Annotated in this window: 40 protein-coding genes (1 of these 40 running past the window's edge); 5 read left to right on the top strand and 35 right to left on the bottom strand. The window is 70.1% G+C overall.

From position 1 onward, the window contains the following. Window positions 1-454 precede the first annotated feature (454 nt). From ACYVLP_RS10555 to ACYVLP_RS10515, 9 genes are all read right to left on the bottom strand, one after another. Complete coding sequence (locus tag ACYVLP_RS10555; protein ID WP_460627289.1) at window positions 455-1,078, bottom strand: SRPBCC domain-containing protein; 624 nt, start codon at window positions 1,076-1,078, stop codon at window positions 455-457. 24 nt (window positions 1,079-1,102) lie between these two features. Beyond that, window positions 1,103-1,498 (bottom strand): ArsR/SmtB family transcription factor, encoded by a 396-nt coding sequence (locus ACYVLP_RS10550; protein WP_460627288.1) that lies wholly within the window; start codon window positions 1,496-1,498, stop codon window positions 1,103-1,105. 46 nt (window positions 1,499-1,544) lie between these two features. Continuing rightward, window positions 1,545-2,312 carry an FAD:protein FMN transferase gene (locus ACYVLP_RS10545; RefSeq protein ID WP_460627287.1) on the bottom strand — a complete coding sequence of 256 codons (768 nt, stop codon included), beginning with the start codon at window positions 2,310-2,312 and terminating at the stop codon, window positions 1,545-1,547. Between the two features lie 90 nt (window positions 2,313-2,402). Beyond that, entirely contained in the window at window positions 2,403-2,918 is a 516-nt protein-coding gene (locus ACYVLP_RS10540; RefSeq protein ID WP_460627286.1) for an FMN-binding protein, read from the bottom strand. A 68-nt stretch (window positions 2,919-2,986) separates the two neighbouring features. Continuing rightward, on the bottom strand, window positions 2,987-4,375 hold the full coding sequence (locus ACYVLP_RS10535) for a ferredoxin reductase family protein (protein ID WP_460627285.1): 1,389 nt from the start codon (window positions 4,373-4,375) through the stop codon (window positions 2,987-2,989). A 229-nt stretch (window positions 4,376-4,604) separates the two neighbouring features. Further along, the gene (locus tag ACYVLP_RS10530; protein ID WP_460627284.1) at window positions 4,605-5,387 is read right to left on the bottom strand and encodes a TSUP family transporter; all 783 of its coding nucleotides are present in this window, start codon (window positions 5,385-5,387) and stop codon (window positions 4,605-4,607) included. Continuing rightward, window positions 5,384-6,127: an HAD family hydrolase gene (locus tag ACYVLP_RS10525; RefSeq protein ID WP_460627283.1), complete on the bottom strand. Its 744-nt coding sequence runs from the start codon at window positions 6,125-6,127 to the stop codon at window positions 5,384-5,386. The genes ACYVLP_RS10530 and ACYVLP_RS10525 overlap by 4 nt, the downstream gene beginning before the upstream one ends. After that, window positions 6,124-7,890 (bottom strand): proline--tRNA ligase, encoded by a 1,767-nt coding sequence (locus tag ACYVLP_RS10520; RefSeq protein WP_460627282.1) that lies wholly within the window; start codon window positions 7,888-7,890, stop codon window positions 6,124-6,126. Before ACYVLP_RS10520 ends, ACYVLP_RS10525 begins: the two co-directional genes overlap by 4 nt. Window positions 7,891-7,996: 106 nt before the next feature. Continuing rightward, window positions 7,997-8,500 (bottom strand): pyridoxamine 5'-phosphate oxidase family protein, encoded by a 504-nt coding sequence (locus ACYVLP_RS10515; RefSeq protein ID WP_460627281.1) that lies wholly within the window; start codon window positions 8,498-8,500, stop codon window positions 7,997-7,999. An 87-nt stretch (window positions 8,501-8,587) separates the two neighbouring features. On the opposite strand from ACYVLP_RS10515, the gene ACYVLP_RS10510 reads away from it, so the two are divergent. Beyond that, on the top strand, window positions 8,588-9,448 hold the full coding sequence (locus ACYVLP_RS10510; protein ID WP_460627280.1) for a GNAT family N-acetyltransferase: 861 nt from the start codon (window positions 8,588-8,590) through the stop codon (window positions 9,446-9,448). 7 nt (window positions 9,449-9,455) lie between these two features. On the opposite strand, the gene ACYVLP_RS10505 is transcribed toward ACYVLP_RS10510, so the two are convergent. From ACYVLP_RS10505 to ACYVLP_RS10485, 5 genes are all read right to left on the bottom strand, one after another. Next, a complete protein-coding gene (locus tag ACYVLP_RS10505) occupies window positions 9,456-10,301 on the bottom strand; it encodes a GNAT family N-acetyltransferase (RefSeq protein WP_460627279.1) in 846 nt (281 codons plus the stop codon). 340 nt (window positions 10,302-10,641) lie between these two features. Then, a complete protein-coding gene (locus ACYVLP_RS10500) occupies window positions 10,642-11,958 on the bottom strand; it encodes a M1 family metallopeptidase (RefSeq protein ID WP_460627278.1) in 1,317 nt (438 codons plus the stop codon). Then, complete coding sequence (locus ACYVLP_RS10495) at window positions 11,958-15,863, bottom strand: Pls/PosA family non-ribosomal peptide synthetase (RefSeq protein WP_460627277.1); 3,906 nt, start codon at window positions 15,861-15,863, stop codon at window positions 11,958-11,960. Before ACYVLP_RS10495 ends, ACYVLP_RS10500 begins: the two co-directional genes overlap by 1 nt. Before the next feature lie 95 nt (window positions 15,864-15,958). Next, window positions 15,959-17,119 (bottom strand): flavodoxin-dependent (E)-4-hydroxy-3-methylbut-2-enyl-diphosphate synthase, encoded by a 1,161-nt coding sequence (gene ispG / locus ACYVLP_RS10490; RefSeq protein WP_460627276.1) that lies wholly within the window; start codon window positions 17,117-17,119, stop codon window positions 15,959-15,961. Between the two features lie 124 nt (window positions 17,120-17,243). Continuing rightward, complete coding sequence (locus ACYVLP_RS10485) at window positions 17,244-18,566, bottom strand: M50 family metallopeptidase (protein WP_460627275.1); 1,323 nt, start codon at window positions 18,564-18,566, stop codon at window positions 17,244-17,246. A 95-nt stretch (window positions 18,567-18,661) separates the two neighbouring features. On the opposite strand from ACYVLP_RS10485, the gene ACYVLP_RS10480 reads away from it, so the two are divergent. Then, a complete protein-coding gene (locus ACYVLP_RS10480) occupies window positions 18,662-18,865 on the top strand; it encodes a hypothetical protein (protein ID WP_460627274.1) in 204 nt (67 codons plus the stop codon). A 26-nt stretch (window positions 18,866-18,891) separates the two neighbouring features. Here the strand turns inward: ACYVLP_RS10480 and dxr are convergent, their stop codons facing one another. From dxr to ACYVLP_RS10420, 12 genes are all read right to left on the bottom strand, one after another. Further along, window positions 18,892-20,112 carry a 1-deoxy-D-xylulose-5-phosphate reductoisomerase gene (gene dxr, locus ACYVLP_RS10475; RefSeq protein WP_460627273.1) on the bottom strand — a complete coding sequence of 407 codons (1,221 nt, stop codon included), beginning with the start codon at window positions 20,110-20,112 and terminating at the stop codon, window positions 18,892-18,894. Between the two features lie 25 nt (window positions 20,113-20,137). Further along, window positions 20,138-20,659 (bottom strand): pyridoxamine 5'-phosphate oxidase family protein, encoded by a 522-nt coding sequence (locus ACYVLP_RS10470; protein WP_460627272.1) that lies wholly within the window; start codon window positions 20,657-20,659, stop codon window positions 20,138-20,140. A 58-nt stretch (window positions 20,660-20,717) separates the two neighbouring features. Further along, window positions 20,718-21,203, bottom strand: coding sequence for an SRPBCC domain-containing protein (locus tag ACYVLP_RS10465; protein WP_460627271.1), 486 nt, complete (start codon window positions 21,201-21,203; stop codon window positions 20,718-20,720). Beyond that, a complete protein-coding gene (locus ACYVLP_RS10460) occupies window positions 21,196-21,522 on the bottom strand; it encodes an ArsR/SmtB family transcription factor (RefSeq protein WP_452268458.1) in 327 nt (108 codons plus the stop codon). The genes ACYVLP_RS10465 and ACYVLP_RS10460 overlap by 8 nt, the downstream gene beginning before the upstream one ends. A gap of 41 nt (window positions 21,523-21,563) precedes the next feature. Beyond that, window positions 21,564-22,814, bottom strand: coding sequence for an SRPBCC family protein (locus ACYVLP_RS10455; RefSeq protein ID WP_460627270.1), 1,251 nt, complete (start codon window positions 22,812-22,814; stop codon window positions 21,564-21,566). Window positions 22,815-22,824: 10 nt separating this feature from the next. Further along, window positions 22,825-23,841 carry a DnaB-like helicase C-terminal domain-containing protein gene (locus ACYVLP_RS10450; protein WP_460627269.1) on the bottom strand — a complete coding sequence of 339 codons (1,017 nt, stop codon included), beginning with the start codon at window positions 23,839-23,841 and terminating at the stop codon, window positions 22,825-22,827. A gap of 62 nt (window positions 23,842-23,903) precedes the next feature. Further along, the gene (locus ACYVLP_RS10445) at window positions 23,904-26,234 is read right to left on the bottom strand and encodes a S8 family serine peptidase (RefSeq protein ID WP_460627268.1); all 2,331 of its coding nucleotides are present in this window, start codon (window positions 26,232-26,234) and stop codon (window positions 23,904-23,906) included. Between the two features lie 18 nt (window positions 26,235-26,252). Continuing rightward, window positions 26,253-26,804, bottom strand: coding sequence for a hypothetical protein (locus ACYVLP_RS10440; RefSeq protein ID WP_460627267.1), 552 nt, complete (start codon window positions 26,802-26,804; stop codon window positions 26,253-26,255). Window positions 26,805-26,810: 6 nt separating this feature from the next. Next, entirely contained in the window at window positions 26,811-27,788 is a 978-nt protein-coding gene (locus ACYVLP_RS10435) for a multicopper oxidase domain-containing protein (RefSeq protein ID WP_460627266.1), read from the bottom strand. A 26-nt stretch (window positions 27,789-27,814) separates the two neighbouring features. Beyond that, window positions 27,815-29,818 (bottom strand): multicopper oxidase domain-containing protein, encoded by a 2,004-nt coding sequence (locus tag ACYVLP_RS10430; protein ID WP_460627265.1) that lies wholly within the window; start codon window positions 29,816-29,818, stop codon window positions 27,815-27,817. A 66-nt stretch (window positions 29,819-29,884) separates the two neighbouring features. Further along, entirely contained in the window at window positions 29,885-31,147 is a 1,263-nt protein-coding gene (locus tag ACYVLP_RS10425; RefSeq protein ID WP_460627264.1) for a multicopper oxidase domain-containing protein, read from the bottom strand. Between the two features lie 70 nt (window positions 31,148-31,217). Further along, complete coding sequence (locus ACYVLP_RS10420; protein WP_460627263.1) at window positions 31,218-36,407, bottom strand: hypothetical protein; 5,190 nt, start codon at window positions 36,405-36,407, stop codon at window positions 31,218-31,220. Between the two features lie 349 nt (window positions 36,408-36,756). Between ACYVLP_RS10420 and ACYVLP_RS10415 the strand changes: the two genes are divergently transcribed. Then, window positions 36,757-38,601, top strand: a complete 1,845-nt coding sequence (locus tag ACYVLP_RS10415) for a copper resistance CopC/CopD family protein (protein ID WP_460627262.1) — start codon at window positions 36,757-36,759, stop codon at window positions 38,599-38,601. Here ACYVLP_RS10415 and ACYVLP_RS10410 read toward each other — a convergent pair. From ACYVLP_RS10410 to ACYVLP_RS10370, 9 genes are all read right to left on the bottom strand, one after another. After that, window positions 38,587-39,759 carry a sensor histidine kinase gene (locus tag ACYVLP_RS10410; RefSeq protein WP_460627261.1) on the bottom strand — a complete coding sequence of 391 codons (1,173 nt, stop codon included), beginning with the start codon at window positions 39,757-39,759 and terminating at the stop codon, window positions 38,587-38,589. The genes ACYVLP_RS10415 and ACYVLP_RS10410 overlap by 15 nt on opposite strands. Window positions 39,760-39,764: 5 nt before the next feature. Beyond that, window positions 39,765-40,433 (bottom strand): response regulator transcription factor, encoded by a 669-nt coding sequence (locus ACYVLP_RS10405; RefSeq protein WP_460627260.1) that lies wholly within the window; start codon window positions 40,431-40,433, stop codon window positions 39,765-39,767. Window positions 40,434-40,514: 81 nt separating this feature from the next. Beyond that, on the bottom strand, window positions 40,515-41,984 hold the full coding sequence (locus ACYVLP_RS10400; RefSeq protein ID WP_460627259.1) for an NAD-dependent succinate-semialdehyde dehydrogenase: 1,470 nt from the start codon (window positions 41,982-41,984) through the stop codon (window positions 40,515-40,517). Between the two features lie 108 nt (window positions 41,985-42,092). Continuing rightward, window positions 42,093-43,343, bottom strand: coding sequence for a saccharopine dehydrogenase family protein (locus ACYVLP_RS10395; protein ID WP_460627258.1), 1,251 nt, complete (start codon window positions 43,341-43,343; stop codon window positions 42,093-42,095). A gap of 6 nt (window positions 43,344-43,349) precedes the next feature. Then, the gene (locus tag ACYVLP_RS10390) at window positions 43,350-44,144 is read right to left on the bottom strand and encodes an ABC transporter permease (protein ID WP_460627257.1); all 795 of its coding nucleotides are present in this window, start codon (window positions 44,142-44,144) and stop codon (window positions 43,350-43,352) included. Further along, the gene (locus ACYVLP_RS10385) at window positions 44,144-45,082 is read right to left on the bottom strand and encodes an ABC transporter permease (protein ID WP_460627256.1); all 939 of its coding nucleotides are present in this window, start codon (window positions 45,080-45,082) and stop codon (window positions 44,144-44,146) included. Before ACYVLP_RS10385 ends, ACYVLP_RS10390 begins: the two co-directional genes overlap by 1 nt. Then, complete coding sequence (locus tag ACYVLP_RS10380) at window positions 45,075-46,193, bottom strand: ABC transporter ATP-binding protein (RefSeq protein ID WP_460627255.1); 1,119 nt, start codon at window positions 46,191-46,193, stop codon at window positions 45,075-45,077. Before ACYVLP_RS10380 ends, ACYVLP_RS10385 begins: the two co-directional genes overlap by 8 nt. A 2-nt stretch (window positions 46,194-46,195) precedes the next feature. Next, on the bottom strand, window positions 46,196-47,425 hold the full coding sequence (locus tag ACYVLP_RS10375; RefSeq protein ID WP_460627254.1) for a polyamine ABC transporter substrate-binding protein: 1,230 nt from the start codon (window positions 47,423-47,425) through the stop codon (window positions 46,196-46,198). Between the two features lie 81 nt (window positions 47,426-47,506). Further along, entirely contained in the window at window positions 47,507-48,955 is a 1,449-nt protein-coding gene (locus ACYVLP_RS10370) for a gamma-aminobutyraldehyde dehydrogenase (RefSeq protein WP_460627253.1), read from the bottom strand. Window positions 48,956-49,068: 113 nt separating this feature from the next. Here ACYVLP_RS10370 and ACYVLP_RS10365 point away from each other — a divergent pair, with 113 nt between their 5' ends. Both ACYVLP_RS10365 and ACYVLP_RS10360 read left to right on the top strand, forming a co-directional pair. Beyond that, window positions 49,069-49,572 (top strand): Lrp/AsnC family transcriptional regulator, encoded by a 504-nt coding sequence (locus ACYVLP_RS10365; protein ID WP_460627252.1) that lies wholly within the window; start codon window positions 49,069-49,071, stop codon window positions 49,570-49,572. Further along, window positions 49,569-49,751, top strand: partial view of an aspartate aminotransferase family protein gene (locus ACYVLP_RS10360; RefSeq protein ID WP_460627251.1) — the start only. Its footprint extends 1,257 nt past the window's final position; only the first 183 of its 1,440 coding nucleotides appear in the window; its start codon is at window positions 49,569-49,571; the stop codon falls past the right edge of the window. The genes ACYVLP_RS10365 and ACYVLP_RS10360 overlap by 4 nt, the downstream gene beginning before the upstream one ends.

Below are 49,751 nucleotides of genomic sequence, written 5' to 3'. Positions count from 1 at the left end.
CCACCAACCTGACCAACGGCGCCCTCCTCTGCGGCCGCCACCACACCCTCGTGCACCAACGCAACCTCACCGCCACCGTCACCCCAACCAGCGTCACCTGGCACCTATAGCTGCACCGCCCCACACCCCGCCCAGCGACGGCGGGGCTGTCGGGATGCCCAACAACGGCAGGCCCCAAACCGACGGACGGCCAACAGTCATACCTCGCCCGAGTCGTTGCCCGGGCCGGACGTCCGAGCGGTCGCCCGAGTCGTCGCCGGAGTCGTCGCCGGAGTCGTCGCCCCGAGTGGTCGTCCGCTTCGTCGCCCGAGTCGTCGCCCGAGTGGTCGCCCGAGTGGTCGCCCGAGTCGTCGCCCCGAGTCGTCGCCCCGAGCGGTCGCCCGAGCGGTCGCCCGAGCGGTCGCCCGAGTGGTCGCCCGAGTGGTCGCCCGAGTCGTCGCCGGTTCTCAGCCGCTCAGCCTCCGGTGTAGGCCGCGATGCAGCGCTCCGACGCAGCCCGGGCGGCAGTCTCGTCATCTCCGCTCGCGATCTGCGCGTCGCGCCACGCCGTGCCGCTCTCGGTCATGACCTGCTTGCCCTCGGGGCTCATCGTCCACGCCGCGGCCTCCGCAGGGTCCATCGAGGTCGACGACTCGAGGTAGAGCGACAGGCCGAGCAGCATCATGTCCCAGCCGATCCCGACCGCTCCGGGGCCGAACTCGGCCCACCTCTCGTCATCGACATGGGCGGTGTGGACGACCTTCAGGCTGCTCCGGTCGTCGCCGTCCGAGAGGGTGGCCACGACCCAGGAGACGTCGCCGCCGTACTCCCACGTCACGGCGATGCGCTCGGTCGGCACGCACTCCTCGACGACGCCGCCTGCGTTGCCCTCGAGCTGGTACCGCCCGCCGATCCGGAGGTCACCCGTGATCGGCATGAGCCACCGCGAGATCCGCTCACCCGTGGTGACGGCGTCCCACAGCTCGGCAACCCCCACGGGGTAGCTCTGATTGACGGTGACGCTCTTGGTCGGCGTTCCCGCCCGCTCTCCGGCGGAGACGGTGCGGTCGATGGACCTCACGTGGTCGATGGCAGTCATGGTTTCTCCTTTGTCGGCGACAGGTCAGACGGTCGAGTCTGTGGTGGCATCGGTGGACGCGTCAGTAGACGCGTGGACGGGCGTCTCGGGGCCGGCCCGGCGCCCGCGCCGCAGCTCGGTGCCGAGGGCGTCGAGACGCTGGCCCCAGAAGGCGCGGAACTGCGCCACCCACGCGTCGAGCTCCTCCAAGGGACCCGGCTCGACGGCATACAGGCGGCGGGTGCCCTCCGCGCGCACGGACGCGAACCCGTTGTCGCGCAGCACCTTGAGGTGCTGGGAGACGGCCGGATGCGAGATGCCGAACTCCCCGGCGATAACGGCCGCGAGCTCGCCCGAGGAGCGCTCGCCGCCGTCAGCGCTGGCGAGCAGCTCGAGGATGCGCCGGCGGACCGGGTCGCCGAGGATGTCCAGCGCGTGCATTCCTCATTATTTGCACGGCTGCTTAATTAAGTCAAGACGTAAGGAGTCAGAGCGCCGTCGACAGGTAGTCGGGAGCGGACAGTGCGAACGCCTCGCGCGTCACCTCACCGCCGACGAAGAGCGCCGTCGCCCACACGTCGGCCCACAGCAAGGTCGGCCCGATGACGGTCACCGACCCGGCGCGCCCGACGAGCTTGCCGGCCGCCGGGTCGTAGAGATGAGCGCCCCGCGCGGCCGTTCCCGAGGTGGCGACGGCACCGTGTGTCAGGGACACCGTGCTCGCGATCTGGCTCCGGTCGTGAGGGTCCTCGATCCCGACACGCCAAGCGATGGCGTCCTCACCGGCGAGCGGCATCTCGGGGTGCGCGCCGATGAGCATGTCACCGCCTGCATTGAGGCAGAAAGAGATCCGAGGCAGGTTAGCCAGGGCCTTGGCTGCCAGGTCGACGGCCCAGCCCTTGACGAAGCCGGTCGGGTCGAACGCAAGGTCGCCGTCGCCGGTCGGCAGCAGCGTCGTGAAGGCACCGTGGGTCAGCCGCTCGGCCCGCTCACCGATGGCCAGCGCCTCTCTGACGAGCGGGCTGCACGCGCCGAGGCCCACCTCCTCCCGACGCAGCCGCATCAGGTCGGAGTCGTCGCGGTAGGTCGAGAAGATGCCGTCCATCTCGCGCATAGTCCGGAAGGCCTGCGCCACGGCGACCTCGGCCTCCGGCCCGTCGACGGCATCACCTCTGAGGTGGATGCTGACCGGCATTCCCATGATCTGCTCCACCCATGCCCGGCGTGCCGGTGCGTGTCTGACCCACGTGCTCATCCTGTGCCTCGCTCTCCTCGGTCCTGTCGGGTGGTTTCGTATGCTGCTGGGTGCGGTATGCCGCCAGGCTGCCTCGCGCGTAACGGTGGCCTAGATGTGGGCCGCGTCGATCGCCGACTGCAGCGACTGGGTGTAGCCCTCCCACGTCACCGTCGCGCCGGAGACGACGTCGATCTGCGCGGACTGCGCCTGGACCGCCTCGTCGTTGTAGACCGGGACGGCCTGAGAGTTGATCATCTGGTCGTGCCGGTCCTGCCACGGGACCTGCAGCACGTCGGCCGCGGTGATCTTTCCGTCGGCCACGGTGATCTGGACCTGCACGGCGCCGTAGCGCGTCATCACGGCGTCCCCGGCGTAGGTCTTTTCCGAGCTCGATGCCGCAGCCGTGCCGCCTGACGACCCTGACGACGCTGACGACCCCGAAGAACCCGACGAGCCTGACGAGCCCGAAGAACCCGACGAGCCCGAGACGGCGTTCGGTGCCACCTTCCGGGTCTCGGAGGTTGCTGCGGTGGGTGGCAGGGTCGACGAACGCGACGTGCTGTAGCTGAAGAGCAGGACGAGCACCGTCAGGGTGCTCATCGCCCAGATGACGATCCTTCGCATGGGGGGCTCTCTGGTTCGGGTCGGTCGGGTGAGGTCGGAGTCGGGAGTCGAGGTGAGGTCGGAGCGCGCTAGTAGCTGAAGCGTTCGTGGTGGATCGACTCGGCCGGCACACCGGCCGAGCGTGCGGCGTCGATGACGAGGTCCATCCAGTCGGGGTGGCCGCACACGTAGACGTCGCGGTAGGCGATGTCGGGGACGATGCGCAGCAGCGCACCGGCGTCGCCGAGCTGGGCGGAGTCCGCGGGCAGCCAGCTCTGGCGGTCGTGCGGCCGGCGACCGACCACCGCGACGACGCGGGCGCCCTTGGCGCGGGCGAGGTCCAGCAGCTCACCGGCGAGGACGATGTCGGCCTCCCGGGAGACGCGGTAGATGACCACCGTCGAGTCCGGGCCGGCCGGAAGCTCCTCGAGCAGGGCGCGCAACGGTGTGATGCCGATGCCGGCGCCGATGAGCACCGCACGTTCTCGGGTGCGGACGCCCGAGTGCATCCGGCCGTAGGGCCCTTCGACCAGCACCTTGGCGCCTGGACGCAGGCCCGCCAGCCGCGCACTGCCTTCACCCACGGCGGAGGCCGTGATCCGCAGGCTGCGACCGTCGGGGGCCGCCGACAGGCTGTACGGGTTGGCCCGCGTCCAGCCGGGGCCATCGACGAACCGCCACTGGAAGAACTGCCCGGCGCGCACCGGCATCCGGTCTAGCCGCCGGCCGGAGACCACCACGGAGGTGACGGTCGGCGACTCGGCCACGACGTCGGTCACGACGAGCCCGTGCCGGTACGACCGGACGAGCGGCAGCGCGACCCGGAACACGAGCACCGAGGCCAGCGCGGCGGCATACAGCCCCCACCAGAAGACGGTAGACACCGTGCTCGCCCGGAAGTCCTGACCCGTCCACAGCTGGTGCGGCAGCGCCAGCCCGGCACCGAGGTACGCGTAGAGGTGCAGCAGGTGCCACGACTCGTACCGCAGCCGCCGCCGGGCCACCTTGACCGACGTGACGGCGACCATGACGAGCGCGACCGCGCCGGCGAGCGCGAGCAGCATGCCCGGCGAGTGGAGGACCTCGTCCAGGAAGGTGCCGATGACCCCGATGCCGGTGCCGAGGCTGTAGCCGGCGATCGTGACCACGATGTGCGTGAGCACGAGGCTGATCGACGTGAAGCCGACGATGCGGTGCAGGCGGGCGAGCTCGTCCTGGCCCCAGGCCTGCTCGATCACCGGGACGCGCGCCATGAGGAACAGCTGGATGAGGATCAGCGCCGAGCCGACGAGCCCGCACAGGCGCCCGAGACTCGTCACCGCGTCGCCGACGGTGTCGGAGGCCGTCAGCCCACCGCCCGCGACCCACAGCGCCACGACGAAGAGGAGCACGGCCCAGCCGAGCGAGGCGGTCAGGTCACGCCACCAGAGCGGGAGTCGGGGCAGCGTGCGGGCCTCGGACAGGGTGGCTGCGGACATGGGACGAGCCTTGTGCGGCACCCTGTGGGTCACCTGTGGGGGCGGGATGACGTCCGTGTGAGCGATCACTCTGCGCCTCCGGCGACCCGGTCGGGACGGGTGGCGACGGGACGCCATGCGGTGGCGACGGGTGGCGACGGGACGCGATGCGGTGGCGACGCGGTGGCGACGCGGGGCGGACCGTGGTCGACCACAGCGTTGCACCCGTCAGGGCACCGTCAGGGGCCCGTCAGGACCACCAGCCGACGAGGCTCCCGCCGATCTTGACGATGAAGGCGGTGACGATGAGGACGAACACCGCCCGGACGAAGCCGCTCCCCCGGGCCACCGCGGTGCGGGCCCCGATGTACCCACCGAGGAGGTTGGCCCCTGCCATGACCAGGCCGACCTTCACCATGACCAGGCCCATCGGTGCGAAGACCGTCAGCGCGCCGAGGTTCGTCGCGAAGTTCGTGATCTTGGCCTTGGCGCTGGCCTCGAGGAAGTTGTAGCCGAGCAGGCCCACGAGGGCGAAGACGAGGAAGCTGCCGGTGCCCGGGCCCAGTGCGCCGTCGTACACCCCGATGACGAATCCCGTGATCATGGCGAGGACCACGTGCCGCGGGCCGTGGAACCTCAGGATCGACTCCCGGCCGAGGTCGGGCTTGAACAGGGTGTATGCCCCGACGACGACGAGCAGCACGAGAATGATCGGGTTGAACGCAGACTTCGGGATGTGCAGGCCGATGAGCGCGCCGAGGACCGCGCCGACATAGGCGACCGCGGCCATCGGCAGAGCGGTACGCAGGTCCGGCCGCACCCGGCGGTAGTACGTGATCGAGCTGGTCGCCGTGCCGAAGATCGAGCTGAACTTGTTCGTGGCGAGCAGCTGGGCCGGGCTCGCTCCGGGAAGCCCGACGAGCAGCGCAGGCAGCTGCACCAGCCCACCGCCGCCGACCACCGCGTCGATCCAGCCGGCGAGGAGCGCAGCGAGCCCGAGGAAGACGAACGTCGTGAGAGAGGGGTCGCTCACGCCGTCCTTTCGTTCCAGCCCGTGACGATCGTCAGGATGTCCGCAAGCTCCTGTGCCACGGCGTCAGGCGTAGCGTCGTGCGACACCTGCTGGTCCACGGGGATGGTCGAGTGCGGGATCCAGATCGCGCGCATGCCGACCTGCTGGGGGCCGTGGACGTCCTCGTAGGACCGGTCGCCGACGTAGGCGCACTCCCCTGGCGCCACTCCGAGCACCTCGGCCGCGTGCGCGAAGATCTCCGCCCGCGGCTTCACCCACGGCGTCTCGCTGGAGTAGACGTCACCGTCGATGAGCTCGAGCACGCCGTCGCGCTCGAAGATCGAACGATGATAGGTGCGGTCCCAGATCGTGTTGGACAGAACGCCGACGCGAATCCCGTTGTCACGCAACGCTTTCCACAGTGGACCGATCGCAGGGTGCGTCAGCGTGTGCGGTTCCCAGAAGTCCCGGTATGCCGCTGTGCCGGCCTCCGTTATCGGGTGGCCCTGCGGCAGCCCGCACTCCGCGAGGATCTCGTCCAGTCGGGCACTCGCCCCGTCCGAGCGGCCGCGCTTCCACGCGAGGTCCTCGGCGGCATACAGCTGCGCCGCAAGGTCGCTCCGGGCGCACGCGAGCGCGCCGACCCCCTCGGCGAACGCCGTCCACTGCGCGAGCATGTCGACCGTGTGCCACGGCGTGATCGTCCCGCCCCAGTCGAAGATGACGGCGGATACGCCAGGCGGCGTCGCCGGGCCGGTCACGATCCGCGCACCTCCGACACGAGCTTGCCGACGACGGTGTCGAGCCCGACCTCGCGCCGCTCGCCGGAACGGCGGTCCTTGATCTCTACGGTGCCGTCCGCGAGGCCGCGGCCGACGACGACGATCGTCGGCACGCCGATGAGCTCGGAGTCCTTGAACTTGACGCCCGGGCTGACGCCCTTGCGGTCGTCGACGAGGACCGACAGCCCCTGCGCCTCGAGCTCGCGCGCGATCTCCTCCGCCTTGACGAAGACCGGCTCGTCCTTGCCCGTCGCGACGATGTGCACGTCGACCGGGCTCAGCTCGCGCGGCCAGACGATGCCCGCCTCGTCGTTGTTGCCCTCGACGACACAGGCGACGGCCCGCGAGACGCCGACGCCGTAGGAGCCCATGACGACCGTGACGAGCTTGCCGTTCTGGTCGAGCACCTTGAGATCGAGCGCTTCGGCGTACTTCTTGCCGAGCTGGAACACGTGGCCCATCTCGATTCCCCGCGCGCCCTCGAGGACGTGGTCGCAGTTCGGGCAGGGGTCGCCGAACCGGACCTCGGCCGCCTCGATGGTGCCGTCGGCGGTGAAGTCACGCCCGGCGACGAGGTCGATGACGTGCCGGCCGGCCTCGTTCGCCCCGGTCACCCAGCGGGTCCCCTCGGAGATGCGCGGGTCGAGCAGGTAGCGGATACCGGTCGTCCCATCGAGCCCGAGCGCGCCGGGCCCGATGTAGCCCTTCGCCAGCCCCGGGTGAGCGGCGAAGTCCGCTTCGGTGAACGCGTCCACCTCAGCGGGCTCGACCTGGGCGCCGAGGCGCTTCTCGTCGACCTCACGGTCGCCGGGCACGCCGATCGCGAGCGGCTCACGGGTGCCGTCGGGCTGCACGAGGGTGACGACGACGTTCTTCAGCGTGTCGCCCGCCGTCCACGACCGGTCGTCGCGCGGGAACCGCTCGTTGAGGTGGTCGACCAGCGTCTCGATGGTCGGGGTGTCCGGAGTGTCCTCAGCGTGCGCTGCGGGCACGCCGTCCCACCCGACCGGCGCGGGGGCCGGCACCTTGACGGCCTCGACGTTGGCGGCATACCCGCAGCTCGTGCAGCGGACGTAGGTGTCCTCGCCCACCTCTGCCGTCGCGAGGAACTCCTCGCTCTTACTGCCGCCCATCGCGCCGGCCATCGCCTCGACGATGACGTAGTGGAAGCCGAGGCGGTCGAAGATGCGCACGTAGGCATCACGGTGGGCCTGGTAAGACTTGTCGAGGCCCGCCTCGTCGACGTCGAAGGAGTAGCTGTCCTTCATGACGAACTCACGACCGCGAAGGACTCCGGCGCGCGGCCGCGCCTCGTCGCGGTACTTCGTCTGGATCTGGTAGATCGACAGCGGCAGGTCCTTGTACGAGCTGAACAGGTCCTTCACCGCGAGCGTGAACATCTCCTCATGGGTCGGCCCGAGGAGGTGGTCGGAGCCCTTGCGGTCCTGCAGGCGGAAGATGTTGTCGCCGTACTCGGTCCACCGGCCGGTCGCCTCGAACGGCTCTTTGGGCAGCAGTGCCGGGAAGAGCAGCTCCTGGGCGCCGATGGCGTTCATCTCCTCGCGGACGATGCGCTCGACGTTGCGCAGCACCCGCAGCCCGAGCGGGAGCCAGGTGTAGACGCCGGGGCTGACGCGGCGGATGTAGCCGGCGCGGACGAGCAGCTTGTGGCTCGGGACCTCTGCGTCCGCCGGGTCCTCGCGAAGGGTGCGCAGGAACAGGGACGACATGTGCAGGGCCACCAGGACTCCTTGTTGGGCGTTGTGCTGTGGGGTCGAACCCCGGAAGGATATCCGGCGATGCGGTCGCGCTGGCTCCCGGATTGTCGTCCGGGCCGGCTGGGTGCTCTCAGGGGGTGGGCTCGTGGGCGGACAGGTCGACCTCGAGCGCGACCCGTTCGTCGAGGCCGCGGCCCGGCAGCACGCTGAGGTCGGTGACCTCCGCGCGGTAGAGGGCCAGGCCTGCCGCGCCGAGACGGGCCTGGTCCCAGGGCCCCGCCCCGTCCTCCTCGCTCCAACGGGAGTACGTGGCGATCGCGGTCGGCACCTCCGGGTCGGGCACACGCACCGCGTGTCCGCGCGCGTAGACGCCGATCCCGGTCCCGAGCGGCTGAGTCGAGTCGAAGACGACGAGCGACACCTCGGGGCGCTGCTCGATGTTGCGCGAGTGCTCTGATGCGGGACGCGAGACCCAGTAGAAGGTCCGCAGCTGGTCGGCCGCGAAGTAGACCGGCGAGGCCCACGGCATACCGTCGGCGTCGGCCGTCGCGAGGACGACGTAGTGGTTGGCGAGAACGACCTCGGCGGCGATCCGCCGGTCGCCCGTGGCGGTGACTCCTGCTGACCTCGTCATCGCTCCACCCTACGGGCGAGGACCGCAGCCTCGTCGCCGCGCGAAATCCGCGTGCGGCGGTCACCCGGCGATGCCATCGTGTGCCGTATGCCGCCCACCCCCGTCACGTTCACCCTGCTCACCGACCCCCACGAGGCCAAGAGGACGGTCGCTCCGCTCGTCGAGCGGGACCCGGAGTCGATGAGTGTGCTGTCGAGCGTGACCGAGGGGCTCCTGTCCGACCCGACGCGCTATGTGGGGCCGCGGTGGTGGGTTGCCCGGGACGCTGCCGGCGACGTGGTCGCCGCGTTCATGCACACGCCGCCGCACCCGCTGCACATCGCCGTGTCGACTCCGGACCAGGCCCGCGGCCTGGCGGAGCTGCTCGCGGGCGAGGGCGAGTCCGTGCACGGCGCCTCCGGGCTTCGCGAGCCCGTCGAGGCCTTCGCCTCGGAGTGGGTGCGCCTGACGGGCACCACCGCCACCGTCGAGATGGAGGTCGGACGGTTCAACCTGCCCGAGCGCCCCAGCCTGCCGTTCGAGGTCGCCGGGCGCTTCCGGCTCGCGACGCCTCACGACGCCACTGTGGTGGACGCATGGAGCCAGGACTTCGTCGACACGATCGAAGGGACCACGGTCGCGACCGGCGGCCGAGTGGTGAACAGCCTCGACCAGCACGTGGCCGCCGGGCTCGTCGGGATCTGGGAGGTCGACGGCACACCCGCGTCGATGGCGTACGCGTCGCCGACGAGCGGCGGGGTCACGCGCATCTCCGGCGTCTGGACACCGGTGGAGCTGCGCGGCAACGGCTACGCCTCCGGTGTCGTGCACGCCCTGAGCGCGGCCCGCATGGACGCGGGAGCGCGGTGCATCCTCTACACCGACCTGGCCAACCCCACGTCGAACGCGATCTACCAGGCGATGGGCTACCGCCGCGACGGCGACAACGTCTCGATCCGGTTCGCGTGAGACACCGTCAGAGCAGGACGGTCGTGAACGCCCCGACCTGCCGGAACCCGCATCGGGCGTAGGTCGACCGCGCCGCAACGTTGAAGTCGTTGACGTAGAGGGAGACCTCGTCGGCGAGCCCGTCGAGCACCTGCTCGACGACGGAGGCCATGGCCGGCACCGACAAGCCCTGCCCGCGCAGCCGCGGGTGCAGCCACACCCCCTGCACCTGGGCGCAGCCCAGCGCCAGCGACCCGACATCGGCCTTGAAGACGACCTCACCGTCCTCGACCTTGACGTATGTGTGGCCCGCCCGGATCAGCGCCCCGATGCTGGCGCGGTAGCCGCGGTCGGAGCCGTGGTACGGCGGGTAGCCGATCTCCTCGGTGAACATGTGGGCGGCGGCCGGCAGGACGATGTCGACCTCGTTGAGCCGGGCCGGGCGGACGTCGGGGTCGAGCGGCAGCCCGAGGGCCGAGGGCCGGGTGCTCGTCGTGAGCAGCGGCTGATGCGTCCGGACCGCGCGGACGGGGCCCCACGTCGGACCGAGGCGTTCCCAGAGCGCGTTGACCTGCTCTGACGGCCCGAAGAGCGACGCACACTGCCGGCGCATCCGCATGATCCGCGTGGCCATCGCGGCGATACCGTCCTCGTCCAGCTCCACGGGCACGACGTTGGCGCTCACCCACGCCAGGCCCGCCAGCTGTCCGTCGCTCCAGTGGCCGAGCAGCGAACCGGGTGACGACGCGATCGACCCTTCGACGATCCGTGCCGCCACGAACACGTTGGCCACCCGGTCTCGCCCGCAGCAGGCGAGCGCCGCGGCGCGGTCGGCCACCGACAGCGGCCGCACGGGGAGGCGTTGGCGGAGCACTCCCCAAGACTGCCCGCCGCCGGGCCGGGTGTCACCCCGGCACGCCTCACGGATGCGTCACGATGGAGCCGTCGTGCCGGTGGACATGCGGGGGCGTCTGGGTCACCGTGCGCGACGTGCCGGTCCCGACGCACACATCAACCCGCTCCAGTGCGCGCCTTCACGCTCAGCCGTATGCCGGGCAAGCGTTGCCTGCGTGGCCAGGCCGACCTTCTCGGTATCCACAGGCCGGAGAACATACGAACCGAGCATTGCGCGTGGCGTCCCCGCACGAGCTCCCGCTCCCAGGCGGCTTGGCATGTCCTTGGGACGGGTCGGGCGCCGACTGCGTTGGGTGGCTTCAGTCCAGACCGGGCAGGTCTGTGCCCCAGAGCCACTCGTCGAGCAGCCGGGCGACCTCGTCCGGGTCAAGGTGACGCCCGGCCTGCTCGGTGAAGGCCTCCGTCGTCACCGAGCCGTGCGCGTTGGTCGCCGTCCACTCACGCAGCATCGCGAAGAAGGCGGGATCGCCCATGCGCAGCCGCAGCGCGTGCAACGTCAGTGCCCCGCGCTTGTAGACGCGGTCGTCGAACATGAGGTCGGGACCAGGGTCGCCGATGACAATGTCGGTCGGCAGGGCATCGAGCCTGGCCCAGTGCGAGCGCGCCGAGGTGTCCGCCGAGATGCCGTCAGCCGCTTCGAACCACAGCCATTCGGCGTAGCAGGAGAAGCCCTCGTTGAGCCAGATGTCCTGCCAGGTCGCGATGGTCAGGCTGTTTCCGAACCACTGGTGGGCGAGCTCGTGGGCCACGAGCCGCTCCTCGCGCCGCCGCCCCGCGAGCCAGTTCGGGCCGAAGGTTGCCATCCCCTGCGCCTCGAGCGGGATCTCGAGCTCGTCGGAAGTCACGACCACGGTGTACTCGTCATAGGGGTAGGGCCCGAACGCGCGCTCAAAGACCTCCATCATGCGCGGCTGGCGCGCGAGGTCGATGCGCACCTGACGGGTCAACCGCTCTGGCAGGACCACCTCCTGACGCACCGGCGACTCCGCGAGCACGAACCTCGTGTAGCGCCCGATGTGGACCGCGGCCAGGTAGGTCGCCATCGGCCGCGGCTGCTCGAACACCCGTCGCGTGCGGCTCCCCCGCGACCGCACCGACACCAGCGTGCCCGTCGCGACGACGTCATAGGGAGAGTCGCAGTCGACCGTGATCCGGTAGGTCGCCTTGTCGCTCGGGTGGTCGTTGCACGGGAACCAGGTGGCCGCTCCCGACGGCTGCGCCGCGACGAGGACCCCGTCGTCGAGCTCCTCCCATCCCACCGGGCCCCAGCGGCTGCGTGCCGGTCCGGGGTTGCCGCCATAGGTCACCTGGAGCCGCGCGGTCTCGCCCTCCGCGAGACGACGCGGAAGGGTGACGCGGATGCGATCGCCGCGGTGGGCGTACTTCACCGCACCCCCGTCGAGCAGCACCTTGGTGGCCCGCAGTCCGACGAGGTCCACGTGGATCACCGAGACGGGCTCGACAGCCACGATGTCGAGCGCCGCCTTGCCCGCGAGGCGGTTGCTCGACACGCGGTAGTCGAGGTCGAGGTCGTAGTGCGTCACGGCATAGCCCGCGTCGCCGCGCTCCGGGACGTAGGGATCGAGTGCCGGCAACGGCCGGGTGGGACTGGACATCAGCCCTCGACTCGCGTCCACGGGGCGATCGGGTTGCCGGTCCACCTGCTTCCCGCCGGCACGGACTCCCCGCGCAGGACGAGCGACCCCGGCCCCACGGTCGCGCCCTCGGCGATCACGGCGGCGGGCAGGATCACGCCGTTCGGGCCGAGAGTCGCGCCGTCGCCCAGGGTCACCGCGTCCATGCTCATGATTCGATCATGGAAGAGGTGGGTCTGCAGGACGCACCCCCGGTTGACGGTCACGCCGTCGCCCAGACGCACGAGGTCGGCTTCGGGCAGCCAGTAGGTCTCACACCAGACCCCGTGCCCGATCTTGGCACCGAGCGAACGCAGCCAGATGTTGATCGCCGGAGTGCCCGTCGCCGTCCAGGCGAACCACGGCCCCGCCACCATCTCGACGAAGGTGTCCACGACCTCGTTTCGCCACACGAACGGGCTCCACAGGGGATGCTCCGCGGCCGGCAACGACCCGACGACGACCCACTTGGAGATGGTCGTGATCGCTGCGGCCAGGGCACCGACCAGCGCGAGCAGCACCCCGCTCGTCAGGGCCGCCGGCCAGATGCCCCACCGGGTCACGACATAGGTGAGCACCACGAGCACGGTGACGCCGAGCGCGACGGTGACCATCACGGGGACGATGCGCGACAGCTCCACCAGCCCCCGGACCAGCTTGAGCCGCCGCGACGGCCGGAAGGTGCGCTCGTCGTCCGTGGCTTGGGGGGCGCGCCGCAGGCGCACGGGCGGGCTGCCGAGCCAGCTCGACCCCGCCTTCGACTTCGTCGGTGCCGCCGAGAGCACGGCGACGAGTCCGTTCTTCGGTACACGCCGCCCCGGCGCGGTCATGCCCGAGTTGCCGAGGAAGGCTCGCTTGCCGACCCGGGCCGGCGCGGTGTGCAGCCAGCCGCGACCGAGCTCGTAGCTGGCGACCATGGTGTCGTCCGCAAGGAAGGCGCCGTCTGCCACCGAGGTCATGCGAGGCACCAGGAGCACCGTCGAGGCCTCGACGTCCCTGCCGATGTCCGCACCGAGCAACCGCAGCCAGGTCGGGGTGAAGAGGCTCGCGTAGATCGGGAACAGCAGGGTGCGCGCCTGGTCGAGCAGCCGCTCAGTCATCCACACCTGCCAGCCGACCCGGCCGCGGACCGGGTGGAACCCCTCCGTCAGGCCGATTCCGAGCAGCCGCACGATGACCACGATGAGGATGCCGAGCGCGATCATCGCGAACAGCGTGAGGACGGGCACGGCGGCATACGACCGCAGCACCGCGGCACGCAGCGACGTCGCGTCGCGCAACGCGTGGCCGAGCAGGATCAGGCCGGGCAGCAGCGCGACGAGCGGCAGCAGGGACACGAGCATGGACGAGACGGCATAGATCGGCAGCCAGTAGACCCGGCGCGGAGCCGGTTCCGACGGCCAGCCGCCTCCGCCGAGACGCGCCTTGGCGCGCGATGCCGGCGACCCGGCGACCGACACCCCTCGTGGGACGTCCGTCAGGACGGTCGAGCCCGCCTCGACGAGGGCGTCGCGCCCGATCCGGACGTTGGGCCCGATCGTGCTGCGAGCGCCGACCACGGACCGCGGTCCGATCTCGATGGTGCCGACGTGGACGACGTCGCCGTCCATCCAGTACCCGGACAGGTCGACCTCCGGCTCGACGCTGGCGCCGTCTCCGATCGTCAGCATCCCCGTGACGGGCGGGACGGTGTGCAGGTCGACACCGTGGCCGATGTGCGCCCCGAGGGCGCGAGCGTACGTGTTGATCCAGGCCGCTCCCGCGAGCGTGATGGCACCCATCTCCTCGGTGAACCGCTCAGCGGCCCAGAGCCTGATCTGCACGGAGCCCCCGCGCGGGTACGTGCCCGGTTGGACGCCGGAGAGAATGAGGCGGGCTCCCAACGCCGCCAAGGTCATTCGCCCCATGGGCGTGAGGAACGCCAAGGCGCCGATCCCGACCACCCACCACGACACCGGCTTCGCCCACGGGGCGAGGTCGAGGGCGCGGAGCAGCTCGGTGGCGGCAAGCGCGGCGACCAGCCACTGGAGTCCGCGGATCGTCAGGAGCACGACCGAGAGCAGCGTCTGCACGAGCTGCGAGGTGCGTGGGATCCGGCGCACCTCTCGCGTCGGACCTGCGGTGGCGGCGGGTGCTTGGGACTCGAGCAGCTCGGCCTGGGCTCCGAGCCGCGAGTGGGAGTAGACGTCCGCGACGGTCACCGTCGGGTGGGTGGCACGCAGCACGGACACCAGCTGGGCGGCCGACAGGGAGCCGCCGCCGAGGCGGAAGAAGTCAGCGTCGAGCGATCGCACGGGCACTCCGAGGACCTTCGTCCACTGCCCGGCCAGCCACGACGGTATGCCGCTCAGCTCGTCAGCGCCGTCGTCACCCTCCGCTTCGGCACCGGGCAACGGCCAGGGCAAGGCGTTGCGGTCCACCTTGCCCGAGGTGCGGGTGGGCAGATCCTCGACCACCGCGAGGAGCGGGACGAGTGCGGCCGGCAGCTCCTCGCGCAGTCGCGACATCGCCTGGTCGTGGTCGAACCCGTCGGCGTCGTCGGGCACGACGTAGCCGACGAGCACCTGCGAGCCCGCCAGGGTGGACTTGACCGCCGCGGCGGCACCGGACACACCGTCGAGTCCCTGGAGCGCGGCGTCGACCTCACCGAGCTCGATCCGCCGGCCGCCGAGCTTCACCTGCTCGTCGGCGCGTCCGACGAACAGAAGCCCGTCGGGGTCGTTGACGACGAGGTCGCCCGAGCGGTACGCGCGCTCCCAGCCGAGGGACGGCATCGGTGCGAACTTCTCGGCGTCCTTGGCGGGGTCGAGGTACCGCGCCAGACCCACGCCCCCGATGATCAGCTGGCCGGTCTCCCCTGCGGCCACCGGTCGCTCGTCGGGTCCGACGACGACGAGGTCCCAGCCGTCCAGCGGCAGCCCGATCCGCACGGCGCTGCGGCCGTCCATGAGCGCGCCGCACGCCACGACCGTGGCCTCGGTCGGGCCGTAGGTGTTCCAGACCTCGCGGTCGGCCGTGGCCAGGCGCTCGGCCAGCTCGGGCGGGCACGCCTCGCCGCCGAAGATGAGCAGGCGGACAGGCTCCAGCGCCTCAGGCGGCCAGAGGGCAGCCAGCGTCGGCACGGTCGAGACGATCGTGATCTCCTGCGTGATGAGCCACGGGCCGAGGTCCATGCCGGTACGCACCAGGGCCCGCGGGGCTGCGACGAGGCACGCACCATGCCCCCACGCCAGCCACATCTCCTCGCACGAGGCGTCGAACGCAACCGAGAGACCCGCGAGCACGCGGTCACCCGGCCCGATGGGTTCGGCCTGGAGGAACATCCTCGACTCCGCGTCGACGAACGCCGCGGCAGAGCGGTGCGACACCGCCACCCCCTTGGGCACGCCCGTCGAGCCCGAGGTGAAGATGACCCAGGCATCGTCCTCGAGGCCGGGCGTCTGCGGCGGGTCCTGGTCCGCTTCCGCGACCGTGGCTACGGCTCCGGCGGCTCCGCTCGCGCCCGCTCCAGGGATGATGCGCCGGCCCGCGCCGACGACGGCGACGACGCCCGCCTCGCCGAACACGAGGTCGGCCCGCTCGTCCGGGTCGTCCACATCGACGGGGACGTATGCCGCACCCGCCCGCAGTATGCCCAGGATCGCCACGTACAGGTCATGGGTGCCCGAGGGGGCGCGGACCCCGACCTTGTCACCGCGACGGACCCCGGCGGCATACAGCTCGGCAGCCAGCCCGGCGATGTGGTCACCGAGCTCGGCGTAGGTCAGCACCGAGAGCGTGTCGTCGAGTGCTGCGGCGTCCGGGTGGGTGGCGATGGTCTCGTCGAGGACGTCCAGCAGGGTGCGCGGTGCCGGCGCACGTCCGCCGGCCAGCAGCGGATCGGACAATCGCGCTCCTCGGGCTCAGGCTGGCTTTCCCACAAATCGTAGTGAGCCGAGGTGAACGCCGGGTGGACCTTCGGCGAGCCGCGCGAGCCGAGTCGTCAGCCGACGGTGACCGAGGGCGACCCCGCGGACTCGTCGTCGACCGGCTCACCCATCTCCTCGGCGATGCGCATCGCCTCCTCGATGAGCGTCTCGACGATCTGACTCTCCGGGACCGTCTTGACGACCTCGCCCTTGACGAAGATCTGGCCCTTGCCGTTGCCCGAGGCCACGCCGAGGTCCGCCTCGCGGGCCTCGCCCGGGCCGTTGACGACGCACCCCATCACCGCGACCCGGAGCGGGACGGTCATGCCCTCGAGCCCGGCCGTCACCTGGTCGGCGAGGGTGTAGACATCGACCTGGGCGCGACCGCACGACGGACACGACACGATCTCGAGCTTTCGAGGCTTGAGGTTGAGGCTCTGGAGGATCTGGTTGCCGACCTTGACCTCCTCGACCGGAGGGGCCGACAGCGACACGCGGATGGTGTCACCGATCCCCTTGGACAGCAGCGCCCCGAACGCCGTCGCCGACTTGATCGTGCCCTGGAAAGCCGGGCCGGCCTCGGTGACGCCGAGGTGCAGCGGCCAGTCCCCACGCTCGGCGAGCAGCTCGTAGGCGCGCACCATGACGACCGGGTCGTTGTGCTTGACCGAGATCTTGAAGTCGTGGAAGTCGTGTTCCTCGAAGAGGCCTGCCTCCCACACCGCGGACTCGACCAGGGCCTCGGGCGTGGGCTTGCCGTACTTCTCGAGCAGTCGCCTGTCGAGGGACCCCGCGTTGACCCCGATCCGGATCGAGACGCCCGCCGCCTTGGCTGCGTCGGCGATCTCCTTGACCTTGTCGTCGAACTGGCGGATGTTGCCTGGGTTGACGCGCACCGCCGCGCAGCCGGCGTCGATGGCAGCGAAGACGTACTTGGGCTGGAAGTGGATGTCGGCGATGACCGGGATCTGGCTCTTGCGCGCGATCGCGGGCAGGGCGTCCGCGTCGTCCTGGCTCGGGCAGGCCACCCGCACGATGTCACAGCCCGCCGCGGTGAGCTCGGCGATCTGCTGCAGGGTCGCGTTGATGTCGGTTGTCGGCGTCGTGGTCATCGACTGCACGGACACCGGGTAGTCGCTGCCCACCCCGACCTTGCCGACCATGATCTGGCGGGTCTTGCGCCGAGGCGCGAGGACCGGCGGGGGTGCGGACGGCATACCGAGGGAAACGCTCATGGCGCCATTATGTCGCGGACCACGGTGCGGCCCCGCGTCGAGGGCGTCAGGCTAGTGCTCGCCGCCGGTCGTTCAGCCGCGGCGCGGGCGTTGACTGGACCCAGCGCAGCGAGGCGCCAACAACTCAGCCGAAGATGCTGATGGGCTTGACGATGTCTGCGTAGATGAGCAGGACCGACATCGTGATGAGCACGATCGACATGCCGTACGCGATCGGTAGGCCCTTGGCCACGTCGACGAACCCCGGGTCGGGGCGGCCGCGCCACCGTGCCCAGCCCTTCTTGATCGCCTCCCAGATCGCCCCCGCGATGTGGCCGCCGTCGAGGGGCAGCAGCGGGATGAGGTTGAAGACGAACAGCGCGAGGTTGAGCGAGGCGATGAGCAGGATGAGCTGCGCGATCTTCACCCAGTTGCCGCCTTCGTCGGCCGGGATGTCGAGCGCGGCGACCTCGCCACCGATCCGGCCGACCCCGACCACGGAGATCGGGCCGTTCGGGTCGCGCTCTCCCGAGCCGAAGGCGGCCTGCATGACGCCGGCCATCTTCTGCGGGATCTTGACGATGATCGAGGCGGTGTCGACGGTCCGGTCCCACACGAAGGCGGGCGCCTGGAGCAGCGGGGTCTTCACGAGCTCCTGGCCGGGGGTGATGCCGGCGAAGCCCATGGATGCGAGCACCGGCTTGCCGTCCTTGACGACGAGGTTGCCCTGGTCGTCGTAGGTCGCCCGCTCGAGGACTGCCGGAGCGATGGTGAGGTCGACCTGCCCGTTGCCTCGCTGCACCTGCCAGGTCATCGGCTGGCCCTTGCCGTCGCGGATCGCGGTGGACACCTCGGTCCAGGAGGTGACGGGCTTGCCGTTGATCGCCGTGACCCGGTCGCCGTCCTTGAGGCCGGCAGCCACGGCCGGGGCCACGGGGTCACCGGGCTTGCACTTCGGCTGGGGCACCTGCACGGTGGGGACCGCCGAGGGCACGCAGGTCGACAGCGCACCCACCTTGGGGGCCACCTGCGGGAGGCCGTAGAGCGTGATGACGCCAGTGAGCAGGACGAACGCGATGATGAGGTTCATCACCGGGCCGCCGAGCATGATGATGATCTTCTTGCCGGGACTCAGCTTGTAGAAGACCCGGTCCTCGTCGCCGGGCTGCACCTCTTCCATCGAGTCGGCCCGGGCCTGGTCGACCATCTGGCTGAACCGTCCGGTCGACAGCGTGCGCAGCTTGCCCGGCTCGTCCCCGGGCCGTGGCGGGAGCATGCCGATCATCCGGACGTATCCGCCGAGCGGGATGGCCTTGATGCCGTACTCGGTCTCGCCACGCTTGCGGGACCACACCGTCGGGCCGAAGCCGACCATGTACTGGGTGACCTTGACGCCGAACTTCTTGGCCGGCACGAGGTGGCCGATCTCGTGCAGCGCGATGGACATCGCCACACCGACGACGATCACGAGGACACCTAGGACGAACAGCACACCTCATTGTCACATCCGCACCCATGTGCTCCGCCCCATCCCCGGTCGATGTAATCCCGCTCATCCTGCTCATGACGGTGCAACAGGGGCTCACCACCCCACGACGACTGGCCGCCGCGCAACGAGTCGTCCGGGCGCGGACACGCCGACGTTTCATCCGCGATGTCGTGCGGGACATCATCGGGCTGCGCCTCGAGACCGACCTCTTCATGGACCAGGTCGCCCAGGGGCTCGCCTCACTCGACTCCGGTTCGATGTACGAGCGCGCTGTATAGCGCGCGGATAACATCGACCCCGGGTTTCAGGGTCGGGTGAGGGTGGTCGCCGCAGCGGTGCGGGCCCACGCGTCGGCGGCGAGGACGTCGTCGAGAGTGAGGTCGGTGACCCGCGAAAGGGGCTGGGCGGCATACGACTCCACCACCGCAGCGACGGTGTCGACGATGTCCACGAAGCCGATCCGGCCGTCGTGGAAGGCGTCGACAGACACCTCGTTGGCGGCGTTGTAGACCGCGGGCCAGGTGCCTCCGGCCTCGCCGACCCGGCGCGCGAGGGCGACCGCGGGGAACGCCTCGTCGTCGAGCGGCTCGAACTCCCACGACTGGGCGCGCGTCCAGTCGCACGGGACGTCAGCGTCGGGGATGCGCTCGGGCCACGACATGCCGAGGGCGATGGGCACGAGCATCCGCGGCGGGCCCGCCTGCGCGATGGTCGAGCCGTCGACGAACTCCACCATCGAGTGGATCATCTGCTGCGGGTGGACGACGACCTCGATCCGGTCGAAGGGGATGTCGAACAGCAGGTGGGCCTCGATCACCTCGAGCCCCTTGTTGACCAGGGTCGCGGAGTTCGTCGTGATGACGCGGCCCATCGCGAAGTTCGGGTGGGCGAGGGCCTCCGCAGGCGTGACATCTGCAAGCTCGGAGCGGCTCCGGCCCCGGAACGGCCCGCCGCTCGCGGTCACGACGAGCCGCCGCACCTCGTCGGCGCGCCCGCCGCGGAGGCACTGCGCGATCGCGCTGTGCTCCGAGTCCACCGGCACGATCTGGCCCGGCCGGGCGACGGCCTTGACGAGCGGGCCGCCGATGATGAGCGACTCCTTGTTGGCCAGGGCCAACGTCGTGCCCGCACGCAGGGCGGCCAGCGTCGGCTCCAGCCCGATGGCGCCGGTGATGCCGTTGACGACGACGTCGGCGGGGCGGGCGGCGAGCGTCGTGCTCGCGTCGTCGCCCGTGAGCAGCTCCGGGTCGTATGCCGTCACGCCGGCCTGGTCGGCCGCCTTGCCGATCGCGTCGGCCAGCTCACCCTCACCAGCGGCGGCAGCAGCCACGACCGGCACCTGCAGCGCGACCGCCTGCTCCGCAACGAGGGCAAGATTGGACCCTGCGGAGAGTCCGACCACCTCGAACCGGTCGGGGTTGCGCCGGACGAGGTCGATCGCCTGCGTGCCGATCGACCCGGTGGAGCCGAGCAGGATGACGCGTCGGGGACGCTGTGCGGACGGCGCCGGGGCTGCTGGAGTCACCCCGGCATTGTTCCGCACCTGCGGCTCAGGCCGTGACGTGCCTCGAGCGAAGCAGCTCGTCGCGCTTGAAGGCGTAGGCCACGGCCCAGGTCATCCGCAGGCGGTACATCCGGATGTCGTCGGCCCACGACCACGGGCTGCTGCCGTAGTGAGCCGTCCAGTGGGCCTCGACCTCGTCGCGCTCGGGGCCGGGCGGCATCAGCTCGGCGTACCCATGCGTGAACAGGGCGAGCTCCTCCCCGTCGATGTGGGCCACGGACACCGCCGGGCTCCGCGCGAGGTGCTTGGCCTTGGCGGCGCCGCCGGCGGTGCTGAAGGTCCACGTGCCGTGGAGGAAGTGGCCGTCGAGGGCGCTGATCCGCGGTTCGCCCGCCTGCGTGACGGTCGCGACGGCGAGCACCTTCATCCCCGTCAGCAATGCCACGAGCTGCTCGGCGGACAGTGTGCGCTCATCGGTGATGATCGAGCGCAGGTGCCCCGTCGCCGTGGCGAGCGAGGCGTCGAGCAGTCCCTGCAGGGCGTCGATCTCGTCAGATGTCTCCAGCATCCTCTGACGGTAGACCCGCGCGCCGACACCGACACCGGCACCGGCACCGGGTTGCCGGTCAGGACAGCGGCGCCCCCGTCTCGAGCAGGGTCTTGAGGCCGGAGAGGACCCGCATCCAGCCGGGACCGGCGACACTGCGTGCCGTGCCGGCGGCGCCGTCCAGGTGGTCGTGGGTCACGGTGAGCAGGCAGACGCCGTCCTCGCCGGGCGTGATCTCCCAGGTGACGCGGCTCTCCGGCTCGGCGGCGAGCTCGGGGGCGTACAGCGACCGCCAGCCGTGCACGAGCCGCCGGGGCGGGTCGAACTCGATGGTCCGGCTGTCGCCCCAGTTCGTGCCGTCCGGCCCGAGCGAGGTGTAGGCGTCGGGGGTGACGGTGATGCGGGCGCCGTAGAAATACCGCTCGCTCCACTCGGGCGAGGTGATCGCCTCCCAGATCGCCTCCGGGGTGGCCTTGATGAAGATGTGGAACACCTGCGCGGGAACGGCGGTCTCGGCGGCCGGTGCCTGGACGGTTGAGACGGGTGACAGTGATGACTCAGTCATGGTCGTGCTCCTCGAGAGCAGACTTGAGGTCGGCGAGTGCCGACACGTGAGGTTCGGCGTACTTGCTGATCCACCGGTCGTGGATCAGGCGAATGGGCACAGGGTTGAGGAAGTGGTGCTTCTCGCGCCCGGCCCGGACCGCCGTCACCAGGCCCGCCTCCTCGAGGACCTTCAGGTGCTTCATGACCCCGAAGCGGGTCATGTCCAGCTCGGACTCGAGGTCGCCGAGCGTGCGGCCGTCACGCTCGAAGAGCCGGTCGAGAAGGAACCTGCGGGTCGGGTCGGCGAGGGCCTTGAAGACGGCATCGTCGTCTGACACCCCTCGACAATAGGTGACCATTTAGTCACATGTCAATGCGGTCACCACGACGCGACATCACTCGGCCCGAAGAAGAGGGCGAAGTCGCTCCACCACCACCAGTCGTGACCAGACGTGTACCCGGCGGCCGGTGCCACGACGTGGGGCGGCGGCAGCAGGACGCTCGAGGGGACCGACGGACGACTCGGCAGCCCGGTCAGGATCGGATCCGGCGCCTGCGGGTCTGCGGGCGGCGGCTGCCCCGGCGGGAGGAACCCCGTGCGCGGATCGCGCTGGGGCTCCACACCGTGCTCGGCCAGGTGCTTGACGACCTCCAGCCGGGTGCGCATGAGCGCCGCGATGTCGGACCCGTCGACGACCTTGCCCGGCCCCGACGGCAGCCAGGCCGTCAGCACCTCGGTGAGCAGACTGCCCTCGGCCGTGGCCGCGATCGTCGTCTCCACGTCGCTCTCGAGCGGCGACGTGAGGTCGCGTTCGACGATCCGGGTCGGCTCCGACGCCTCGACGACCCGTGAGACCGACACCGCCTGGCGGCCGTCATCGCGTCGGTGGAGCGCGAGGACGTGCTCGACGCCCGACTCGTCCGCGAGCTCGACGCCCACGAGGCGCTCCACGGTCGGCTTGAGCAGCTGCTCGGACGTCGGCGCGGTGAGCAGCGTCCACAGCCGGGCCGGCGGGGCCGCGATGTCGATCGACGCCCGCACCGACACCGGTGCGACTCCCGGCTGGCCCAGCACGGGCCCGAACCCGGCAAGCGACTCGCGTTCGACTCGCCCCGGCGCGTCCTCATCCCCTCCGGTATGCCGCTGGCCACCTTCGAGGTCAGCCTTGAGCCCCAGAAGGGCCCGCTCCATCCACGCGGTGGCGAACGCCGCTGCGGGATCACTCGCAGAGACCCCGTCGAGGTGCTGCGACACCACGCAGCCCTGGTCCATCGGCTCGAGCGTCGTCACGAGGTCCAGCGACGCGATGCCGCCCGCGGCCCTCGCCACGACCCGTCTGCCCGTCTCGAGGGCCACGACGGTCGACAGCCCGGCCCAGAGGCGGCCGTTGGGCCGGCGCCACACCGAGGCGAACTCGGGCAGCGACACAGTGTCGTGCCGTGGCAGCGCGAGGACGCGCACGCAGCCGACGCCGAGCTCGCCGCCCTCGCGCGGTGAGACGAGATGGGCCCACACCACATCCGGCGGGCGCTCCACGAACACCCGGTGGCCCACCTCCCGGACCGGCACCGCCGCCGGGTCCGGCCGCCGATGAGCCGAGCCCCCGAGGAGGCCTCGCAGGATGCTCATCGGAGCGGTCTCAGGAGACGAAGACGCGCTCGTCGATGAGGCGCTCGTTGACCTCGCGGCCGTCGGTGTGGAACCTGCCGTGCTCGAAGTCCTTGGCGAACTCGAGCTCGACGTGCGCCTTGCCGTGGCGGTTCTTCTCGAGGCTGAGGACAGACCAGGCGCGGAACCGCTGGATGTTGCCGAGGTTGTAGACGAGGTGCTCACGCGAGACGACGTCGACCTTGTCGTTGACGATCATGACGACGTCTGCCTCGAAGGCCAGCGCGGAGGAGCCACGCAGATCGTGGGTGCGCATGCGGTGGCCGGACACCAGGGCGTCCTTCTCCGCCGCCGAGATGGCGACGACCGGCACCCGCGCGGCGAGCGCGAGGTCCTTGAGCCCCTCCGCCGCCGCGGTGATCCGCTCGTCCTCGTCGGGTCGGTCGACGGGGAGCTTCTGGATGTAGTCGAGCAGGACGAGCGGGGCCTTGCCGGTCTGCTCGGTGACCCTGGTGATCGTGGCCTCGACCTCCTCGATCGTCGTCGTAGCGCCGGAGGACTCGTGGATCTGCAGGCGGTCGCCGTAGCCGACCAGGGCGGCATACGCGCGCGATCCGCCGACGAGGCCGCCGAGGACCGACTCGAGGGAGGCGCCTCCCGAGCCCTGCTCCAGCGCTCGGCGCACATCGAGCACACCGGCGACCTCGCCAGGGTCGGCCTCGGCCGCCTCCATCGAGATGAGGCGCTCGAGCAGCGTGTGACTCTCGTGCTCGTAGGAGAAGACGAGCGCGGTGCCGCCTGCGGCTACCGCATTCCGCGCGAACTGCAGCCCGATCGTCGTCTTGCCGTGGCCGGCCGGGCCGCCGAGCAGCACGAGCTCACCGGACCGGAAGCCTCCGGTGAGGGCGTCGTCGAGGGCCGGAAAGCCCGAGGGCCAGACCGTCGCGCCTGCGGGAGCACCCCGCCTCAGCACGTCGTCGGTCTCGCTGAGCAGCGCGTCGAGAGACTGCAGCGGCCCGGTGTCGCGGTGTCCTGCGGGTGTCACCATGGGCAGATTGGATCACGCCACGATGGCATTCGTGACGTTTTTGTCGACATCCGGACCGGTCGTCAGCGGACGGTCAACGAGAAGGTCGACTTATGGGTCAGGGAGCCGCTCCGGCCGGTGACGGCGATCGTGTACGTGCCCCTCGGGGTGGAGAAGCCCGGCCTGACCCGCAGCGTCGAGGTCCCGGGCGTCGCGGCTGGATTCGGGGTGAACGATGCGGTCGCCCCGGCCGGAAGGCCCGACAGCGACAGCGAGACGGAACCCGAGAACCCTCCGAGAGAGCTCGTTGCCACGGCGAGGGTCGCCGTCGACCCGCGTGTCACGGAGACCGCGGCCGGCGTCACCGCGAGCCCGAAGTCGGCCGGCGCCCGGACCACGACCGTGAAGGACGCCTGGTGGATGAGCGACCCGGAAACACCGGTCACGGTCACGGCATACGACCCCGAAGGCGCACTGGCGACCGTGTGCACGGTCACGTTCGCCGAGCCAGCAGCAGCGACCGACGCGGGCGTGACGGTCGGCGTGCCGACGGCGGCCGGCAGGCCACTCGGCGTGAGTGAGACCGTGCCGGTGAAGCCGCTGAGCGAGGTGACGGTGGTCGTCGCCGTGGCGCTGCCGCCGGGGGCGACCGTGACCGACGCCGGCGTGACGCCGACCGCAAAGTCCGGCGGCACCGGCACGAGAAGTGTGGCCGATGCGGTCCGGGTGAGCCCGCCGCCCGAGGCCGTGACCGTCAGCGGGTACGTGCCCGGCGCGATCGTCGAGGAGAGGTCGATCGTCAGGTGCGACGAGCCCGAGCCGCCCGGCACGACGGCTGGGGCGAGGGTCACGCTCGCCTGCCCCGCCGTGAGGCCGCTCAGCGACAGCGACACGTCAGCAGCGAAACCGTTGGCGGGCGTGAGAGAGACGTCGAATGCCGCGGAGCCACCAGGCGCCGCAGTCGCGGACGAGGGGCTCACCGTCAGGCCGAGGTCGGGCTGGGTCGAGAGCCACGAGTATGCCGCCGCGACGTCGAGCCGGCCGTATCCGAACGCCGTGTCGAGCCCGGTGCTGCCGAGGTCGCGTGCGGTGGCGGTGAGGGCGGCGGCCTGCCGGTCCGCCGAGGTCCCGGGCAGGGCGCCGAGCATGAGGGCGAGGGCACCCGAGACGTGCGGCGCCGCGAGCGACGTCCCCGTCTGGGCGATGTAGCCGCCGTAGAGGTCGCTCGTCGTGATGTCGACTCCAGGCGCGGTGAGTGCGGGAGCCGTGGCGCCCGAGCACGAGGAAGGCCCCCTGCTGCTGTAGGGGTAGATGAGATCGGTGTTGTCCGTCGCTCCGACCGCGAAGGCTTCGGGGTTGTTGGCAGGGGCGAGCACTGTGCCAGGGGTCGGGCCCGAGTTGCCGGCCGCGAAGACGGGCAGGATGCCGGCTGCGCGGAGGCTGCGCAGGTCGTTCTGGAAGTCGGTCGTGCACGTCGCCGTCGTCATGGTCCACGAGCTGTTGACGACGTTCGGCGCGTCGGGAGTGGACGGGTTACCGTCGGGATCGAGCACCCACTGGAAGGCGAGATGGATCCCGGTCGTCGTCGCCTGGCCCCGGTCGTTGAAGATCTTGGCAGCGATCCACCTGGCTCCGGGCGCCATCCCGATGCCCGTGCCGCTCGCATCGCCCCCGACGATGACGCCCATGACCTGGGTGCCGTGGCCGCTGATGTCGACAGGGCCGCTCGGGTGCTGCCCGTTGGGGTCGTACCAGCTGCCCGTGCCACCTCGCCACCGCGAGGCCAGGTCCGGGTGCGACACGTCGACCCCGGTGTCGAGGGTCGCCACGACAGCTCCCTGCCCGGTCAGCCCCCGCGCCCACAGGCTCGGTGCTCCGACGACCGACAGGTTCGTCGCCGGCGCCGTCGTCGCCAGGGACAGGGGTGCTGGTGCCTGGAGGGTGGTGACCGGGCGGACCTCGAGAACCTCAGGACGGGCGGCGAGCTCACGCACCACGTCTGGTGTCGCGCGCACGGCGATCTCGTTGGCGATCCACAGCGGGGTCACCGAGGCGACCGTCCCTGCGCGCTGGCGGGCGGCGAGCAGCTGGACCAGCCCGCGCTGGGTCTTCGTCGCATGGGACCGCAGGGCTCTCTCGACCTGGGCGAGTCGTGCCCCGCGCCCGACGCGACTGAGGTCGGGGATCGCGGCCTGCGAGCGGAGCACCACGGTGACGTCGGTCATGACTCCCGAGCCCGGAGACGCAGCGGGGGGTGGAACCACGGGGGGAGGTGGTGCCGGCTGCGCTCCGGGCTGGGGCCGGGCCACGGCGCTGTCGGGCACCACGGTCCATGCCGCGGCGAGGCCAGCTGACAGCGCAGCCACGAGCACGAGCGCCCGGCTGCATCTGCGTGCTCGCTGCTGGATCGTCATCGGGATCTCCTGGCGGTGTCAGCGGACGATGACGTGCTCCACCTGGGCGTCACCGAGCAGCACGGTCACCCGATGACCGCGATCGACCCAGTTGCCCGGGTTGTTGAACACGTAGTAGTAGGTCGCGCCCTGACGGAACGGTCCGCTGTGGGCGTGGTCCATCAGGAGCGACCGGACGACGAGTCCGGACGCCTCGTCGATGAGTGCAGGCGGCGTGTCTGCGTCGTGCAGGGCCTGCGCACGGGTCGGGTCGACGACCTGGAACCTCAGGTCGACCAGTCCCCCTGCGCCGGTCATCGCCACCCGGGTGATCCGCACGCCGGACCGCTCGGCGAGCCCGTCCTCGGTCACTGGAGGGCGCGACCATCCCGCAGGGGCAGCAACGGCGGCGGGGGCGCCGGAGACCGCATCGGTGCCGTCTCGGGCCGAGGAGCCGAGCCGCAGCGCGACGCCACCGACGCCGAGGACGACGAGGGCGATGACGCCCAGCCGCCACCGCAGGCGACCGGTCCGGGGGACGTGGGCCGGTGCGCCCGCGGGCGTCTCTTCGGGTGCGAGCCGCGTGGTCATGGCTCGTCAGGGCCCGAGGAACGTGAGCATCCCGCCGCCCGCGAGTGGCGTGGGGCTCGTCGAGAGCTGCGGCCCGTTGGTGACGTGCAGCTGCCGGTTGTAGAGGGCGAACCCCCGGCTCGACGGCGCGGTGCCCGCCGGAGGCATCGTGACGATCGCGTCCTCGGTGGCGCCCGCCGGGATCGTCTCAGCGGTCGCGCTGACCGGGGTCCCGAGCAGGGCGGCATCGCGAGCCACGACCGACTCGTGCACGCCGAGGAGCTGCATCGTCGTGTTGTCGAAGCCGGCGTTGACGTAGCGCAGCAGGACGCGGGCCCCCGGCGACGCGACGATCCGAGCGGTGTCCGGGTACGACCTTCCGTTGATGAGCCAGTACGTCGCACGGTAGGCGTGCACGTCAGCCGACAGCGGCGCGGCGTTGAAGGCGGGGTCGACCGCGCTCAGCAGGAGCGGGGCCTCGACGTCGTATGCCGTCGACGGCCCGTAGGCCTGTCCAGCCGTGGCGGGCCGGACGATGAGGACGCCGTAGAGACCCATCGCCTCCTGGCGACCGGCGTCGCCGGCGCTCTGGTAGACGAACGTCCCGGGCTTGGACGCCGTGAAGGTTCGCGTCACCGAGCCTCCGGGCGGCGCATCCGTCGGGCCTGCGACGAAGTCGATCCCAGGCACCTCGAAGCGCACCGGTGTGCTGAGCCCGTTGGAGACGTTGATCGACACCGTGTCACCGACCGTGGCGCTGAGGACAGGCCCCGGCAGACTGGCTCCGGCGGCCGCACAGTCAGCCGGTGACGCGACCGAGGCAAACCCCCAGATCGGCACGGTCGTGGCCGGCGCGGTCGTGGGCAGCGGTGCCAGCGTGCCCGGTTTCGCGCACAGGTTGAGCGTCACCAGGGCCGCGTCCGCCTGCTGCGGGACCACGGCGAGCCCGGCCGCGACAAGGACGGCCACGAGCGCTGCTCGTGCGCTTCGGGATGAGGTACGCATGTCAGGTCCTTTCACCAGCAGGCGTCTCATGGCGCGTCGTAGACGATCTTCACGAGGTCGCCCCAGCTCGAGACGGGTAGAGCGGGCGTGCTGACCGACCCGGTGTAGCGGGTCAGGTTGACGAGCACCCGGACCTGCCCGGCGTTCGACCCGGTGCCGATGTAGGCCGAGGCCGGCCCGGGTAGCGTCCACGTGGAGCTGACGTCCGACGAGCCGATCGCAGCCGGGTTCGCCGGTGGTGCCGGCAGCGTGACCCACCCGGTCCCGGTCGGAGTGGCGCACCCGTTCGCGCCACCGAGCGTCCAGTTGCAGATCCGCACGGTCTGGACAGGCTGGTTGGCGAGGGGGACCGTGGGGCACGGGTTGGCGAGCGTCGCCAGCTCACAGGCCCGCCCCTCGTACGTCACCTTGACGTTGGCCGCACCGGCAGGCACGCCGGCGAAGCCGGCATACCAGCTCGTCGTGAGGGCGGTCACGGTCGCACCCATGGCGTGGGCGGCGGGCGACGTGCCCAGCGTCCCGCGGGCCACGGTCCACGTCGTCGTGCCCGCACCCCCGGTCACGAGCAGGTCCTCGTTGTCGACCCGCACGTAGAAGTTGTTGGTCGTCGGGAACCCTGCGGCGGAGGCGACCGTGAACAGGGTCGTCTGGCTGGATGTCGTGGCCGTCGGACGGGTGGTCGTCCTCGGGTTCACCTGGTAGTAGGCGTTGTCCGAGGCGGCGAGAGAGGCCGGCGTGCCGGACTTGAGCGTGCCTCCGACGAGGCCGGTGACCGCCGGTGCCACGAAGCAGCCGCCGGGCGGGTCCACCCGAAGCAGGGTGCCCATCCCACCGAAGCCCTGGTCGAAGTTCGTGAACTCGTTGAGGGCGTGGCTGTGCCATGGGAAGTACCACTCGCCACAGATGTTCTGCGAGACCGTGCCCGCCGGGAGCGTCCCCTTGTAGCCGAGGTACGGGGTCCCGGCATACCAGGTGTTCCCGTCCTTGAAGGTGAGGTTGCGGTAGTTGGGCTGGGCCTCGGGGATCGGGTTGGTGGTCGGGTTCCAGGCGTCGACGTCGACCCACTGGAGCAGGAAGTCCTCGGTCTCCCCCGACCCGATCGTCTCGGCGAAGTGCTCGGTCGGAGCCAGCGTGCGGCCGTCCTGGGCGATCTGGGTCGTGTGGTTGCCGTGCGGGTGGAACGGGTGGTTCGTCGCCCCCACGTTGATCATGCGGATGAGCGCGGGCAGCGCCGACGGCGACGTCGGCTGGATCCGCACGAGGGCGCCGTACGGTTGGGTGGGCAGCAGCGAGGAGTCGTTGTCCTGGATGGTGTCGGGGAACTCGCGGCCGTTGATGGCGAAGTACCTGTTGTGCAGCGCGTTGAGGTCGTACGTCGTGCCGGTCTCGACAGCGTGGTGCAGGTCGGGGTCGATCTCGCTGAGCAGGAGCAGGTACTCGCGCTGCGGGTCGAATGCCGTCGTGGAACCGTAGGCGTAGCCCGCCCCGATCGCGGGCCGGACCACCAGCGCCCCGGCCAGCCCCATCTCGACCTGCTTGGCCACCTGGGTGCCGCTCTCGTAGTGGTACGTCCCCGGCTGCCCGGCCGTGAACTGGTAGGTGACGGTGGCGCCGGGCGCGGCCTCGGTGGTCATCGCCCCGGCCGTGCCTCCGGATGCCGAGACAGCCCCGTCCTGGCCGGGGAAGACGATCGAGGTGGCCTCCGGCAGGTCGTTGCGCAGCGTCACGCGCACCTGCTCCCCCTGCGTCACGCACAGCACCGGCCCGGGGCTCTGGAACGGCTCCGGGTTCGGCGGGTCGAGGCTCGCGTAGCTCCACATGAAGACGCTGTTGCCGTCGGGGGTCTGGATGTAGCCCGTGTTGGCCACCAGGTTGAACGTGTGGAGCCCGCCACCGACGACGCCCGGCGTGCACACCATGCCGGTCTTCGGGGTGTTCGGTGGGAGCGCCTGCGCATCGGGCAGCGAGACCACCCCGGCGCAGGCTAGGGCAACGACGGCCAGGATGCTGGAGCGACGGAGCAGCTTCATCGTGGTCTCCCTCCACGCCAGGCCGGCCGGCGGGGCGCGGCGTCAGGACGCATCGGCGCGTGTGTCTCACACATAGGTCTGGCTCACCACCGTCTGGGGCGGCAGGGACGCGTAGACACGGACCTCGGTCATCATCCCGCTGAGGGCGGGAGTGCCCAGGCTCGAGAGGCGACGCCAGTCGCGGTTCTTGAAGTAGTAGACGTTGTACGGGCCGACCGAGTCCGCGCCGCCCGGGCGCTCGACGGCATACGGCGGGGCGTCGATGAGCACGTCCCGCGCCTCCCCCGGCCCCATGACGAGCGTGTTGGTCCAGTACGAGATGTCGGTGGCGCCGTCGCGCAGCAACGAGGCGTCCTGGCCGATCACGTGCATGGGTATGCCGGGCAGCTGCATCGAGTGCTGTTGGTAGCCGAGGTTGGCCAGGCGCAGCAGCGCGCGGTCCCCGGCCTTGAGCTGGACCAGCGCGGAGTTCGGCTGGCTGTAGTCGGTCGAGCCGTAGTTGGGGTTGGTCGTGGGGATCCGCAGGTTCGCCGGCAGCGACGAGGAGTCGTTGGGCAGCACCGTCTGCGGGTAGCACCGGCCGTTGAGGGTGAACCACTGCGGGTCGTAGTCGGTCGCGATGGACTCCTGGATGTCGCGGTCACCGTCGTGGAAGTTGCGCCACAGCTCGTTGAGCAGGATCGCGAAGTGCCGGTGATAGCCGGTCGACCCGTCCCCGTCGTTGTAGGCGAACTTGGTGAAGCCGCCGACCGACGAGCCGTCCTGGAGCGGGCGGACGTAGACGATGCCGGTCATGCCCATCTGCACGTGCTCGACGTCCTCGAAGTGGCAGTGGTACATGTACGTGCCCGCGCGGTGCGGCCGGTAGAAGTAGGTCAGCTGCTTGCCGATCGGGACCGCGACCGACACCTCCGGCACGCCGTCGTTGAGCGGTGACGGGATGTCGAAGCCGTGCCAGTGAACGGTGTGCGAGTCCGTGAGGTCCGGGCGCTGGACCAGCCCGAGGTTGGTCAGCCGGATCCGGACGTTGTCGCCCTCGCGCACGTCGAGCGTCGGCGCGGTGTGCTTGGCATGTCCCTTCCACGTCGCGGAGAGATCGCTGATCGTCGCGTTGGGGTCGACCGGGACGAACCCGAAGATGTAGAGCGGGTTGGTCTCACGACCGGGCACCGTGATGTAGCCGTCGGTGGCCACCAGGCCGAACGTCGTGTCGGCCGCCGACGCCGAGGTCGACGACGCGCCACCGCTGACGAGCACGGTTCCCATGGCGCCGAGTCCGGCGATCTTGATGAAGTCGCGTCTCTTCAGTCCGAATTCGTGATCTGTCATCGTGCCCTCCGGGCCGACGGTGTGGGGTGGGGTGGGCGCCCCGCATGTCGTCGGGGCGCCCACGTGGGGGTCATCGCGCGAGGCGAGCCGTGGTGACGGGGATCGGAATGCCCGGGAGCTCGTCGGCGCCGAGGTCCCATGGGGTCGTGAGGCGGAGGCTCCGCAGCTGCGGTCGGACCTGACTGTCATAGTCGACGGTCGGCGCGGCGACGCTGCCTGCCGGGCAGGGCAACAGGTTCGCCGGGACCGGCGTGGTCGAGCACCGCACACCCCGGTCGACCGCCGGCGATGCGGTCGTGAGGTGGTAGTCGCCGGTGAGCCCGACCGGCGGGTCGGCCCCGGTGATCGTGACGGCCGCGGTCTGCGGGTCGAGCCGCGCACCGGTCACCGTCAGCTCGAGCGTGAACGGCGTGACGAAGCCAGGGTTGACGCCGATCTGGTTGCCACGGTTGTTCGGCGTCGTGCCCGTGCCCGGGAGGGGCCGCTGCACGCCGTCGGGCCCGAGGATCTGGCCGTTGGTGAGGTTGGAGTACCGCGGTGCGAAGGTGTCAGCGGCCCTGGTCGTGCCGTGGATCTCGAAGTCGATGAAGCCTTGGTCCACGAGCGCCGCCCCGGGTCCGTTGCGGTCGAGCGTGAACGCGTTGTTGTCCCAGAAGATGTTGTTGAACAGTGCGGTCGGCTGCGAGAAGTCGGGCCGCGTCGCCGGGTTCGGGTACTGGGCAGCGTATGCCGTCGAGCTCTGCCACAGCGGGTCGTTGCCCTCCGAGGCCAGCCCGGCCGAGTGCGGTTCGCCGATGTTGGAGTTCTCCGACGATGCCGTCGACACGTTGTTGGCCACCGTGTTGTTGACGAGGGCGACGCGCGACGAGTCGTCGAGCATGACCGCGCCACCGATGTCCGCCGAGCCGTTGTCGACGATCTGGTTGTTGCGGATGTTGATCGGGTCGTCCAGGGCGTCGAGGACGAAGATGCCGCCACCGTCGTCACCGGAGTAGTTGCTCTGGATGAGGTTCCGGTCGACGTTGACGGCGCCGGTCCCGTCGCCGAGCGAACCGCCGCCCACGGGCAGCTCCGACTCGATGGCCAGGCCCGCGCCCGAGTCGACCGAGTCGTTGTAGTAGATCTGGTTGTCGTGGATCATGCCGTTCGGGCTGAGGCCGATGTGTGACACTCCCGCGCCGTAGTTCACGCTGAAGTTCGAGCACACGATGTTGTTCCGCACGTCATAGCCGTTGGACCCGTAGAAGATCCCGACGCCGCCGGCCTGGGTGAGGCCGCCGTTGCCGATGAAGCGGTCGTTGGCCACGGCCACGCTGTAGTTGTGGCTGGCGTGGTCGTACGGCTGCCCCAGCGAGAGACCGCCGGCGAGGACTCCGCCGTTGTTCTCGAGGGCGTCGTTGGTGACCTGCGTGTTGTTCGCGTGGGCCTGCATCGTGATGCCGCCGGCACCCTGGCCGGAACCCGTCGTGATGGCGAGACCGTCGAGCCGGGCCTGGTTGAACGACGCCTGGTTCACGCCCGCCTTGTTCGGCGAGAGGTCGTAGGCGGCCGTCGTCTTGGCCACGAGGGTCAGGGCTGCGCCTCGGAGCACCGGGTGGGCTGCGTCGACCCCGGCGAAGCCGCCGTAGGTGGCGATCGTCGAGTCGAACGTGGGGACGTTCTGCTGGAAGTAGCGGCCGTCGATCACCGTGCCCTTGACGAGGCTCCGCGGGTCCTCAGGGTCGCGACCGAGCAGCTCGTGCGCGCCGACGATGCCACCGGGGCCACGGCCCTGGATCTTCAGCGGCTTCCACACGAGGACGTTCTCGTTGTAGACCCCGCGGTCGAGCACGAGGAGGCTGCCGGGGACAGCGGTGTCGATGGCGTGCTGGAGTGCAGTGGGGCTCGAGCCGGCCCCTGGCGGCGGCGGGGGAACCTGGACCAGAGGCGGGGTGTACGTCACGGTGCTCGTGCCGACGGTGTTGCTGCCGAGCACGTGGATCGTGATGCCGTTGACGCTGCGCACCGCGCCGTTGGCCGTGGACGTGACGAGAGTCAGCTGCTTGGGTCCTGGCCGGAAGGTCGACGACAGGGCCGGAACCTGGATCTGGATCTGGTCCGGTGTCGTGGCGTTGCCGGGGGTCCAGCTGACGACACCCCCGCCGGTCGCCCGCGTGAGCGTGACCGAGTCCCCCGTGCGGTCGTCGGTGAGGATGACGCGGCCACCCGCGGCGCTCGCGGGTCCGGCCGTGCCGATGAAGTCACCGGTGATGGTGATCCGCCGCGTGGTCCCGGTGTCGGTCGAGAGGACATAGGGCCGCGTCACCTCGAGCAGCTCGGGCCGGGCGGGAGCCGCCGGGTCCTCGCAGCCCGTGCCGGAGATCGGGTCGAGCGGCAGGTCCAGCTGCGTGGTCAGGCCCGGCCAGGCTTCGGTCGGCGTCGTGGCCACGAGCAGGTTGGGGTTGTAGCTCGCGTTGGGCGCGCTCGTGGAGCCCGGGTCGTCGACCTTCACGAGGTACATGCCAGGGCACGGCCCTTGCGGGATCGGGCAGTTGAAGGTCTCGGTGGAGGGCACGAGGGCCTCGAAGGACCCGTCCGGGCTCGTGGTCACGGTGGTGAGCAGCCGCCAGTTGTCCGGCGTGTAGGGCTGGTTCACGTTGCCACCCGGTCCGGCGGTGTCGACGCGCGCGTAGATGCCGACGGGGATCCCGCCGATGGGCCGCGGCTCGCCGTACCACGGCGACTGCGGGTTGCGCTCGAAGTAGATGTCGTTGAAGACCTGGCCGACGAGGTGCCCGGGAACGGCGACGTCACCGACTCGGGTGTCGCTGTCGTCTGCGCCGTTGGGGTCCGTGCGGAAGTTCGTCATGAGGTTGAAGTCCGCGTTCGCGTTCTGGCCGTTCTGGAGGACGACGAGACGCTTGTCGCAGAGCGGTGCGTGTGCGCCGGCGACGCCGTAGTAGACGCTGCGGTCCACGAGGGACGCCTGGTCGATGACGTGGTCGTCTCCTGCGCACTCCGGCGGCGGCAGCGCCGTCGTGAACTGGTTGCCCAGGTCGACGTTGACGTCCTCCTCGCGCACGGGACGGTAGAGGCAGCCCGCCCCGCCACCGGGGATCGCGCCGTGCGGGTCCGAGACTCGCTGGGGCTCGGGACTCGCCGGGTTGCAGGGGCGCGCGGTGTCGGTCGAGTCCTTGGGCATGATGACGTGGGTGATGTAGGTGCCTGCCTTGAGCGGCACCGGGTCGACGCCACCGTCGCAGGCGTGCGTCGTCAGGTTGTACCCGTCGGGGCAGTAGTCGGCGAAGGCGTAGCCGCCGTCGAAGGCGCCGTCCTTCGTCTGGGCGCCGGTGATCGGCACCTCGAGGCAGTTGGGGCCGATGCTGGCGTTGAGGTCGGCGCTGATGTCGTCGCCGTTCGCGTCGCGCACTGCACAGCCGGGTCCGTACACCGCCGGGTTGCTGGGCGGCGTCCCCGCCGGCTGCGACCAGTGGTCCGTCACGTACTCGTTGAGGACGGTGTCGTCGTCCGTGTTCGGCAGGCCGTCGGGTCCGAGTCCTTCGAGCAGGACCGTGACGTCCGGGATCGCCGGCTCGTAGTCCTCGTGTGCCTGGAACCGCGCGTCGAACTCGTTGCGGGTCGTCGAGAAGTAGGTGATCCCGACGATCTGCCCAGGGGTGCCCGGCGGGTAGTCAGTCTTGCCCCAGTCGACCGTCGAGCGATGCCCCTCGGTCAGCAGCTGGTTCGTCAGCAGCGAGCCACCCAGGTCGTCCGGGATGTGAGTGACGACGCTCGGGTCGTACTCGTCGTGGAGCGACGCTCCCGACACACCGAACCGCGAGAACCCCTGCTCGTTGATGATCCATCGCCCGAGAGCGCCGCCCTCGGCGGTGGGGTACTCGTAGTAGCCACCCGGCCCGGTGACCGTGGACTCCTTGATCGACCCGTCGCGCCAGCGCTGGTCCATGTCGGTGTTGGAGATCCCCGGCTCGCCGGGGTCTCGGACGCCGTTGCCGTTGAGGTCCTTGTAGACGACACCGTCCAGCCAGCCGAACCACCGCGAGACGCCGATTCCCCTCTCTTCCGGGCGAATCGGGTCCTCGTCGCTGACGTCGACGGTGCCCCCGTTGACGACGGTGACCGGCTTGATGCGCATGATGTAGCTCAGCTGCTCGTCCCAGATCGACAGGTTGTAGCTCCCGTTGGGCACGTTCTGGATGTCGAAGTTGCCCGCTCCGTCGCCTCGCCCGATGTACACGGTCCGGTCGGTCGTCGAGTCGCTGAGCGCCACGAACGGGCTGTCGACCGCGTCCCCCAGAGTGAGCACGTCGAACGGAGGCCAGCCCTGCCAGTTGCGCGCCGTCCCGACGATCTCGCCGGCGCCCGTCGTGACGAAGTCCTGTGGGGCACAGACGAACCCGAACCAGTATGCCGTCCGGACCGTCGGCGGCTCCCAGAGCTGTTCGCCGGGCGCACCCGTGCCGTCGCTGCCCTCCTCGACCGGGGCAAGCAGCTGCAGGCCACCGTCGATGGTCGTGGTCTGGTACCACCGGCTGTCGGGGTTGCTGTTGCAGGCGCCTTCCGGCGGGTGCACGTCGATGTTGTACGTGGCCGGCCCGAGGTCGTCGATCTGGCTGAACCCGTCGGCGTTCGTCAGGCACTGGCCACCGCACAGCGGGTTGTTGTTGTAGTCGACCGTCACGGCGCTGTGGGTCTGCTCCTCCAGACCGACCTGGAATCCCTGCAGGCCCCCTTCCTCGGTGTCCGGCGCGCCGTTGGCCCACGCGTTGTCCTCGAACACGAAGACACGGATCTTGCCGAGTGGCAGGGGGTTTGCGGCGCTCTGAACAGTGAGGTCGACCCGCTTGGTCAGGTTGCCGGCCGCGTCCGCGTCGGTCGGGAGGTTCACATAGGCGCCCCACATCTTGTGGTCGAGCGCTCGGACCGACACGAGGTAGCGCCCGGGTGGCAGGTCAACCGTCTTGCGTCCCTCGTTGCCCTCGCGGACGACAGGGCTGTTGCTCTCGGTGCTGAGCGCGTCGGGATCGCTGGGCAGCTTGGTGTTGTCGACGTTGACGATGTAGTTGAAGTGAGTGAGCGGGTCGCCAGACGGCAGGTCGCGCGCATCGATCGTCAGGTGGCACGTGCCGGCGGGACACGCGCCGGCGGCAGCGGCCACCGGAGCGAGACCTGCGCTGGGTGGCGCGACCACGGTGACGGCAGAGCCGGCCAGCGCGAGCGCGCCGACCGCGGCCAAGGAAGCGAGCTTTCTGGTGCGCATCCCGACACCACCCTTTTCACACTCGGTCGATCGGTCCTGGGTTGGGTCGCCCGGCCCGCAGAGCAGGCGGGGTCCAGCGACCATGGTTCTGCGGCAGATCGGCCCGGCTTGCCCGGATGACCTCGGGGTCATGGACTTGTCATGGACTCGTCATGGTCGGTCCGACTCGCTCCGTGACGGGAACATGACGGGCGCCTGACGGCGCCGTCATACGCCTGCGAGCGGTTCACCGGGCCGACTACCGTCGAGTGCCGGCAAGCCCGGACGCCGGGCCGTGAGGGGGCGATTCGCTTTGTCACCAGGTGAATTCGTGCGGGACCGGAGTGTAGCTCGATGGCGTTCATCTGCCGTGGCCCTCGCAGCCGTGCTCCTCTTCTGGTTCGGTGCCGGCTCCGCATCGGCCCACTCGGTGCTGCTCCGCTCGGACCCGCCCAGTGGGGCGGTGCTGGCATCCTCGCCCCCGGTGGTCACGCTCGAGTTCGACGAGGAGATCACCACGCGGCTGTCGACCGCGCGACTGGTCGACGCGTCCGGCCGTGAGGTGTCCGGGGTTGCGGTGCAGGAGGCGTCGAACGCTGACGACCTGCGGGTCAGCGTTCCCCCGACCGGCCGCGGGACGTTCAGCCTGCTGTGGCGGGTCATGTCGGCCGACGACGGGCACGTGACAGACGGGGTCGTCGTGTTCACCGTCGGGACGCCGTCCGGGACGGTGGCCACGCAGGCGTCGACGGGCGGTGGCAGCATCGCTGAGTCCGTCGTGCCGAGGTGGCTCCTGCTTGCGGGGCTGGCGATGGCGCTCGGCGCCGCCGTGATGGGGCCGGTCCTTCGTGGTCGCGGAAGGGCGGTCGGCCAGGCGACCGGGCCTGACGGCATACCTCGTCGGGCGACAGCGAGACTGAGCGCGCTGATCCTGCTGGGCGCCGGGGTCGCCCTCGGCGCTTCGTGCGCGGACCTCCTGCTGCGCGCCCGTGCGGTCGCCGGACCGGAAGGCGTGCCAGACGCGATGCGGACGCTCACTGCGGACACGACGTGGGGCCGGCTCTGGCTGTGCCGGGCGCTCACCCTCGGCGCCGTGATCGTCATCGTCGCAACCCGTCGAGGTCGTCGCAGTGCCGAGCGGCCTTCTCACTCCTGGCTGGTGACCAGCCTGGTGGCCGTCGCGGTTGCGACCGAGGCCACCAGCGGTCACGCGGCGGCACTGCCCTCGGGTGTCCCCGAGGCTCAGGTGGTTGCTGTGGTCCACGCACTCACGGCGCTCACCTGGGTGGGTGGCGTGGTCGCCCTGCTCGTGCTCCTGCTGCCCGGCGGAGGTGCGGCCGCCGCGATCAGCCAAGGTCGCTGGCGGATTGCGACACTGTTCGTCGGCAGCACCACCCTGCTGGCTGCCTCGGGGCTCGTGTCTGCCGGCCTCGAGGTCCCTGTCTCGGACGGCCTCGCTGGCACCGGCTACGGCCGCGCCCTCGTCGTCAAGCTCCTCGTGGCCGTGCCCCTCCTTGCGATTGCCGCAGCGAACGCCAACCGCCTGCACGGTTTCGGCTGGGGCACCGACCGGGCCGGCTCCCCCGGACCGCGGCGGGCGGGACTGCTCGCCGAGGTGTGCCTCGGAGGTGCCGTGCTGGTCGTCGCCGCGGTGCTCCTCGACCAGGTGCCGGCCCGCAGCGTCGCCCCGCCCCCCGCGCCCGCCCAGGAGCAGTTCGCCTCCCGAACGCTCGACGACCTGGTGCTGTCGGTCTCGAGCACGCCGGGCTGGATCGGGTCCAACGGTGTGACCGTACGCGTGGCGAGCACGCGCCGCCCGGCCCCGGCCCCCATCGAGAGCGTGTCGCTCGACGTACGGCGGGCCGGGTCGACCGAGCACGTACCGATGAGCCCGACCGAGCCGGGGTCGTGGTATGCCGTCGTCGACCTCGACGGGTCACCCGGACTCCAGCTCTCTCCGGTGGTGACGCGAGAGGGCCACCGGCTGACGGCGACGTTCCCATGGGCGGTCACCGTGGCTCGGCCGACGCCCCCGTCGGGGATCTCGCTGGCATCGTGGGCCGACGGCTTGGCCGTCCTCGTCCTCGTCGGAGGCACGTGCGGAATGGTGCTGCTGCGCCGGGCGGGGAGGCGGCCGACCCCGAGCCGGACGGCGGGTCCGACCATCGACGTGACCATCGACGGCGCCGACGCCGAGCCGTCACGTCTGGCGTGAACCGGTGGTCTGTGGCTCGGGGACGGCGTGAGCGCTCACATGGCTCCACCAGTGCATCCGCTCGGGCACGGTGTACGCGGGCGAGTCGGCCCGGTCGTCAGTGAGGTGCTCGTAGGGGCCTGGACCTGGCTCGATCGGCACGACCAATCGCACATCAGCACCACCCGTGGGCGACGTGCCGAACTCGACCCGTCCCCCGCGGCGCGTCGCGATCGCGCGCACGAGTGAGAGGCCGAGTCCGGTCTGGGACAGCTCGTCACGGACAGGCTCCCCAGGTGGAGAGCCCGCGTCCGGTGCATCGTCACCTCGGTCCGTGACGCTGGCCCACACGTCGGCCGCGAAGCCGGGGCCCGAGTCGGCGACGCCGACTGCGATCAGGTCGGGCCCGACGCGGCGGGAGTAGAGCTCGATCACGTCGCCCTCCGACGTGTAGCGCACGGCATTCTCGATGAGCGTGTCGAGCGCCGCCCTGAGCCGCTCGGCCGAGCCCCAGATCATTCCGCCGTATGAGTCCACCCGCCAGTCCCGTTCGGCCACCATGGCCCAGCGCTCCTTGCTCTGCTGGAGGACCGCCCTGACGTTCACCTCGCTGTTCTCGAGGTCTGCTGTGACCCGCATGCTCCGCACGAGCCGCTCGCAGACCCTGGTCAGCCGGGTGAGCTCCTCGTCGATGACGGCCAGGTCCGATGCGATGGCCGGGTCGAGCGGGCGCGCGGTCGTTGCCTCGAGATAGCCGCGAGCGATGGTCAAGGGAGAGCGCATCTCGTGGGCGGTGCGCGCCGTGAGCAGCTCCCGGGCGCGAGCGTCTGCGCGTTCCCGCCGGGCGAGCACGGTCGCGGCAGCCAGCGCGCTCTGGCGGCGCCGGACATGCCAGACCATGAGCATGACGAGCAGGAGCATGAGCGGAATCTCGGCCGTCTCCTGCCAGTCGAGGACTCCCGAGCTGGCCCGCGCGACGAGGATGGATCCGCTGACGAGCGTGTAGAGCCCGAGCGTGAGCCAGGTCGCCCGCCGGCTCCAGGTCTCGAGCCCGAAGCACAGCGCGAACGTCGCCCATGCGATGTGGTACGGCACGGTCTCGCTACCGGGAAGCAGCCACATGGCGAGGGAGCAGACCGCCGCGACAGCGAGCGAGATGACGAGCATTCGGTGGCGCATGGCGCTCAGTCCTCTGAGAGGCAGTAGCCGATGCCGCGCACGGTCTCGATGCAGATCCCGGGGCCGAGCTTGCTGCGTAGCCGCGCGACGCAGGCCTCGACGATGTTGGTGCCGGGCTCGAAGTCCAGCTGCCACACGTCGTGGAGCAGCTCCTCGCGAGGACAGACCTCACCTACCCGGCGCATGAGATGGGCGAGCAGCGCGATCTCGCGCTCGGTGAGCAGGACGGCCCGGTCGCGCAACGACGCCCGCCGCCGCCCGAGATCGAGCCGGATGCCTGCCGCGGAGAGGATGTGCTCATCCCCTGTCGGGCGGGCCTGGCCGATGTTGCGGCGAACTCGCGCGAGCAGCTCGGTCATGCTGAAGGGTTTCGCGACGACGTCGACGGCGCCCTGGTCGAGTGCCTGGACCCTGGAGCCCACGTCGGTGACCCCCGACAGCACGATGACAGGAGTGTGGTCCTGCCGTTCGTTGAGCGCATGCAGCACGGCGAGACCGTTCGGCCCGGGCATCACGAGGTCGAGCAGGATCAGGTCGATGTGATCCACGCCCAGCCGGTCGATCGCGGAGCCCGCCGTCGCCGCAGCGAGGACGGTGTGGCCCTCGGTGGAGAGCGACCTGGCGAGCAGTCCCCGAATGCGTTCCTCGTCGTCGACAACCATCACAGTGGCCATCACTGACCCCCCTCGTGCAGTGGAAGCGCATCAAGTCCAGCACCAGATGCGGCTTTCCGCTGGGGGATTGCCGAAAAACGCTCAGAGCGCGAGGCCGACGTACTTCGTCTCGAGGTACTCGTCGATCCCTTCGAAGCCGCCCTCGCGCCCGACGCCAGAGGCCTTCACCCCGCCGAACGGCGCCGCCGGGTTGGACACGATGCCCTGGTTGACGCCGACCATGCCGTACTCCAGCGCCTCGGACGTCGTGATCGCGCGGGACACGTCGCGGGTGAAAAGGTATGCGACCAGGCCGTATTCGGTGTCGTTGGCCAGCCGGATCGCCTCGGCGTCGGAGCTGAACGTCGTCACGGGGGCGACCGGGCCGAAGATCTCCTCACGCGCCAGGTCCGCGTCCTGGGGCACGTCGGCGAGGACGGTCGGCTCGTAGAACCAGCCCGCACCGCTCGGCGCTGAGCCGCCGACGAGCACCCGGGCGCCCTTGGCGACCGCGTCCTCGACGAGGGCGCTGACCTTGTCGCGAGCCTTCTCGTCGACCAGCGGGCCGACGTCGACACCCTGCTCGGTGCCGCGGCCGAGCGAGAGCGCACCCATGCGCTTGGCCAGCCGTTCGGAGAACTCGTCGGCCACGGACTCGTGGACATAGAAGCGGTTGGCGGCGGTGCACGCCTCCCCCATGTTGCGCATCTTCGCAAGCATGGCGCCGTCCACCGCCCTGTCGAGGTCGGCGTCCTCGAAGACGAGGAACGGCGCGTTGCCGCCGAGCTCCATCGACACGCGCAGGATGCCTTCGGAGGCCTGCTCCATGAGCTTGCGGCCGACCGGCGTCGAGCCCGTGAAGGTCAGCTTGCGGAGGCGCGGGTCGCGGATGAGCGGCTCCATGACCGCACCCGTCTGGTCGTGGCTGGTCATCACCACGTTGAGCACGCCGTCGGGCAGCCCACACTCGCGCAGCAGCTCGGCGAGCGCGAGCATCGTCAGCGGGGTCTGGCTCGCAGGCTTGACGACCATCGTGCAGCCGGCCGCGATGGCGGGGCCGATCTTGCGGGTGCCCATCGCGAGCGGGAAGTTCCAGGGCGTGATCATCAGCGTCGGACCGACGGGCTGCTTCATCGTGAGCAGGCGGGTGGCGCCGTTCGGGGCGGTGGACCAGCGGCCGTGGACCCGGACGGCCTCCTCGGAGAACCACCGGAAGAACTCGGCGCCGTAGGCCACCTCGCCCTTGCTCTCGGCGAGGGTCTTGCCCATCTCGAGTGTCATCAGCATGGCGAGCTCGTCGGCCCGCTCCGTGATCTTCTCGTATGCCGCTCGCAGCAGCTCCCCGCGGTCGCGCGGTGGCGTCCTGGCCCAGTCCGCCTGCGCCGCAACTGCGGCGTCGAGCGCGGCCCGGCCGTCCTCGACGGTGGCCGCCGCGACGTGCGTGAGGATCTCGCCGGTCGCGGGGTCGTCGACGGCGATCGTCTCGCCCGCGCTGCCGTCGCGCCACGACCCACCGATGAGCAGGCCCTTGGGCACCGAATCGATCACTGACTTCTCTGTCACGGCTGCCATGTCTTCGACCCTAACTCTCAGTGGTGACCCGGGCTGTGGCGGATGTGGTCCGCGACCCGAGGCGGTTGCGGCGGCCCCCCGGCGCGTCCCGCCTCGGGTCGCGAAGTCTCAACGGTCCTCGATGCCCCAGCTCGACCCATAGCCCTCGGGCTTGGGTGCGGCGAGCAGGTCGAGGAACGGCACGGCGTCGAAGGCCTCGGGCCCGAGCACGCCGCGGCCTTTCCAGGTGCCGCGGGCGAGCAGCTCGAGAGCGACGACCGGATTCACCGCGGTCTGCCAGACGACGCACTGGGCGCCGTAGGCCTCCATCGACCAGGCGTTGTCGACGACGTGGTAGAGGTACGTGCGCCGCGGCTTGCCATCGGTGCCGGTGCCGGTCACGAAGAGGCCGGCGCAGGTCTTGCCGGACATGCGCGGGCCGATCGTGGCGGGGTCGGGCAGCACGGCCGCCACGACGTCGCGCGGCGAGACGGTGACGCCCTTGACGGAGACCGGTTCGGTCCGGTCGAGCCCGAGGGTGTTGAGGACCTTGAGGATGGTGATGAACTCGTCTCCGAGGCCGTACTTGAAGGTCACCCGCCTGGCGTCGACCCAGCGTGGCATGAGGAGGACCTCCTCGTGCTCGACGTTGACGCACTCGACCGGGCCGATGCCCGCGGGGAAATCGAACACCTCGGGCTCGCTGAACGGCGCTGTGGTGAACCAGCCCCGCTCTTTCTCCCACACGACCGGTGGGTTGAGGCACTCCTCGATCGTCGTCCACATGGAGAAGCTCGGCGCGAAGACCTCGTTGCCGTCGTCGTCCCGGACCACGAGGTTGGCGCCGTCCCGCGTGCCCAGCTCGTCGATCTCGTCGAAGAGGTGGTCGGCGGCATACCTGGCGAACACGTCCGACAGGCCGGGCTCGACGCCCATGCCGACCAGCGCGAGGCGACCGTCTGCCACCCACTCGTCCGCCTGCGCGAACTGCTCGTCGCCGAGCATGACGCCGACCTTCTCGAACGGCTGCTCCGCGTGACGCTGAGACAGGCTCATCGCCATGTCGACGTAGTCGGCCCCGGCTGCCTTGGCAGCGTTGAAGATCGGCATGTTGAACTTCGGGTCCACGGCGTTGAAGACGTGCGTGGCGCCGTGTTCGCGCGCGAGCGCCGTGACGGCCTCGGCGGAGGAGGCGTCGACCTGCGCGGCGACGAAGCGGTCGCCTGAGCTGGTATGCCGGTGGGTGACCGCGGCGACCGTGCGCTCGGCACGCGCCAGGTCGTAGTCCGCGACGACCCACGCGTCGAAGAAGTCCCGCTCGGCGGCGATCCGGGCGGCGGCGTCGCCGACGCCGCCCGAGCCGATCATGAGAACACGCATAAGCTTTCAGACCACCTGACGGTTGCGCCGCTTGCCGATGACCTGGCCGGTGATGACGAACAGCAGTGCGAGCAGGAACATGATGGTGCCGATGACGTAGACCTGGACCGGCACGCCACGGGCGGTGGCGCCCCACACGAACATCGGGAAGGTGATCGAGCTCGGGCTCGCGTTGAAGTTCGTGATGATGTAGTCGTCGAAGCTGAGCGAGAAGGCGAGCAGCGCACCCGCCGCGATGCCCGGAGCCGCGAGCGGCAGCGTGACCCGCAGGAACGTCTGGGTCGGGTTCGCTCCAAGGTCGGCCGCGGCCTCCTCGAGCTTCGGGTCCAGCGTCGCGACACGGGCCTTGACCGCCACGACGACGAACGACACGCAGAACATGATGTGCGCGATGAGGATGGCGCCCTGGCCGGACGGCACGCCCATCGCGAGGAAGAGCGTCAGCAGGCTCGAGCCCATGACGACCTCGGGGGTGGCCATCGGCATGAAGATCAGCAGGTTCGTGGCCGAGCGCCCACGGAACCGGTAGCGCCCCAGAGCGAACGCGATCATCGTGCCCAGGATCGTCGCGACGATCGAGGCCGTGATGCCGATCTGCAGGCTGAGGCCGAGCGACTCGCAGATGCCTTGTGTGCCACAGGGGTTCGTCCACGCCGCTGTCGAGAACTCGTTGAACGTGTAGTTGTACTTGCCCTTGGGTTCGTTGAACGAGAACACCGCCACGACGATGTTCGGCACGAGCATGTAGATGAGCACCGCGAGCCCTGCGAAGGCGATGAGATGCCGTCGGATCCAGGCCATCAGAGCAGCTCCTCGGTTCCAGCGCGGCGGACATACAGACTCACCATCGTCACGATCGTGATCAGCATGATGAACGACAGCGCCGCGGCGAGCGGGTAGTCGAGGACGCGCAGGAACTGCGCGTCGATGACCGTCCCGAGCATCGTGGTCTGCGTGTTGCCCAGCAGCCGTGCATTGATGAAGTCGCCGGCCGCAGGGATGAAGGTCAGCAGCGTGCCCGCCACGACGCCGGGCAGCGACAGCGGCCAGGTGACCTTGCGGAACGTCTGGACCGGCGTCGCATACAGGTCGTTGGCGGCCTCGAGCAGGCGCGGGTCCAGCCGCTCCAGCGACGTGTAGAGCGGCAGGATCATGAACGGCAGGAAGTTGTAGGTCAGGCCCATGATCACGGCGAACTGCGAGAAGAGCAGCGAGTCGTTGTTCGTCAAGCCGACGGCCTGCAGCAAGTCCGTGAACTTGAGCTTGCGAGCCAACTCGGTGATGAACCCGTCGTCCGACAGGATCGTGCGCCACGCCAGCGTCCGGATCAGGAAGCTGGTGAAGAACGGTGCGATGACCAGGACGAGCACGACGTTCTTCCAGCGACCCGCCTTCTGTGCGATGAAGTAGGCCAGCGGGTAGCCGAGGAGCAGTGCGAGCAGCGTGGCGGTCCCGGCATACACCAGCGAGCGCAGCATCTGCGGCCAGTACTCCGAGAACGCGTGCGCGTAGATGCTCACGTTGCCGGTGAAGACGTACCCGTCGTCGACGTTGCCCTCCTGGAGGGACTGCGACCCGAGGGTGATCATCGGCAGGACGAAGAAGACGATGAGCCACAGCACGCCCGGCAGCAGCAGAGCGTACGGCACCCAGTTGCGCCGCTTGCGCGGCTCCTCGAGCTGCGTCGAGTCCTGCGGAGCGCTCGAGGTGGCGCTCGGCAGGACCGCCGACTCAGACACGTTCGTCCTCGAGCTCGGCGCCGGCCTCGGCGTCCTGCGACGCGTCCAGGGCGAACCCGTGCTGGGCGGCCCAGGACACCGTGACGTTCTCCCCGAGGTTGGCCCGCGCCGTGCCGTCGTTCTGCTGGACGACGGTCAGCTCCTGGCCCCACGGCATCTGGACGGAGTACTGCGTCGCCACCCCCGTGAAGGAGACATCGCGCACGACGCCGCGCAGGCGGTTGGGACCGCCGGCGTCGCCGAGGCGCAGCTTCTCCGGGCGCACGCCGAGCCAGACGTCGCTCGATCCCGTCGGCAGGTGCTCGCGGGACACCTCGAGCTCAGTGTCGTGGCTTCGGACCCGGACCACGCCGTCGGAGGCCGTGCTCCCGAGGAGCGAGGCTCGCAGCAGGTTGGACTGGCCGAGGAAGTTCGCGACGAAGGTCGATCGCGGCTGTTCGTAGAGCGTGGCAGGGTCGCCCAGCTGCTCCAGCCGGCCGGCGTTCATCACGGCGATGCGGTCGGCCATCGTCATGGCCTCCTCCTGGTCGTGCGTGACGTGGATGAACGTCAGCCCGACCTCCTGCTGGATCCGCTTGAGCTCGATCTGCATCTGCCTGCGCAGCTTGAGGTCGAGCGCGCCGAGCGGCTCGTCGAGCAGGAGCACGTCGGGACGGTTGACCAGCGCCCGCGCGAGCGCGACCCGCTGCTGCATGCCACCCGACAGCTGGGTCGGCCGCTTGTTGCCGACCTGGTCGAGCTGGACCAGCTCGAGAGCCTCCTGGGCCTTGCGCTTGGCGTCCTTGTCGCCCTTGCGCTTCAGCCCGAACATGACGTTCTCGATGACGGTCATGTGCGGGAACAACGCGTAGGACTGGAACACCGTGTTGACGTTGCGCTGGTACGCCTTGGTGTCCGTGATGTCCTGGTCGCCGATCCAGATCCGGCCGCCGGTCGGAGCCTCGAGCCCGGCGATCATCCGCAGGGTCGTCGTCTTGCCGCACCCGGAGGGCCCGAGCAGGGCGAAGAACGAGCCGGACTCGATGGTGAGGTCCAGCGGCTGGACGGCAGCGAAGTCACCGAACGACTTGCTCAGTGCGACGAGGTTCAGGTCGCCCTTGTCGGAGGCCATGGTCAGCCCGCGGTGATGTCGGCGTAGGCCTTGGAGAACTTGGTCTCCTCTGCCGGTGTGAGGCCCCGGAAGACCTGGGCCCGTGACAGCACATCGGGGGTCGGCACGATGAGCGGGTTCTTGCCGAGGTCGGGGTCGATCTTGGCCAGCTCCGCGTCCGTCCCCTTGACCGGCGCGATGTAGTTCACGTACGCGACGACCTGGGCCATGACCTTGGGGTCGTAGTAGTAGTTGATGAGCCTCTCGGCGTTCTTCTTGTGCTTGGCAAGCGCCGGGATGACGAAGTTGTCGGACCAGAGCGTGAAGCCCTTCGCCGGCAGGGCGTACTGGATGTTCGGGTCGGCGAACTGGAGCTGGACGACGTCACCCGTCCACGCGACGCATGCGGCGATGTCGCCCTTGGCCAGGCCGTCGGTGTACTCGTTGCCGGTGAAGCCCTTGATCTGGCCGGCGTCCTTGGCCTTCTGGATCACGTCCAGAGCCGCCATGAAGTCGGCCTCGGTGAACTTGCTGATGTCCTTGCCCTGCTCCATCATCACGAGGCCGACCGTGTCGCGCATCTCGGTCAGCAGGGTGACCTTGCCCCTGAGGGCCGGGTCCGTGAGCAGCTGGGTGATCGTCTCGATCTTCTTGCCGCCGGTCGCCTTGAGGTTGTAGCCGATGCCTGCGAACCCGCTCTGCCACGGCAACGAGTACTGCCGGCCCGGGTCGAACTCGACGTTCTTGAGGGCGTCGGCGACGTTGCCGGCGTTGGGGATGTTGGCCAGGTCGAGCTTCTGGACGTAGCCCTGCCGGATCAAGCGCGCGACCATCCAGTCCGTGCTGCACCAGACGTCGCGCCCGGTGTCCTGCCCGTCCTCGAGCAGCGGACGCACCTTGGCATAGAACTCGTCGTTGTCGAGGTAGTCCTCGGTGTAGTTGACCTTGATCCCGGTTGCCTTGGTGAAGGCCTCGATGGTCGGCCGCGTCTTGGTCTTGTCGTCGACGTCGATGTACTGGGTCCAGTTCGACCAGTTGACGATCTTCTCGCTGTCCGACAGGTCCTGAGCCGCTGCCGCGGTCTTGGGCACCGAACTGGTGCCGCCGCCGCTCGACGGGTTGCGTCCGGCCGATCCACAGGCCGCGAGGAACGCGATCGCCGAGGCGCCGGCAGCACCCATCATCGCGGTGCGCCGGGAGACGAGTCCGCGCGCAAGAGCTGCACGGAACTGGGGGTTGTTGAGCTCGTTCATGGTTTCTCCGTGGGGGGCTGGTCGGTCAGGTCGCGGAGGGCTGAGCTGACCGGGTGGTGCGGGAGTGGTTCTAGCGGATGATCAGGACTCGATGTTCGCCATCACGTGCTTGACGCGCGTGTAGTCCTCGAGCCCGTACATCGACAGGTCCTTGCCGTAGCCGCTGTGCTTGAAGCCACCGTGCGGCATCTCGGCAACGATCGGGATGTGGGTGTTGATCCACACACACCCGAAGTCGAGCTTGCGGCTCATTCGCATGGCCCGGCCGAAGTCCTTGGTCCAGACGCTCGACGCGAGGCCGTACTGCACACCGTTGGCCCAGGCGAGCGCCTCGGCCTCGTCGGTGAACTGCTGCACCGTGATGACCGGGCCGAAGATCTCGGCCTGGATCTGCTCGTCTGCCTGGCGCAGGCCGGCAAGCACGGTGGGCTCGAAGAAGTACCCCTCGCCGAGGCCGTCGGCGCGTTGGCCGCCCGTGACGACCCGCGCGTGGTCGGGGAGGCGGTCGATCATGCCGGACACGTGCGCGACCTGGTTGGGGTTGTTGACCGGGCCGAACAGCGCGTCCGGGTCGTCCGGCATACCGACCTTGGCCGACCCCTTGGCGTACTGGGCCAGGGCGTCGACGAAGTCGTCATGGATGCGCGGGCCCGCGAGCACGCGCGTGGCGGCCGTGCAGTCCTGGCCGGCGTTGAAGTAGCCCGCGACCGCGATGCCCTCGACGGCCGCCTCGAGGTCGGCGTCGTCGAAGACGACGACCGGCGCCTTGCCGCCGAGCTCGAGGTGGACGCGCTTGAGGTCATGCGAGGCGCTCTCGGCGACCTGCATGCCCGCCCGGACCGAGCCGGTGATCGCAACGAGCGACGGGGTCGCGTGCTCGATGACCATCCGGCCGGTGTCACGGTCGCCGGTGACGACGTTGAAGGTGCCCTCCGGCAGGAACTCGGACGCCAGCTCGGCGAGCAGCAGCGTCGTCTCGGGGGTGGTGTCCGACGGCTTGAGGACGATCGTGTTGCCGGCGGCGAGGGCCGGGGCGATCTTCCACATCGCCATCATCATCGGGTAGTTCCACGGCGTGACCTGGCCGACGACACCGATCGGCTCGCGACGGATGAAGCTCGTGTGCCCCTTCATGTACTCGCCCGCCGACTTGCCCTCGAGCACCCGCGCGGCCCCGGCGAAGAACCGGAGCTGGTCGAGCATCGGCGGCATCTCCTCGCTCGCCGTGAGGGCGTGCGGCTTGCCGGTGTTCTCGGCCTCGAGCCGGACGAAGTCGTCGGCGCGGGCCTCGACGGCGTCGGCGAACTTCAGCAGGGCGGCCTGCCGCTCGCTCGGGGTCGTGTCACCCCACGTCTCGAAGGCCGCGGACGCAGCGGCATACGCGCGGTCGACATCGGCCTGGGTGCTGACGGGAGCGGAGGCGACGACCTGCGCCGTCGCGGGGTTGACGATCTCGGTCCTCGCATCGCTCTCCGGGTCGACATACTGACCACCGACGAAGTTGCGAAGCTGACGCGGCTGCGAAGTCATGGCCGCACTCTAAACAGTGACCTGCGCAATGGTGAAGAGTTGGCCAGATAAAACTTCGGAATCAGTTGTCGAGGCACTTGCCAACGTCGCGTTCCACAGGTCACTATCGGGCCATGACGACGATCCGTGGTGTGGCCAGCACCGGAGGCGGCGCCGCCAAGAGGCCCCCGGTCAACCTCGACGAGGTGAGCAAGACGATCATCGAGCTGCTGCAGCACGATGGCCGCAAGTCGTACGCCTCGATCGCGCTCGAGGTGGGCCTGTCCGAGGCGGCCGTGCGCCAGCGCGTCCAGCGCCTGCTCGACGCTGACGTCATGCAGATCGTGGCCGTGACCGACCCGCTCCAGGTGGGATTCCAGCGCCAGGCGATGATCGGCCTGCGCGTCTCCGGCGACATGACATCCGTGGCCGACGCGCTGACAGACATGGACGAGGTCTCCTACGTGGTGACGACCGCCGGCAGCTTCGACGTGCTGGCCGAGGTGGTCTGCGAGGACGACGACCACCTCCTCGAGCTGCTCTCGACGCGGATCCGCACCCTCCCGGGGGTGTCGGCCACCGAGACCTTCGTCTACCTGAAACTCAACAAGCAGCTCTACAACTGGGGTACTCGATGAGCATCAACCCGAATGAGGTGTGGGAGCCCAGCTCCGACCAGCGCACCCCGGCAGGCACCCTGCTGTCCGACGCCGCGCGTGACCACCTGTGGATGCACTTCACCCGTCACTCGGTCTTCGAGCAGAAGGACGCCGGGGGCCTCGGCCACTCCGTGCCGATCATCACCAAGGGCCAGGGC

It is taken from the genome of Intrasporangium mesophilum (assembly GCF_054783095.1).
The sequence above is the reverse complement of the archived record's forward strand: the minus strand, read 5'-3'. Positions and strand labels throughout refer to the sequence as shown.

What these genes read in the sequence shown, in the direction of transcription:
- ACYVLP_RS10555 (WP_460627289.1), bottom strand. Translation starts at nt 1,078, where the DNA reads ATGACTGCCATCGACCACGTGAGGTCCATCGACCGCACCGTCTCCGCC.
- ACYVLP_RS10550 (WP_460627288.1), bottom strand. Translation starts at nt 1,498, where the DNA reads ATGCACGCGCTGGACATCCTCGGCGACCCGGTCCGCCGGCGCATCCTC.
- ACYVLP_RS10545 (WP_460627287.1), bottom strand. Translation starts at nt 2,312, where the DNA reads ATGAGCACGTGGGTCAGACACGCACCGGCACGCCGGGCATGGGTGGAG.
- ACYVLP_RS10540 (WP_460627286.1), bottom strand. Translation starts at nt 2,918, where the DNA reads ATGCGAAGGATCGTCATCTGGGCGATGAGCACCCTGACGGTGCTCGTC.
- ACYVLP_RS10535 (WP_460627285.1), bottom strand. Translation starts at nt 4,375, where the DNA reads ATGTCCGCAGCCACCCTGTCCGAGGCCCGCACGCTGCCCCGACTCCCG.
- ACYVLP_RS10515 (WP_460627281.1), bottom strand. Translation starts at nt 8,500, where the DNA reads ATGACGAGGTCAGCAGGAGTCACCGCCACGGGCGACCGGCGGATCGCC.
- ACYVLP_RS10510 (WP_460627280.1), top strand. Translation starts at nt 8,588, where the DNA reads ATGCCGCCCACCCCCGTCACGTTCACCCTGCTCACCGACCCCCACGAG.
- ACYVLP_RS10500 (WP_460627278.1), bottom strand. Translation starts at nt 11,958, where the DNA reads ATGTCCAGTCCCACCCGGCCGTTGCCGGCACTCGATCCCTACGTCCCG.
- ispG (WP_460627276.1), bottom strand. Translation starts at nt 17,119, where the DNA reads ATGAGCGTTTCCCTCGGTATGCCGTCCGCACCCCCGCCGGTCCTCGCG.
- ACYVLP_RS10480 (WP_460627274.1), top strand. Translation starts at nt 18,662, where the DNA reads ATGACGGTGCAACAGGGGCTCACCACCCCACGACGACTGGCCGCCGCG.
- ACYVLP_RS10470 (WP_460627272.1), bottom strand. Translation starts at nt 20,659, where the DNA reads ATGCTGGAGACATCTGACGAGATCGACGCCCTGCAGGGACTGCTCGAC.
- ACYVLP_RS10465 (WP_460627271.1), bottom strand. Translation starts at nt 21,203, where the DNA reads ATGACTGAGTCATCACTGTCACCCGTCTCAACCGTCCAGGCACCGGCC.
- ACYVLP_RS10455 (WP_460627270.1), bottom strand. Translation starts at nt 22,814, where the DNA reads ATGAGCATCCTGCGAGGCCTCCTCGGGGGCTCGGCTCATCGGCGGCCG.
- ACYVLP_RS10450 (WP_460627269.1), bottom strand. Translation starts at nt 23,841, where the DNA reads ATGGTGACACCCGCAGGACACCGCGACACCGGGCCGCTGCAGTCTCTC.
- ACYVLP_RS10445 (WP_460627268.1), bottom strand. Translation starts at nt 26,234, where the DNA reads ATGACGATCCAGCAGCGAGCACGCAGATGCAGCCGGGCGCTCGTGCTC.
- ACYVLP_RS10440 (WP_460627267.1), bottom strand. Translation starts at nt 26,804, where the DNA reads ATGACCACGCGGCTCGCACCCGAAGAGACGCCCGCGGGCGCACCGGCC.
- ACYVLP_RS10435 (WP_460627266.1), bottom strand. Translation starts at nt 27,788, where the DNA reads ATGCGTACCTCATCCCGAAGCGCACGAGCAGCGCTCGTGGCCGTCCTT.
- ACYVLP_RS10430 (WP_460627265.1), bottom strand. Translation starts at nt 29,818, where the DNA reads ATGAAGCTGCTCCGTCGCTCCAGCATCCTGGCCGTCGTTGCCCTAGCC.
- ACYVLP_RS10425 (WP_460627264.1), bottom strand. Translation starts at nt 31,147, where the DNA reads ATGACAGATCACGAATTCGGACTGAAGAGACGCGACTTCATCAAGATC.
- ACYVLP_RS10420 (WP_460627263.1), bottom strand. Translation starts at nt 36,407, where the DNA reads ATGCGCACCAGAAAGCTCGCTTCCTTGGCCGCGGTCGGCGCGCTCGCG.
- ACYVLP_RS10410 (WP_460627261.1), bottom strand. Translation starts at nt 39,759, where the DNA reads ATGCGCCACCGAATGCTCGTCATCTCGCTCGCTGTCGCGGCGGTCTGC.
- ACYVLP_RS10405 (WP_460627260.1), bottom strand. Translation starts at nt 40,433, where the DNA reads ATGGCCACTGTGATGGTTGTCGACGACGAGGAACGCATTCGGGGACTG.
- ACYVLP_RS10400 (WP_460627259.1), bottom strand. Translation starts at nt 41,984, where the DNA reads ATGGCAGCCGTGACAGAGAAGTCAGTGATCGATTCGGTGCCCAAGGGC.
- ACYVLP_RS10395 (WP_460627258.1), bottom strand. Translation starts at nt 43,343, where the DNA reads ATGCGTGTTCTCATGATCGGCTCGGGCGGCGTCGGCGACGCCGCCGCC.
- ACYVLP_RS10390 (WP_460627257.1), bottom strand. Translation starts at nt 44,144, where the DNA reads ATGGCCTGGATCCGACGGCATCTCATCGCCTTCGCAGGGCTCGCGGTG.
- ACYVLP_RS10380 (WP_460627255.1), bottom strand. Translation starts at nt 46,193, where the DNA reads ATGGCCTCCGACAAGGGCGACCTGAACCTCGTCGCACTGAGCAAGTCG.
- ACYVLP_RS10375 (WP_460627254.1), bottom strand. Translation starts at nt 47,425, where the DNA reads ATGAACGAGCTCAACAACCCCCAGTTCCGTGCAGCTCTTGCGCGCGGA.
- ACYVLP_RS10370 (WP_460627253.1), bottom strand. Translation starts at nt 48,955, where the DNA reads ATGACTTCGCAGCCGCGTCAGCTTCGCAACTTCGTCGGTGGTCAGTAT.
- ACYVLP_RS10365 (WP_460627252.1), top strand. Translation starts at nt 49,069, where the DNA reads ATGACGACGATCCGTGGTGTGGCCAGCACCGGAGGCGGCGCCGCCAAG.